The organism is Streptomyces sp. GLSS-08 (genome assembly GCF_056387915.1).
Genome location: NZ_JBWJAQ010000006.1, coordinates 1 through 57,671, shown reverse-complemented (window position 1 = coordinate 57,671; position 57,671 = coordinate 1). Strand labels below are relative to the sequence as shown.

Here is a 57,671-nt window from a genome sequence, read left to right as displayed (position 1 = left end):
CTCGCACCCGACGGCGAGCGCTACACCGCGTTCACCGGTGAACTCCTCACCGTCCTGCGCGACGGCGTCCACGACGGACCCGAACTCATCGACCTCGACACCCTCTACCGGGTCCTGGAGGAGCGGCTGCGGGCCAAGAACCGCCCGCTGCCGCAGCGCTCCCAGGAGAACGGCGTGGGACGGCTCGCCTTCGCCCGCAACAAGGCCCGCGCCGGCCACCGCGCCCCCGCGGGACCGGTCCTCGCCGCCGACGTACGCGCCGCGATGGTCGCCACCGGCCTCAACGTGGCCCGGGCCCTGCGCGCCGCAGGCAACACCAGGGACGCCCTTCCCGTGCTGCGGCTCGCCCTCCAGGAACAGACGGCGAACGGCCGGGGCGACCTGCTCGCCGTCCAGCTGGAACTCTCCCAGCTGCTCGCGGAGTCCGGCCAGGTGGGGGAGGCCATCGAGGTCCTGGAGCTGGCCTTCCGGCAGGTGCACAAGCTGTACGGGCCGGAAGCCATTCTGGTGTGCCGGCGGCTCGCCGATCTCCTTCAGGAGTGCGGCAACCACATCCAGGCCTGCGAGGTCCTCAAGCACGCCCTCCACATCGCCGAACAGGGCGGACCGCGCGTCCCGTCATGAACGCGGTGCGGCCCGGTGGTGGAGGATCCACCGCCGGGCCGCACCGAAGGAAGGCCGCACGCCGTCAGTCGGCCGACGTCAGCCGCCGAACTCCTGCAGACCCTTCAGGGCCTGGTCCAGCAGCGCCTGACGGCCGTCGAGCTCCTTCTGGAGCTTGTCGGCCCTCGCGGTGTTGCCCGCGGAGCGCGCCGCCTCGATCTGACCCGTGAGCTTGTCCACGGCGGCCTGCAGCTGGCCGGTCAGACCCTCCGCACGCGCACGTGCCTCGGGATTGGTCCGCCGCCACTCGGTCTCCTCGGACTCCTGCAGAGCCCGCTCCACCGCGTGCATCCGGCCCTCGATCTTCGGCCGGGCGTCGCGCGGCACGTGGCCGATGGCCTCCCAGCGCTCGTTGATCGAACGGAACGTGGCACGGGCGGTCTTGAGATCCTGCACCGGGACGAGCTTCTCGGCCTCCTCGGCCAGCTCCTCCTTGAGCTTCAGGTTCTCCGACTGCTCCGCGTCCCGCTCGGCGAAGACCGAACCGCGCGCCGCGAAGAAGACGTCCTGGGCGCCGCGGAAGCGGTTCCACAGATCGTCCTCGTGCTCGCGCTGGGCGCGACCCGCGGCCTTCCAGTCCGCCATCAGCTCGCGGTAGCGGGCCGCCGTCGGACCCCAGTCCGTCGAAGCGGACAGCGCCTCGGCCTCGGCGACCAGCTTCTCCTTGGTCTTGCGAGCCTCCTCGCGCTGCGCGTCCAGCGACGCGAAGTGCGCCTTGCGCCGCTTGGAGAACGCCGAGCGCGCGTGCGAGAAGCGGTGCCACAGCTCGTCGTCCGACTTGCGGTCCAGCCGCGGCAGCCCCTTCCAGGTGTCCACCAGCGCGCGCAGCCGCTCACCGGCCGACCGCCACTGCTCGCTCTGCGCCAGCTCCTCCGCCTCGGTGACCAGGGCCTCCTTGGCGTGCCGCGCCTCGTCGGACTGCTTGGCCCGCTGCTCCTTGCGCTCCTGACGGCGCGCGTCGACCGTCTCGACGAGCTTGTCCAGCCGCCCGCGCAGCGCGTCCAGGTCACCGACCGCGTGGTGGGCGTCCACCTGCTCACGGATGTGCGCGATGGCGGCCTGGGCGTCCTTCGCCGACAGGTCGGTGGTCTTCACTCGCTTCTCGAGGAGGCCGATCTCCACAACCAGGCCCTCGTACTTGCGCTCGAAGTAGGCCAGCGCCTCGTCGGGGGAGCCGGCCTGCCAGGAACCGACGACCTGCTCGCCCTCGGCCGTACGCACGTACACGGTCCCCGTCTCGTCGACGCGGCCCCACGGGTCGCTGCTCACAGCGCCTCCTCCACATGATGCCCGCGGGAGGCTTCCGCGCCCCCGGGCATCGTCCACAGTTTCGTCACGGCCAACATAGGCGACCGGCGGGGCGGCTGTCCGCATCCCGCGCGACCGAAGTTTCGCAGCTGGGGGTCAGGATTTCGTCACGGTCAGCTTGTTGATCACGACGGTCGCGTTGGGTGCGCCGTCGCCCTGGCCGGTGCTCTCCCCGGCCGCGGCGATCTTCTTCAGAACGGTCATGCCGGACTTCGAGATCGTCCCGAACGGTGTGTAATTGGGCGGTAGCTGACTGTCCTGGTAGACGAGGAAGAACTGGCTGCCGCCGGTGTGCTTCTGGCTGGTGTTGGCCATGGCGACCGTGCCCGCCGGGTAGATGCCGCCCTTCAGACTTTTGTCCTTCAGGTTCTCGTCCGGGATCGTGTAGCCCGGACCGCCGCTGCCCGTGCCCTTGGGGTCACCGCACTGGAGCACGTAGATGCCGTTCGTGACCAGCCGGTGGCACTTGGTGTGGTCGAAGTACCCCTTGCCCGCGAGGAAGTTGAACGAGTTCACCGTGTGCGGCGCCGCGGCCGTCTTCAGGTCGACGTCTATGTCGCCGCAGGTCGTCGCCAGCTTCATCGTGTAGTCCGCGGACTTGTCGATGGTGAGGGCCGGCTCCTTCTTCCAGCTCAGCGACTCCACCTTGCCCGGGCCGGCCTTCTTGCACGGATCCGGCGCCTTGCTCGGCGCCGAGGGGCTCGGCGTCACCTCCGCGCCCGCGTTGGCCTTCTTGTCGTCGTTCTTGAAGACCCCGGTCGCGTACGACACGACGCTGCCCACCACGACGACGCCGAGGACCGACGCGATCACCGCGTTGCGTGCGTGCGTCCTGCGCCGCGCGGCCGTACGCCGCTGCTGCTGCCGCAAGAACTTCTCCCGGGCGAGCTGACGCCGCCGCTGCTCCTGGCTGACCACCGGGTTTTCTCCTCGTGCGTCTCGTTCGGCAAAGGGGACGCGTGCGTTCAGAGAGCCGACCGCCTGCGTGTGCCCCGTACCGTATATGGGTTCGCTGAGGAAACGGCAGCGCCGGTAGGCTCTGATCCGCAGCCACCCGCCCCGTACGACGCCGTATGACCTCGTACGACACAAACGAAGGACGATCGTGCTCATTGCCGGGTTCCCCGCCGGGGCCTGGGGGACCAACTGTTATCTGGTCGCCCCCGCCGCGGGTGAGGAGTGCGTGATCATCGACCCGGGCCATCAGGCCGCCCAGGGAGTCGAGGACGCACTCGCCAAGCATCGGCTCAAGCCTGTCGCGGTCATCCTCACCCACGGCCACATCGACCACGTCGCCTCGGTCGTACCGGTCTGCGGAGCGCACGACGTACCGGCCTGGATCCACCCCCGGGACCGCTACATGATGAGCGACCCGGAGAAGGCGCTCGGCCGTTCCATCGGGATGCCGCTGATGGGCGAACTGACCGTGGGGGAGCCCGACGACGTGAAGGAACTCACCGACGGCGCCGAGCTCAGGCTCGCGGGCCTCGGCCTCTCCGTCGCGCACGCCCCCGGCCATACCAAGGGGTCGGTGACCTTCCGCATGCCCGAGAGCGCGGACATCCCGTCCGTGTTCTTCTCAGGGGATCTGCTGTTCGCCGGCTCCGTCGGACGCACCGACCTGCCCGGCGGCGACGCGGCCGAGCTGCTCGACTCGCTGGCGCGTGTGTGCCTGCCGCTCGACGACTCGACCGTGGTGCTGTCCGGCCACGGCCCCCAGACGACCATCGGCCAGGAGCGCGCCACCAACCCGTATCTGCGGCAGGTGGCCGCCGCCGGCCAGGGAGCACCCGAGGCTCCCCGACGAGGAATGTGACGAGACCTTCCGTGAGCACCTTCAAGGCCCCCAAGGGCACGTACGACCTGATCCCGCCGGACAGCGCCGCCTACCTCGCCGTGCGCGAGGCCATCGCCGCCCCGCTGCGCACCTCCGGCTACGGGTACATCGAGACGCCCGGCTTCGAGAACGTCGAGCTGTTCGCCCGCGGTGTCGGTGAGTCCACCGACATCGTGACCAAGGAGATGTACGCCTTCGAGACCAAGGGCGGCGACAGGCTGGCGCTGCGCCCCGAGGGCACCGCCTCGGTGCTGCGCGCCGCGCTGGAGGCCAACCTGCACAAGGCCGGCAACCTTCCCGTCAAGCTCTGGTACTCGGGCTCGTACTACCGCTACGAGCGCCCGCAGAAGGGCCGTTACCGCCACTTCTCGCAGGTCGGCGCCGAGGCGATCGGCGCCGAGGACCCGGCGCTCGACGCCGAGTTGATCATCCTGGCGGACCAGGCGTACCGCTCGCTGGGGCTGCGCCAGTTCCGCATCCTGCTGAACTCCCTGGGCGACAAGGAGTGCCGTCCCGTCTACCGCGCCGCCCTCCAGGACTTCCTGCGCGGGCTCGACCTCGACGAGGAGACGCTGCGCCGCGCCGACATCAACCCCCTGCGGGTCCTCGACGACAAGCGCGACGACGTCCAGAAGCAGCTCACCGGCGCTCCGCTGCTGCGGGACTACCTGTGCGACGCCTGCAAGGCGTACCACGAGGAGGTCCGCGAGCTGATCACGGCCGCGGGCGTCTCCTTCGAGGACGACCCGAAGCTGGTGCGCGGCCTCGACTACTACACGCGCACGACCTTCGAGTTCGTCCACGACGGACTCGGGTCGCAGTCCGCGGTCGGCGGCGGCGGCCGCTACGACGGGCTGTCCGAGATGATCGGCGGCCCCGCGCTGCCGTCCGTCGGCTGGGCGCTCGGCGTCGACCGCACGGTCCTCGCCCTGGAGGCGGAGGGCGTCTCGCTCGAAATCCCGTCGGCGACCAGCGTCTTCGCGGTACCGCTCGGCGACGAGGCCCGCCGGTTCCTCTTCGCCAAGGTCAACGAGCTGCGCAAGGTCGGTGTCGCGGCCGACTTCTCGTACGGCGGCAAGGGCCTCAAGGGCGCGATGAAGAACGCCAACCGCAGTGGCGCCCGCTATGCGATCGTCGCCGGCGAGCGCGATCTCGCCGAGGGCGTCGTCCAGTTGAAGGACATGGAGTCCGGCGAGCAGACCCCGATCGGGGTCAACGAGATCGTGGCGGAGCTGGAATCCCGCCTGGGCTGACGGCCCCGGTCCTGTCGGACGGGCCGAGGCTTCCCGCACCGGGGAGGCCTCGGCCCGTCCCGGCGTTTTCGGGGCGACGACCCCCCGGCGGTCATGCGACTTCCGGTGTCAACGGGACGAATGCCTCACGGTCGGGCGGGCCGTCAACTCCGCGGGTGCGGATTCCCCCTGCCGGACGCTGCCGAGTTCCGGGCCGGGCGGAACACCTCGCCGTGCCCGGATCCGAGGCCGGTGCCGTCGACGGCGATCACGTACCGGTCCTGCTGGGGCGGTCCCCGCACACCCGCCGAGAGTTGATCGCGTGTTCCGTCAGGCCGGCCGGCTTCCGGGCACAGCGAACGCGACGGCACGGCCGTCCGTACCTCCTTATGTCCATCGAACGGTGGACACGCGCGTGCGTGCGGCACAATGACCGTGCCCGCAGAGCCCACTCCCAGTAACGGATCGGCGTGATGAGCAAGACGACAGTCAAGGACGGCGCCTCCCTCGACCAGGAGCGCGGCGGCGCTCCGCGGACCGTGGGCGGCAGCCCGGCCTTCGCCCTGCTGCTGGTGATCACCGGCGCGGCCGGTCTGCTCGCCGCGTGGGTCATCACGATCGACAAGTTCAAGCTGCTGGAGGACCCGGGCTTCGTGCCGGGCTGCAGCCTCAACCCGGTCGTCTCCTGCGGCAACATCATGAAGAGCGACCAGGCCTCGGTCTTCGGGTTCCCCAACCCGATGCTCGGACTGGTCGCGTACGGCATCGTGATCTGCATCGGCGTCAGCCTGCTCGCCCGGGCGACCTTCCCCCGCTGGTACTGGCTGACCTTCAACGCCGGCACCCTCTTCGGTGTCGCCTTCTGCACCTGGCTGCAGTTCCAGTCCCTGTACCGGATCAACTCGCTGTGCCTGTGGTGCAGCCTGGCCTGGGTCGCCACGATCCTCATGTTCTGGTACGTGACCTCCTCGAACATCCGCCACGGCTTCCTGCCGGCGCCGCGCCCGCTGAAGAGCTTCTTCGGCGAGTTCACCTGGGTCCTGCCCGTGCTGCACATCGGCATCATCGGCATGCTGATCCTCACCCGCTGGTGGGACTTCTGGACCGGCTGACCCCGCCCGGGCCCCGGCCGACCGGGCCCGGCGGCGTTGTCAGTGGCGTGGCATAGGGTTTCGTACGTGGAGCCCGACCTGTTCACCGCCGCAGCAGAAGAACGCCAGGAGAAGGACCCGTCCAGCAGCCCCCTGGCGGTCCGGATGCGCCCGCGCACCCTCGACGAGGTCGTGGGCCAGCAGCACCTGCTGAAGCCGGGCTCGCCCCTGCGCAGACTGGTGGGCGACAGCGGCAAAGGCCCCGCGGGACCGTCCTCGGTCATCCTCTGGGGGCCGCCGGGCACCGGCAAGACGACCCTCGCGTACGTCGTCTCGAAGGCCACGGACAAGCGCTTCGTCGAGCTGTCCGCGATCACCGCGGGCGTCAAGGAAGTGCGTGCGGTCATCGAGGGCGCCCGCCGGGCCACCGGCGGCTTCGGCAAGGAGACGGTCCTCTTCCTCGACGAGATCCACCGCTTCAGCAAGGCCCAGCAGGACTCCCTCCTCCCGGCCGTCGAGAACCGCTGGGTGACCCTGATCGCCGCGACCACGGAGAACCCCTACTTCTCGGTGATCTCCCCCCTCCTGTCCCGCTCCCTGCTGCTGACCCTCGAACCGCTCACGGACGACGACCTGCGCGCTCTGCTGCGCCGGGCGCTCACCGACGAGCGCGGCCTGAAGGAGGCCGTCACCCTCCCCGAGGACACCCGGGAGCACCTGCTGCGGATCGCCGGAGGCGACGCCCGCCGGGCCCTGACCGCCCTGGAGGCCGCGGCCGGGTCCGCGCTCGACAAGGGCGAGCCGGAGATCACCCTCCAGACCCTGGAGGAGACGGTCGACCGCGCCGCGGTGAAGTACGACCGCGACGGCGACCAGCATTACGACGTCGCGAGCGCCCTGATCAAGTCCATCCGCGGCTCGGACGTGGACGCCGCCCTGCACTACCTGGCGCGGATGATCGAGGCCGGCGAGGACCCCCGCTTCATCGCCCGCCGGCTGATGATCTCCGCCAGCGAGGACATCGGCCTCGCCGACCCGAACGCCCTGCCGGTCGCGGTCGCCGCCGCCCAGGCCGTCGCGATGATCGGCTTCCCCGAGGCCGCCCTCACCCTCAGCCACGCCACGATCGCCCTCGCCCTCGCCCCGAAGTCGAACGCCGCGACCACCGCCATCGGCGCCGCCATGGAGGACGTGCGCAAGGGCCACGCGGGCCCCGTCCCGGCCCATCTGCGCGACGGGCACTACAAGGGCGCGGCCCAACTGGGGCACGCGCAGGGCTACGTGTATCCCCACGACCTGCCCGAGGGCATCGCCCCCCAGCAGTACGCACCGGAGGAGCTCAGGGACCGGGAGTACTACACCCCCACCCGGCACGGCGCCGAGGCACGCTACGCGGACGCCGTCGAATGGACCAGGAAGCACCTCGGTCGAGGACGGTCCTGACCACCCTGTAGACTCCCTGAAGCGCTGCGTCCCGTGTCCGGCTCCGGTCGGCACCACCAGAACGGGACATCCAGCCGGAACCCGTGTGCCGCGAGGCGCAGGGGATCCAGGAGCGTCGCGCACCGTCGAAGGTGTCGCGGGCAGCCCACCACCCTCCCGGACCACCGGGAACAGGTCGGTGGGCCACTCGCGTGCTGCACGTATGTGCCCAGACCGGAGAGCGGCTGCCCGGCAGGTCCTGAGCGGACCCGCAGGGTTTCCCCGGCTGCGGATTGCGACCTCCCCTAACCCTGGTGAAGCCGTATTCACATCAGAGACACGAGGTGTTTGGTTCATGCCGAACCAGTCCCGCCCCAAGGTCAAGAAGTCGCGTGCCCTCGGCATCGCGCTGACCCCGAAGGCCGTCAAGTACTTCGAGGCCCGCCCCTACCCGCCGGGCGAGCACGGCCGCGGCCGCAAGCAGAACTCGGACTACAAGGTCCGTCTGCTCGAGAAGCAGCGTCTGCGCGCGCAGTACGACGTGTCCGAGCGTCAGCTCGTCCGCGCCTACGAGCGTGCCGCGAAGACCCAGGGCAAGACCGGTGAGGCCCTGGTCATCGAGCTCGAGCGCCGTCTCGACGCGCTGGTCCTGCGTTCGGGCATCGCCCGCACGATCTACCAGGCCCGCCAGATGGTCGTCCACGGCCACATCGAGGTCAACGGCCAGAAGGTCGACAAGCCGTCCTTCCGCGTCAGGCCGGACGACGTCGTCATGGTCCGCGAGCGCAGCCGCCAGAAGCCGCTGTTCGAGGTCGCGCGTGAGGGTGGCTTCGCCCCCGACGGCGAGACCCCGCGTTACCTCCAGGTGAACCTCCGCGCCCTGGCCTTCCGCCTGGACCGCGAGCCGAACCGCAAGGAGATCCCGGTGATCTGCGACGAGCAGCTCGTCGTCGAGTACTACGCCCGCTGATCGTCTTCCGGCGGACGTAGCACCACCTGCGTGTCAGCCCGCCGTCTCGCCGCCCTTCCGGGTGGGCGAGGCGGCGGGCTTCCGCATGTCCCCGCGTGCCGGCGTCGACCGCGGCGCCGGCACCGCGCCGAGCGTCCGCTTCCCGGCCCGCCCGAGCGCACCTCTCCCTGGCGCGGCGAGAACCAGTCCAGCTCGCACCACGTGGCCAGGACCATGAACCAGTCCCGGTGGCGGCGGCGCAACCGCCCCGCGTCCCCCGTCGCCTCCAGCCACTCGGCGCCGTACGCACGGACCGTGGCGAGCATGCGGTAACGGACGCCGGCGGGCTCTCCTCGCGGGTGACCACGGACTGGGCGAGCAGTGCGCCGAGGACGTCGAGGACGTCCTCGGCCCGCAGCCCGTCACCGCTGCACACGTACTCGGCGGCCTCCAGGTCGAACCGCTCGGCGAACACCGAGAGGCGCGACCAGAGCAGCCGTTCCTCCGGTGTGCACAGCTCGTGGCTCCAGCCGATCGCCGTACGCAGCGTCCGGTGGCGCGGCGGCACGTCCCGCCCACCGCCCGTCAGCAGCCGGAACCGGTCCTCCAGGCGCGACAGCAGCTGCGCGGGGGAGAGCGTGCTCAGCCGGCCCGCGGCCAGTTCGACGGCGAGCGGAATCCCGTCGAGGCGCCGGCACAGCTCCAGGACCGCGGACCGGTTCGCGTCGTCCACCGCGAACCCGGGCACCCGGGCCGCGGCCCGCACCCCGAACAGCTGCACGGCCTCCGTCCCGGTCATCGGCGCCAGCGGGAACAACTGCTCGCCCTCGACCTCCAGCGGCCTGCGCCCCACGGCGAGCACCCGCAGCCCCGGCACGGCCCGCAACAACTCGCCCACCAGCGGGGCGCACACGTCCACCAGATGCTCGAAACCGTCCAGGACCAGCAGGAGCCGACGCCCGGCGAGATGGTCGAGCAGTACCTCGCGCGGCAGCCGGGACGTGTGGTCCGTCAGTCCCAGCGCCTCCAGCACCGCGTACTCCACGAGCTCCGGCTCACGGACCGCGGCCAGCTCCACCCGCCACGCTCCGTCGCCCGGGTCCGTCCGTGCCGCCGCGTGCGCCGCGAACCGCGACTTGCCGACGCCCCCCATCCCCGTCACGGTCACCAGCCGGGCCGACCCCAGTGCCTCGTCCAGCCGCCTCAGTTCCGCCGAGCGCCCCACGAACGCGTTGAGTTCCAGGGGGAGATTGCCGGGGGCCGGGCAGCCCGCGGGCCGGGGCGGGTGAGAGGGGCGCATGGGGCACGGAGCGTACTGACACGTGTGCGTTCCGTACAATCGGTTCGCGCGAACTCCGCGCGGGGGCGGCGGTAATCGGGTGCGGAGCGGCGGCCCCGGCGCGATAGGCTCGGGGGACGACTTTTCGAACTTCAGGCACGTATCAGGGAGCGGGTGCAATCAGAGTGTCCGGTGGAGAGGTGGCCGGGATCCTGGTGGCCGTGTTCTGGGCGATCCTGGTCTCCTTCCTCGCCGTGGCACTGGCGAGACTGGCCCAGACGCTCAGGGCGACCACCAAGCTCGTGGCGGACGTGACCGACCAGGCCGTCCCCCTGCTGGCCGACGCCTCCTCGGCGGTGCGCTCCGCACAGACCCAGATCGACCGGGTGGACGCCATCGCCTCCGACGTCCAGGAGGTCACGTCGAACGCGTCGGCGCTGTCCACGACGGTCGCCTCCACCTTCGGCGGCCCTTTGGTGAAGGTCGCGGCGTTCGGCTACGGCGTCCGCCGGGCACTCGGTGTCCGACGTGAGAACGAGCCCCCCAAGGCGTCCCGCCGCACCGTGATCGTGGGACGCACCGTCCCGTCCGCGCGACGGGGAAAGCGGAAGAAGGACTGACGCAGCGATGTTCCGCCGTACGTTCTGGTTCACCGCGGGCGCAGCCGCCGGCGTATGGGCCACCACCAAGGTCAACCGCAAGATCAGGCAGCTGACTCCCGAGAGCCTCGCGGCACAGGCCGCGAACAAGGCGATCGAGGCGGGCCACCGGCTCAAGGACTTCGCCCTCGACGTACGTGAGGGCATGCTCCAGCGCGAGGCCGAACTCGACGAGGCACTCGGACTGAACGCCGCCACGGATCCCGCACTGCCCGCCCCGCGGCGCCTGGCCGCCATCGAGAACCGCAGCAACCCCGAGTACGTCGAGAGGTCGACGCACTCGTACAACCGGAATGAGGACCACTGATGGAGTCGGCCGAGATTCGCCGCCGCTGGCTGAGCTTCTTCGAGGAGCGCGGTCACACCGTCGTCCCTTCGGCGTCGCTCATCGCGGACGACCCGACTCTGCTCCTGGTCCCCGCGGGCATGGTCCCCTTCAAGCCGTACTTCCTTGGTGAGGTCAAGCCGCCGTTCCCGCGCGCCACCAGCGTGCAGAAGTGCGTGCGCACCCCCGACATCGAAGAGGTCGGCAAGACCACCCGCCACGGCACCTTCTTCCAGATGTGCGGCAATTTCTCCTTCGGCGACTACTTCAAGGAAGGCGCCATCACGCACGCCTGGGAGCTGCTCACCTCGCCCCAGGACAAGGGCGGTTACGGGCTGGACCCGGAGCGCCTGTGGGTGACCGTCTACCTCGACGACGACGAGGCCGAGCAGATCTGGCGCGAGAAGATCGGCGTGCCCGCCGAGCGCATCCAGCGGCTCGGCAAGAAGGACAACTACTGGTCCATGGGCGTCCCCGGCCCCTGCGGCCCGTGCTCCGAGATCAACTACGACCGCGGCCCCGAGTTCGGTGTCGAGGGCGGCCCGGCCGTCAACGACGAGCGGTACGTGGAGATCTGGAACCTGGTCTTCATGCAGTACGAGCGCGGCGAGGGCACCTCGAAGGAGGACTTCGAGATCCTCGGCGAGCTGCCCCAGAAGAACATCGACACCGGCCTCGGCATGGAACGCCTCGCCATGATTCTGCAGAACGTGCAGAACATGTACGAGATCGACACCTCCATGGCCGTCATCAGGAAGGCCACCGAGCTGACCGGCGTCGAGTACGGCGCCGCCCACAACTCCGACGTCTCGCTGCGCGTGGTCACCGACCACATGCGCACGTCCGTCATGCTCATCGGTGACGGCGTCAGCCCCGGCAACGAGGGCCGTGGCTACGTGCTGCGCCGCATCATGCGCCGCGCCATCCGCAACATGCGGCTGCTCGGCGCCACCGGCCCGGTCGTCAAGGACCTCATCGACGTCGTGATCGAGATGATGGGCCGGCAGTACCCGGAACTCGTCTCCGACCGCCGGCGCATCGAGACCGTGGCCCTCGCCGAAGAAGCCGCCTTCCTCAAAGCCCTCAAGGGCGGCACGAACATCCTCGACACCGCCGTCGCCGAGACCAGGGCCGCCGGCGGCACGGTGCTCTCCGGCGACAAGGCGTTCCTGCTCCACGACACCTGGGGCTTCCCGATCGACCTCACCCTCGAGATGGCCGCCGAGCAGGGCCTCTCCGTGGACGAGGACGGGTTCCGCCGCCTGATGAAGGAACAGCGGGAGCGCGCCAAGGCCGACGCCCAGGCCAAGAAGACCGGCCACGCCGACCTCGGTGCCTACCGCGAGATCGCCGACGCCGCCGGCGAGACCGACTTCATCGGCTACACGCAGACCGAGGGCGAGTCCACCGTCGTCGGCATCCTCGTCGACGGCGCGTCCTCGCCGGCGGCCACGGAGGGCGACGAGGTCGAGATCGTCCTCGACCGCACGCCGTTCTACGCCGAGGGCGGCGGCCAGATCGGTGACACCGGCCGCATCCGGGTGGACACCGGCGCCGTCATCGAGGTCCGCGACTGCCAGAAGCCGGTGCCCGGGGTGTACGTCCACAAGGGCGTCGTCCAGGTCGGCGAGGTGACCGTCGGCGCCAAGGCCCAGGCCACCATCGACGTGCGCCGCCGCACGTCGATCGCCCGCGCCCACTCGGCCACGCACCTCACCCACCAGGCCCTGCGGGACGCTCTCGGCCCGACGGCCGCCCAGGCCGGCTCGGAGAACCAGCCCGGCCGGTTCCGTTTCGACTTCGGCTCCCCGTCGGCCGTACCCACGACCGTGATGACGGACGTCGAGCAGCAGATCAACGAGGTGCTCGCCCGCGACCTGGACGTGCACGCCGAGGTCATGGGCATCGACGAGGCGAAGAAGCAAGGCGCCATCGCCGAGTTCGGCGAGAAGTACGGCGAGCGCGTGCGCGTCGTCACCATCGGCGACTTCTCCAAGGAGCTGTGCGGCGGCACCCACGTGCACAACACCGCCCAGCTCGGCCTGGTCAAGCTGCTCGGCGAGTCGTCCATCGGCTCCGGCGTGCGGCGCATCGAGGCCCTGGTGGGTGTCGACGCCTACAACTTCCTCGCCCGCGAGCACACGGTCGTGGCCCAGCTCCAGGAGCTGGTCAAGGGCCGCCCCGAGGAGCTCCCGGAGAAGATCTCCGCCATGCTCGGCAAGCTGAAGGACGCCGAGAAGGAGATCGAGAAGTTCCGCGCGGAGAAGGTCCTCCAGGCCGCCGCCGGGCTCGCCGGGTCCGCCAAGGACGTACGCGGCATCGCGCTGGTGACCGGGCAGGTCCCGGACGGCACGACCGCCGACGACCTGCGCAGGCTGGTGCTCGACGTGCGGGGCCGCATCCAGGGCGGACGGGCCGTCGTCGTCGCCCTGTTCAGCACCGTGGGCGGCAAGCCGCTCACGGTCATCGCCACCAACGAGGCGGCCCGCGAGCGCGGCCTCAAGGCCGGTGAACTCGTCCGTACGGCCGCCAAGACCCTCGGTGGCGGTGGCGGCGGCAAGCCGGACGTCGCCCAGGGCGGCGGCCAGAACCCGGCCGCCATCGGTGACGCCGTGGACGCCGTCGAGCGTCTCGTCGCCGAGACGGCCAAGTAAGGGTTCGGAGATGCGCAGAGGACGTCGGCTCGCCATCGACGTCGGGGACGCCCGCATCGGGGTCGCCTCGTGCGACCCCGACGGGATCCTCGCCACCCCGGTGGAGACGGTGGCGGGGCGCGATGTCCCGGCCGCTCACCGCCGGTTGCGGCAACTCGTCGAGGAGTACGAACCGATCGAGGTCGTCGTCGGACTCCCTCGCTCCCTCAAGGGGGGCGAGGGCCCGGCCGCGGTCAAGGTCCGCGCCTTCGCCCAGGAGCTCGCCCGGGGCATCGCACCCGTCCCGGTGCGGCTGCTGGACGAGAGAATGACCACGGTGACGGCCAGTCAGGGACTGCGCGCCTCGGGCGTGAAGTCCAAGAAGGGCAGGTCGGTCATCGACCAGGCGGCCGCCGTCATCATTCTGCAGCAGGCCCTGGAGTCCGAACGGGCGTCAGGCGGGGCGCCCGGCGAGGGCGTCGAAGTGGTCATCTGATCGCGATACGGTAACGTTCCGCGCGATGTGGCGGTGTTCGAACAGTCGCCGCACAGAAAAGAGGCGGACAGGAGCCGTGCCAGGCGCCAGCAGCCACCGCCTCGCGGCTCTAGGGGATCGATGACTGAGTATGGCCGGGGCCCAGGCTCCGAACCGTGGCATCCGGAGGACCCGTTGTACGGGGACGGCGGATGGGGAGGACAGGCCCAGGAGGGCCAGTCCCCCTACGGCGGCCAGCCGCAGCACCATCCGCAGCAGCCGCAGCCGCAGCCGCAGCAGCCGCAGTACGGCGACTGGGACAACGGCCACCAGGCCACGTACGACCAGCAGGGTCAGCAGCAGTACGGCGAGCGGGCCCAGCAGCCCTACGCTGAGCAGAATCACCAGCACGGCCAGGCCCCGCAGCAGTACGGCGAGCAAAATCATCAGCAGTACGGCCAGGGCGGACAGCCGCAGTACGACCAGGACCGGCAGCATTTCCAGGGGCAGGGCGGGCCGTACCCGGAGCAGGGGCAACAGCGGCAGTACGCCGACCAGGGACAGCAGGAGTCCGACAACGGCGGCTGGAACACCGGGCCGAACGCCCAGGTCCCGTACCCCGCCGACCCGGTCGACCCCTACGGTGCCCACGCGGCCTCCTACGCGAGCGGTGAGCAGCCCGACTTCTACAACACCCCGGACGCGTACCCGCCGCCCGAGCCGCCCGCCCGGCGCCGTGCCGAACCGGAGCCGCACACCGACTGGGATCCCGGACCCGACCAGGGCGAGCACGCCTTCTTCGCTGACGATGACGACGACTCCGACGACGACGCGGACGGCCGCGGCGGGCGCGGGGACCGGCGGGGCCGGGGCGGCGGCAAGGACCGCAAGCGGCGCAGCGGATGCGCCTGCCTCGTGGTCGTCCTCGTCTTCGGCGGCGGCCTCGGCGGAGTCGGATATTTCGGGTACCAGTTCTACCAGAACCGTTTCGGCTCGGCGCCGGACTACGCGGGCGACGGCACGGGCGAGAAGGTCACCGTCGTCATCCCCAAGGGCGCCTTCGGCTACGCGATCGGGCAGAAGCTGAAGGACGCGGACGTCGTCAAGAGCGTCGACGCCTTCGTCACCGCCCAGTCGAACAACCCCGGCAAGATCCAGCCGGGCTCCTACCTGCTCAACAAGCAGATGTCCGCCGAGAGCGCCGTCGCGCTTATGCTCAACCCGAAGAGCCGGAACAACCTGACGGTCTTCGAGGGTGAGCGCAACGCCCAGGTCTACGCGGCCGTCGACAAGGCCCTCGAGATCAAGAAGGGCACCACCCGGGGCGTCGCCCGGAAGGAATGGCCAAACCTCGGCCTGCCCTCCTGGGCGAACACGGGCAAGAACATCAAGGACCCGCTGGAAGGATTCCTCTTCCCGTCGACCTATCCGGTGGCCAAGGGCATGAAGCCCAAGGAGGTCCTGGAGCAGATGGTCGACCTGGCCAAGGAGAAGTACGCCGAGCTCGGCATCGAGTCCAAGGCCGACGACCTGAACCTGAAGAACCCCCTGCAGGTGCTGACGGTCGCGAGCCTCGTCCAGGCCGAGGGCAAGTACAAGCGCGACTTCGAGAAGGTCGCGACGGTCGTCTACAACCGCCTGAAGCCGGACAACACCGAGACCTACGGCCTGCTCGACTTCGACTCGACCGTCAACTACCTCCGCGGCGAGTCCAAGCTCGCGACGGGGTCCGTCAACGAACTGCGCCGGCTCAGCGACCCGTACAACACGTACAAGATCAAGGGTCTGCCGCCCGGGCCGATCGGCAACCCCGGCGAGGTGGCCATCGAGGCCGCGCTCAAGCCGGCCAAGGGCAACTGGTACTACTTCGTCTCCGTCAGCGAGGACAGGACGCTGTTCGCCGAGACGAACGAAGAGCAGAACCGCAACCGTGAGAAGTACCTCGAGGAACAGAAGGGGCAATGAGCGGCACCGGCACCCACGTCAGCAAGCGCAGGGCCGCCGTACTGGGCTCTCCGATCGCCCACTCCCTGTCCCCGGTGCTGCACCGGGCCGCGTACGAGCGGCTGGGTCTCGACGGCTGGTCCTACGACCGGTTCGAGGTCGACGAGGAGGCGCTGCCCGCCTTCGTCGGGAAGCTGGGGCCGGAATGGGCGGGGCTGTCGCTGACCATGCCGCTCAAACGGGCCGTCATCCCGCTGCTCGACGAGATCAGCGAGACGGCCGCCTCCGTCGAGACGGTGAACACGGTCGTCTTCGCCGAGGACGGCCGGCGCACCGGTGACAACACCGACATCCCCGGCATGGTCGCCGCCCTGCGCGAGCGGGGCATCGAGCAGGTCGACTCCGCCGCCGTGCTCGGTGCCGGTGCCACCGCCTCCTCCGCGCTGGCCGCGCTGGCGCGGATCTGCACCGGCGAGGTCGTCGCGTACGTCCGCAGCGAAACGCGTGCCGCCGAGATGCGGCAGTGGGGCGAGCGGCTCGGCATCGACGTGCGGACGGCGGACTGGCAGGACGCGGCACAGGCCCTGCACGCGCCCCTGGTGATCGCCACCACCCCCGCGGGCGCCACGGACGCGCTCGCCGCCGCGGTGCCCGAGCGCCCCGCCACCCTGTTCGACGTGCTGTACGACCCGTTCCCCACCGAACTCACCGCCCGCTGGTCGGCGTACGGCGGCGCGGTCGTCAGCGGCCTCGACCTGCTCGTGCACCAGGCGGTGCTCCAGGTCGAGCAGATGACCGGCCGTTCGCCCGCGCCGCTGGACGCCATGCGCACGGCGGGCGAGCACGCGCTCGCGGGGCACTGAGACCCCCGGGCTCCCCGCTGCCGTCCGCCTGATGGACCTGGGGCCGGTTCCCGCCGCCGGACGTGGGAGGATCGGAGGTGGCGGGCCAGGGCCGCGCACCCGGTCCCGCCTTCGCCGTACGCGAGGACGCGCGTACGCAGCAGCAGTACCGGGCGCGAGCAGGAGGAGCACCGTTGAGCAGGTTGCGCTGGCTGACCGCGGGGGAGTCCCACGGTCCCGCACTCGTCGCGACGCTGGAGGGACTTCCCGCCGGCGTGCCGATCACCACGGACATGGTGGCGGACCACCTGGCCCGGCGACGCCTCGGCTATGGGCGCGGTGCGCGGATGAAGTTCGAGCGTGACGAGGTCACCTTCCTCGGCGGCGTCCGGCACGGCCTCACCCTCGGCTCCCCGGTCGCTGTCATGGTGGGCAACACCGAGTGGCCGAAGTGGGAGCAGGTCATGGCGGCCGACCCCATCGCCCCGGAGATCCTCGCCGACCTGGCCCGCAACGCGCCGCTGACCCGGCCCCGCCCCGGCCACGCGGACCTCGCGGGCATGCAGAAGTACGGCTTCGACGAGGCCCGGCCGATCCTGGAGCGTGCCTCGGCGCGGGAGACCGCGGCCCGGGTGGCGCTCGGCGCGGTGGCCCGCTCCTACCTGAAGGAGACGGCCGGCATCGAGATCGTCAGCCATGTGACCGAGCTGGCGGGCGCCAAGGCGCCGTACGGGGTGTACCCCAGGCCCTCGGACGTGGAGAGGCTCGACGCCGATCCGGTGCGCTGCCTGGACGCCGACGCGTCGAAGGCGATGGTCGCGGAGATCGACCAGGCCCACAAGGACGGCGACACCCTGGGCGGAGTGGTCGAGGTGCTGGCCTACGGCGTCCCGGTCGGCCTCGGCTCGCACGTGCACTGGGACCGGCGGCTCGACGCCCGGCTCGCCGCGGCGCTCATGGGCATCCAGGCCATCAAGGGCGTGGAGGTCGGCGACGGCTTCGACCTGGCGCGGGTGCCCGGCTCCCAGGCGCACGACGAGATCGTCCACACCGACCAGGGCATCAAGCGCTCCACCGGCCGCTCCGGCGGCACCGAGGGCGGTCTGACGACCGGTGAACTCCTGCGCGTGCGGGCCGCCATGAAACCGATCGCGACCGTGCCGCGCGCCCTGGCCACCATCGACGTGGCCACCGGCGAGGCCGCCAAGGCCCATCACCAGCGCTCCGACGTGTGCGCGGTCCCGGCCGCCGGCATCGTCGCCGAGGCCATGGTGGCGCTGGTCCTGGCGGACGCCGTGGCCGAGAAGTTCGGCGGCGACAGCGTCCCCGAGACCCGCCGCAACGTCGAGTCGTACCTCGAGAACCTGGCCATCCGGTGAGCCCCGCGCCCCTGGTCGTGCTGGTGGGCCCGATGGGCGTCGGCAAGTCCACGGTGGGCGCGCTGCTCGCCGAGCGGCTGGGCTGCTCCTACCGGGACACGGACGACGACATCGTGGCCGGTGAGGGCCGCACCGTCGCCGACATCTTCGTCGACGAGGGCGAGCCCGCCTTCCGCGCGATCGAGAAGCGGGCGGTGCACCGGGCGCTCGCCGAGCACGACGGTGTGCTGGCACTGGGCGGCGGCGCGATCCTCGACGACGAGACGCGCTCGCTGCTCGCCGCACACCGGGTCGTCTACCTCTCGATGGACGTCGAGGAGGCGGTCCGGCGCACCGGTTTGAACGCGGCGCGGCCGCTGCTCGCGGTCAACCCCCGCCGGCAGTGGCGCGAGCTGATGGAGGCCCGCCGCCACCTGTACACCGAAGTGGCCCGCGCGGTGGTCGCCACCGACGGCCGCACCCCCGAAGAGGTCGCCCAGGCGGTCCTCGACGCACTGGAGTTGAAGGAAGCATGAGCGAGGCTGTGACCCGGATCCACGTCGGCGGTACGGCGGGCACCGATCCCTACGAGGTCCTGGTCGGCCGTCAGCTCCTCGGCGAACTGGGCGCGTTGATCGGCGAGGGGACCAAGCGCGTCGCGGTCATCCACCCCGAGGCGCTGGCCGACACCGGCGAGGCGCTCCGTGCCGACCTGGCCGGACAGGGCTTCGAGGCCATCGCCATCCAGGTGCCGAACGCCGAGGAGGCCAAGACCGCCGAGGTCGCCGCGTACTGCTGGAAGGCGCTGGGCACCTCCAACTTCACGCGTACCGACGTCATCGTCGGTGTGGGCGGTGGCGCGACCACCGACCTCGCCGGTTTCGTCGCGGCGAGCTGGCTGCGCGGGGTGCGCTGGATCGCCGTCCCGACGACCGTGCTCGGCATGGTGGACGCGGCGGTCGGCGGCAAGACCGGCATCAACACGGCCGAGGGCAAGAACCTGGTCGGGGCCTTCCACCCGCCCGCCGGGGTGCTCTGCGACCTCGCCGCGCTGGACTCGCTGCCGGTCAACGACTTCGTGTCGGGTCTCGCGGAGATCATCAAGGCGGGTTTCATCGCCGACCCGGCGATCCTGGACCTCATCGAGGCCGACCCGCGGGCGGCCCGCACCCCGGCGGGGCCGCACACCGCCGAGCTCATCGAGCGCTCCATCAGGGTGAAGGCGGAGGTCGTCTCCGGGGATCTCAAGGAGTCGGGGCAGCGGGAGATCCTCAACTACGGACACACTCTGGCCCACGCGATCGAGAAGAACGAGCGCTACCAGTGGCGGCACGGCGCGGCCGTCGCCGTCGGCATGCACTTCGCCGCCGAACTCGGCCGGCTGGCGGGCCGGCTCGACGACGCCACCGCCGACCGGCACCGCACGATCCTGGAGGCGGTCGGCCTGCCGCTGCACTACCGCTACGACCAGTGGCCCAAGCTCCTGCAGAACATGAAGGTCGACAAGAAGTCCCGCGGTGACCTCCTGCGCTTCATCGTCCTCGACGGGCTGGCCAGGCCGACCGTCCTGGAGGGTCCCGACCCGGCGGTCCTCCTCGCCGCCTACGGCGAGGTGGGCGAGTAGTTCCGCTTGGTCCGATTTCGCGGCGCCCCCGGGCACTGCGGGACCCTCCCGGCCGTTCACACAACGGCGGCCGGGGACGGTACCGTTCGGTAGGCGGCGGGGCTCGGACCCCGCTGCCCGGCGCCAACGGCCTGCGGCGACCGCGCTTCAGGGGCGTGTCGGTGCCGTGGGGGAGGGCGCGCGGAGGCCCGCAGGGGTCGAGCGCGGCCGGTCCCCGGCAGCGACAGAGGCGTCCCGGACGCGACCGACCCGAAAGACACGAGACGGAGTGGCACCGGATGCAGCACGCAGTGGGGGCTCCGCTGCCGCCGCCCCATCAGCCGGGGCACGGACCGGCCGTCGGCTGGTCATCTGCCGGACAGCACCCGGGACCGGGTCCGGTACCCGCGTCCCCGCCCGCCCCGGGCTTCGCCGGGGCCGCCCCCCTTCCCCCCGGGGTCCCGCCCGCCCAGGCCCCGCACCACCCCCCTGCGCACCAGGCTCCCGCGCCGCCCGCGCAGGCTCCGGTGCCACCGGCGCACCAGGCCCCCGCGCCGGATGCCACCGGCCATGTGCGGCTGCCCCCGGGTGCCCCCGTGGCCGTGCCGTCCCCGCCGCCCGCCGTGGGCACCCCGGACCCGGCGGCCACCACGCTCGCGGTGCTGCTCATCGGCCCGGCCGGCGCAGGCAAGACCAGCGTCGCCAAGTACTGGGCGGAGCACCGCCGGGTCCCCACGGCGCACATCAGCCTCGACGACGTGCGCGAATGGGTGCGCTCGGGCTTCGCGGACCCCCAGGCCGGGTGGAACGACCACTCGGAGGCGCAGTACCGCCTCGCCCGCCGCACCTGCGGATTCGCCGCACGGAACTTCCTGGCCAACGGCATCTCGTGCATCCTCGACGACGCCGTGTTCCCGGACCGACCGGTCGTCGGCCTCGGCGGCTGGAAGCGGCACGTGGGCCCCGGCCTGCTGCCGGTCGTGCTGCTGCCGGGCCTGGAGATCGTCCTGGAGCGCAACGCCGAGCGCTCCGGCAACCGCCGGCTCACCGACGAGGAGGTCGCCCGGATCCACGGCCGGATGGCCGGTTGGTACGGCTCCGGGCTGCCCATCATCGACAACTCGCAGCTCGACGTGCCGGCCACCGCGCGGATCCTGGACGACGTCCTCGCCCGCTCGATCGCGAGCCCGCCGCAGTGGTGACCTGCCGAGACTGAGATCGCCGGTCCTCTGCCCGGGCGCTCAGCGGCGTCGGGGCGGCGCCGTCCCGACGCTCGGTCGGCCCCGCTGGACCGGCGATATCCGGCCACCGCTCGTAGGCTCGGAACATGTCAGAGGTGTACGCGGCGCGCCGCGAGCGGCTCCGGGAACGCAGCACGGCGGGCGGCAGCGCCGCGGCGCTCGTCACCCGCCCGGCCAACGTGCGGTATCTCGCGGGCACGGCGCCCGACGGCGCCGTCCTGCTGCTCGGCAAGTCCGAGGACCTGCTGCTCTGTTCCTCCCTGCCGGGCGGGGACGCCGCCGAGGGACGGCCCGACGAGGCGCTGCGGGTGCGGCTGACGGGGGTGCCGGGCGGTGACGCGGCCGTCGCCGCGGCCGGCCTCGCGGCCGCGCAGGGTGCGGAGTCCCTCGCCGTGGAGGAGCACCACCTGACAGTGCGGCGGCACCGCGCCATCGGCTCGGCGGCACCCCGGCTGCGGCTGGCGGACCTGGGCGGCGCGGTGGAGCAGTTGCGGGTCGTCAAGGACGAGGAGGAGATCTCCTGCCTGCGCATCGCCGCCGAGATCGCCGACCAGGCCCTGGGCGAGCTTCTCGAATCGATCCTCGTGGGCCGCACCGAACGGCATCTCGCGCTCGAGCTGGAGCGCCGGCTCGTCGACCACGGCGCCGACGGCCGGGCGTTCCCGACCTCCGTCGGCGCCGGCCCGAACTCGGGGCGCCGCGGACACCGGCCCACCGACCGCCGGGTCGAGGAGGGCGATTTCCTCTCGGTCTGTCTGGGCGCCGTGTACCGCGGCTACCGCTGCGAGATCGGCCGGACGTTCGTCGTCGGGACCTCGCCCGCGGACTGGCAGATCGAGCTGTACGACCTCGTCTTCGCCGCTCAGCGAGCCGGACGTGAGGCTCTGGTGCCGGGTGCCGCCTACCGTGACGTGGACCGGGCGGCCCGTCAGGTACTGGACTCCGCGGGGCATGCCGAGGGCCTTCCGGTGCTCACCGGACACGGTGTCGGGCTCGAAATCGACGAGGACCCGCAGTTGGCCCCCGCGGCCATGGGTAAACTGGACGCTTGCGTGCCGGTCACCGTCGAACCGGGGGTTCACCTCCCGGGCCGGGGCGGTGTCAGGATCGATGACACGCTCGTCGTGCGCCACGAGGCGGACGGCGGACCCGAGCTACTCACCATTACGACCAAGGAGCTGCTCGCGCTGTAGCGCGTGTCTTCTGGTCGTCCACGTCAGTCCAGGAGATTCCGCAACCGTGGCTTCCACGAACGACCTCAAGAACGGCCTGGTCCTCAAGCTCGAAGGCGGCCAGCTCTGGTCCGTCGTCGAGTTCCAGCACGTCAAGCCCGGCAAGGGCCCGGCTTTCGTGCGCACCAAGCTGAAGAACGTGCTCTCCGGCAAGGTCGTCGACAAGACGTTCAACGCCGGCGTCAAGGTCGAGACGGCCACGATCGACAAGCGTGACATGCAGTTCTCGTACATGGACGGCGAGTACTTCGTCTTCATGGACATGGACACGTACGACCAGCTCATGGTCGACCGCAAGTCCGTCGGCGACGCCGCCAACTTCCTGATCGAGGGCTTCACCGCCACCGTCGCGCAGCACGAGGGCTCGGTGCTCTTCGTCGAGCTGCCGGCCGCCGTCGAGCTGACCATCCAGGAGACCGAGCCCGGTGTCCAGGGTGACCGCTCCACCGGTGGCACCAAGCCCGCCACCCTGGAGACCGGCCACCAGATCCAGGTGCCGCTCTTCATCACCACCGGTGAGAAGATCAAGGTCGACACCCGTACCAGCGACTACCTCGGCCGGGTGAACAGCTAACCGTGGCTGCCCGCAACACGGCCCGCAAGCGCGCCTTCCAGATCCTCTTCGAGGGCGACCAGCGCGACGTGGACGTCCTCACGGTCCTCGCGGACTGGATCCGGCACTCCCGGTCCGACACCCGGCAGCCGCCGGTCAGCGAGTACACGATGCAGCTGGTCGAGGGGTACGCCGAGAAGGCCGCCCGGATCGACGATCTCCTCGCGCAGTACTCCGTCGGCTGGACGCTCGACAGGATGCCGGTCGTCGACCGCAACGTCCTGCGCCTCGGCGCCTACGAGCTGATCTGGGTCGACGAGACCCCGGACGCCGTGGTGCTCGACGAGGCGGTCCAGCTGGCGAAGGAGTTCTCCACGGACGAGTCGCCCGCCTTCGTCAACGGCCTGCTGGGCCGTCTGAAGGAACTGAAGCCGTCGCTCCGCCGGGACGAGGCCTAGCTCCGGCTTCCCGCCGGGTACGGTTTGGTCGTCCGGCGCGCCGTGACGACGTACGAAACGCCGGAGGGCCCGCAGCGCACCCGCTGCGGGCCCTCCGGCGTTCCTGCGTGCCCTCCCGTGCCTTTGGGGCGGCCTGTCCGCCCTCCGGTGCCCCTGGGGCCCGCGAGGCGCGCAGAAAGCCGCCGGGGTGGCCGGAACGTTGTGTTCCGGCCACCCCGGCGGCACGTTTCTTCACAAGTGCGGGAAGGGATCAGCCCTCGTCGTGGGAGACCGCGCGGCGGGCATCCGCGTCCAGGACGCCCCAGCTGATCAGCTGCTCGGTGAGGACCGAGGGCGACTGGTCGTAGATGACGGCGAGTGTGCGCAGGTCGTCCTGGCGGATCGACAGCACCTTGCCGTTGTAGTCGCCGCGCTGGGACTGGATCGTGGCCGCGTACCTCTGGAGGGGGCCCGCCTTCTCGGCCGGGACGTGCGCCAGGCGCTCCAGATCCAGGACGAGCTTCGGCGGCGGCTCGGCGGCCCCGCCCGGCGTGGTGCCCGGCAGCAGCTCCTGCACGGGGACCCCGTAGAAGTCCGCCAGCTCGGCGAGGCGCTGTACGGTGACGGCGCGGTCGCCGCGCTCGTACGAACCGACCACGACCGCCTTCCAGCGGCCCTGGGACTTCTCCTCGACGCCGTGGAGGGAAAGGCCCTGCTGGGTGCGGATGGCGCGGAGCTTGGCCCCGAGCTGTTTGGCGTATTCGCTGGACATATAGCTCCCCGGACGCTGTATCAACGTGCGGCTCCGCCGCGCGGCTGGTGACTCACTGTGAGGTTACGCAGCGTTACTCTCCCCCGTCAAGCCGAATGGTCCGCCCCCGCCCCCGCCCGCAGCCGCCGTCCGGGTGATTCCGAGGGGGTGATCAGGCGCGTTGCCTTGCTGGTAACGTGGGTGGCGCAAATCCGACGTCCTTTAATGATCCGTCCCGTGAGGCGGAGAAGGAGGTCCGTTTCCTATGGACTCAGAGCAGGACAACCAGCAGTACGAGTCCGATGCGCGGCCCGTTCTCGAAGGCCCCGACATCGCGCGGGTGCTGACCCGCATCGCCCACGAGATCGTCGAGCGCGCCAAGGGCGCCGACGACGTGGTGCTCCTCGGCATTCCGACCCGGGGCGTCTTCCTGGCCCGCAGACTGGGCGACAAGCTCGCGGAGATCACCGGCCGCACCATCCCGGTCGGCTCCCTCGACATCACCATGTACCGCGACGACCTGCGCATGCACCCGCCGCGTGCGCTCGCCCGCACCGAGATCCCCGGTGACGGCATCGACGGCCGGCTGGTCGTCCTCGTCGACGACGTGCTCTTCTCGGGCCGCACGATCCGCGCCGCCCTCGACGGCCTGAACGACATCGGGCGACCGCGCGCCGTGCAGCTCGCCGTCCTCGTCGACCGCGGCCACCGCGAACTGCCCATCCGTGCCGACTACGTCGGCAAGAACCTCCCCACGTCGTTGCGGGAGACGGTCAAGGTCCAGCTTGCCGAGGAGGACGGTCGCGACACCGTGCTGCTCGGCGCGAAGCGGACCTCCCCGGCCGGCGAGCAGTAGTCCCACTCGGACGCACGTCCCCGAGTGCGCCGCTGCGCGCCCGTATGCCCGAATACGCCTGAACTGCCCTACGGAGCCTGACAGATGCAGCGTCATCTCATCTCGGCCGCCGACCTCACCCGCGACGACGCCGTGCTCATCCTCGACACCGCCGAGGAAATGGCCCGGGTCGCCGACCGGCCGATCAAGAAGCTGCCGACCCTGCGCGGCCGCACCGTCGTCAACCTCTTCTTCGAGGACTCGACCCGTACCCGGATCTCCTTCGAAGCGGCCGAGAAGCGGCTCTCGGCGGACGTCATCAACTTCACCGCCAAGGGATCCAGCGTCTCCAAGGGCGAGTCCCTCAAGGACACCGCCCAGACCCTGGAGGCGATGGGCGTCGACGCCGTCGTCATCAGGCACGGCGCCTCCGGCGCCCCCTACCGCCTCGCCACCTCCGGCTGGATCGACGCCGCCGTCATCAACGCGGGCGACGGCACCCACCAGCACCCCACGCAGGCCCTGCTCGACGCGTTCACCATGCGGCGCCGGCTCGTCGGCCGCGACGCCGGGCTCGGCAGGGACCTGGCGGGCAGGCGCATCACGCTGGTCGGCGACATCCTGCACAGCCGGGTCGCCCGCTCCAACGTCGACCTGCTGCACACCCTCGGCGCCGAGGTCACCCTCGTCGCACCGCCCACGCTGCTCCCCATCGGCGTCGAGGCGTGGCCCTGCGCGGTCTCCTACGACCTCGACAGCACGCTGTCCAAGTCCGACGCGGTAATGATGCTGCGCGTCCAGCGCGAGCGGATGAACGCCGCGTTCTTCCCGACCGAGCGCGAGTACTCGCGTCGCTACGGCCTCGACGGCGACCGCATGGCGAAGATGCCGGAGCACGCCATCGTCATGCACCCCGGCCCGATGGTCCGCGGCATGGAGATCACCGCAGCGGTCGCCGACTCCGACCGCTGCACGGCCATCGAGCAGGTGACGAACGGCGTGTCCATCCGCATGGCGGTGCTGTACCTGCTGCTGGGCGGCAACGAGCCCGCCGTCACCCACACCCGCCCGCCCGTCTCCCACCCCCACCCTTCCAGCGAGCGCGCCGCGCACACCCTTTCCGCGGACGAGGAGAAGTAGGACCCATGAACAAGATCCTTATTCGCGGTGCGAAGGTGCTCGGCGGCGAGCCGCAGGACGTCCTCATCGACGGCGAGACCATCGCCGAGGTCGGCACCGGCCTGAGCGCCGAGGGCGCCGAGGTCGTCGAGGCCGACGGCCGCGTGCTGCTGCCGGGCCTCGTCGACCTGCACACCCATCTGCGCGAGCCGGGCCGGGAGGACTCCGAGACCGTCCTGACCGGCACCCGGGCCGCGGCGAGCGGCGGCTACACCTCCGTGTTCGCCATGGCCAACACCTTCCCGGTCGCCGACACCGCGGGCGTCGTCGAGCAGGTCTACCGGCTCGGCCAGGAGGGCGGCTACTGCGACGTGCAGCCCATCGGCGCCGTCACCGTCGGCCTGGAGGGCAAGAAGCTCGCCGAGCTGGGCGCGATGCACGAGTCCGCGGCCGGCGTCACCGTCTTCTCCGACGACGGCAAGTGCGTCGACGACGCGGTGATCATGCGCCGGGCCCTGGAATACGTGAAGGCATTCGGCGGGGTCGTCGCGCAGCACGCCCAGGAGCCGCGGCTGACCGAGGGCGCCCAGATGAACGAGGGCGTCGTCTCCGCCGAGCTCGGGCTCGGCGGCTGGCCCGCGGTCGCCGAGGAGTCGATCATCGCCAGGGACGTCCTGCTCGCCGAGCACGTCGGCTCCCGCGTCCACATCTGCCACCTGTCGACCGCCGGCTCCGTCGAGATCGTGCGCTGGGCCAAGTCCCGCGGCATCGACGTCACCGCCGAGGTCACCCCGCACCACCTCCTCCTCACCGACGAACTGGCACGCACGTACAACCCGGTCTTCAAGGTGAACCCGCCGCTGCGCACCGAACGTGACGTGCTGGCGCTGCGCGAGGCGCTCGCCGACGGCACCATCGACATCGTCGCCACCGACCACGCCCCGCACCCGCACGAGGACAAGGACTGCGAGTGGGCCGCCGCCGCCATGGGCATGGTGGGCCTGGAGACCGCGCTCTCCGTCGTCCAGCAGACGATGGTGGAGACCGGTCTGCTCGACTGGGCCGGCGTCGCCGACCGCATGTCCGTCAAGCCCGCCGCGATCGGCCGGGCCACCGGACACGGGCGTCCCGTCTCGGCAGGTGAGCCCGCCAACCTCACCCTCGTCGACACGGAATACCGTGGGGCCGTGGACCCCGCGGGCTTCGCCTCGCGCAGCCGCAACACTCCGTACGAGGGCCGCGAGCTGCCGGGCCGTGTCACGCACACGTGGCTGCGGGGCCGGGCCACGCTCGTCGACGGGAAGCTCGCGTGACATCTCTGCAACTGACGTACCTCGCCGCCGGACAGAAGTCGGCGGAGGTGACCGACTGGGCCGCCCGCATCGGCTGGCTCATCGGCCTCGCCCTCTTCGTCGCGCTCCTCTACTGGCTGATGCGCGAGGGCTGGAAGTGGCGCGGCACCCTCCAGGGCGACCTGCCGGAGCTGCCCGCCCGCCCGTCGCCCGCCACCACCCCGGACGGGGACGGCGGGCCGCCGCCGCCTGGAATGCCGGAAGGACCGGGTCCGGCGAGACTGAGCATGAGCGGCCGCTACCACGGCTCCACCACCGCCGGGCAGTGGCTCGATCGCATCGTGGCGCACGGCCTGGGCACCCGCAGCCGGGCCGAGCTCACGCTGACGGACACGGGACTGGACGTCGTGCGGCCCGGAGCCACCGACTTCTTCGTCCCGGTGGGAGCACTGCGCGAGGCCCGGCTGGACAAGGGCATCGCGGGCAAGGTCCTCACCGAGGGCGGTCTGCTCGTCGTCACCTGGGCCCACGGCGACAGACTGATCGACTCCGGATTCCGGTCGGACCGAGCGGCCGAGCACCACGAGTGGGTCGAGACCCTGAACCGAATGATCAACAAGAGCAGCGACACGGAAGGCGCACGATGACGACCTCCACAAGGGAAGCCGGAAGGGTTTCCGCCGTACTCGTCCTGGAGGACGGCCGGATCTTCCGCGGCCGTGCCTACGGGGCCGTGGGGGAGACCTTCGGCGAAGCGGTGTTCTCCACCGGCATGACCGGCTACCAGGAGACCCTCACCGACCCGTCGTACCACCGCCAGGTCGTCGTCATGACGGCCCCGCACGTCGGCAACACCGGCATCAACGACGAGGACCCCGAGTCCAAGCGGATCTGGGTCGCCGGATACGTGGTGCGCGACCCCGCGCGCGTGCCCTCCAGCTGGCGCTCCCGGCGGACCCTCGACGACGAGCTGCGCGCCCAGGGCGTCGTCGGCATCAGCGGGATCGACACCCGCGCGCTCACCCGGCACCTGCGTGAGCGCGGCGCCATGCGCGTCGGCATCTTCTCCGGTGACACGCTGCCCGACGAGGGCACGATGATCACCGAGGTCCGCCGGGCCCCCGAGATGAAGGGCGCCAGCCTCTTCGAGGAGGTCGCCACCGAGGAGACCTACGTCGTCCCCGCCGTCGGCGAGAAGAAGTTCACCGTCGCCGCCGTGGACCTCGGCATCAAGGGCATGACCCCCCACCGCATGGCCGAGCGCGGCATCGAGGTGCACGTGCTGCCGGCCACCGCGACCGCCGAGGAGCTGTACGCCGTCAACCCCGACGGGGTGTTCTTCTCCAACGGCCCCGGCGACCCCGAGAAGGCCGACCAGCCCGTCGCGCTGATGCGCGAGGTCCTCAGCCGGAGGACGCCGCTCTTCGGCATCTGCTTCGGCAACCAGATCCTCGGCCGGGCCCTCGGCTTTGGCACCTACAAGCTGAAGTACGGCCACCGCGGCATCAACCAGCCCGTGCAGGACCGTACGACGGGCAAGGTCGAGGTCACCGCGCACAACCACGGCTTCGCCGTCGACGCCCCGCTCGACCGGGTCTCGGAGACCCCCTTCGGCCGCGCCGAGGTCTCCCACGTCTGCCTGAACGACCAGGTCGTCGAAGGACTCCAGCTCCTCGACCAGCCGGCCTTCAGCGTCCAGTACCACCCCGAAGCGGCAGCGGGCCCCCACGACGCCGCCTACCTGTTCGACCGCTTCGTATCCCTGATGGAGGGCCAGCGTGCCTAAGCGCACCGATATCCAGTCCGTCCTGGTCATCGGCTCCGGCCCGATCGTCATCGGCCAGGCCGCCGAGTTCGACTACTCCGGCACCCAGGCCTGCCGCGTGCTCAAGGCCGAGGGCCTGCGCGTCATCCTGGTGAACTCCAACCCGGCGACGATCATGACCGACCCGGAGATCGCCGACGCGACCTACGTCGAGCCGATCACCCCCGAGTTCGTCGAGAAGATCATCGCCAAGGAGCGCCCCGACGCGCTGCTGCCGACGCTCGGCGGCCAGACCGCCCTCAACACCGCGATCTCCATGCACGAGCAGGGTGTGCTGGAGAAGTACGGGGTCGAGCTGATCGGCGCCAACGTCGAGGCGATCAACAAGGGCGAGGACCGCGACCTCTTCAAGGACGTCGTCGAGGCCGTCCGCGAGAAGATCGGGCACGGCGAGTCCGCCCGCTCCGTCATCTGCCACTCCATGGACGACGTGCTGAAGGGCGTCGAGACGCTCGGCGGCTACCCCGTCGTCGTGCGGCCCTCCTTCACCATGGGCGGCGCCGGCTCCGGCTTCGCCCACGACGAGGAGGAGCTGCGCCGCATCGCCGGCCAGGGCCTCACGCTCTCCCCGACCACCGAGGTGCTCCTGGAGGAGTCCATCCTCGGCTGGAAGGAGTACGAGCTGGAGCTGATGCGCGACAAGAACGACAACGTCGTGGTCGTCTGCTCCATCGAGAACTTCGACCCGATGGGCGTCCACACCGGCGACTCGATCACCGTCGCGCCCTCGATGACGCTGACCGACCGCGAGTACCAGCGGCTGCGCGACATCGGCATCGCGATCATCCGCGAGGTCGGCGTCGACACCGGCGGCTGCAACATCCAGTTCGCGGTCGACCCCGAGGACGGCCGCATCATCGTCATCGAGATGAACCCGCGCGTGTCGCGCTCCTCGGCCCTCGCCTCCAAGGCCACCGGCTTCCCGATCGCCAAGATCGCCGCCAAGCTGGCCGTCGGCTACACCCTCGACGAGATCCCGAACGACATCACGGAGAAGACGCCGGCGTCCTTCGAGCCGACGCTGGACTACGTCGTCGTCAAGGCGCCCCGGTTCGCCTTCGAGAAGTTCCCTTCGGCGGACTCGACCCTCACGACCACCATGAAGTCCGTCGGTGAGGCCATGGCCATCGGCCGCAACTTCACCGAAGCCCTGCAGAAGGCGCTGCGCTCCTTGGAGAAGAAGGGCTCGCAGTTCACGTTCGTGGGCGAGCCCGGCGACAAGAAGCAGCTCCTCGAAGAGGCCGCCCGGCCGACCGACGGGCGCATCAACACCGTCATGCAGGCCATCCGCGCCGGAGCCACCCAGGAGGAGGTCTTCGACGCCACGAAGATCGACCCGTGGTTCGTGGACCAGATGTTCCTGATCAAGGAGATCGCGGACGAGCTGGCCACCGCCGACCGGCTCGACCAGGACCTGCTGGCCGAGGCCAAGCGCCACGGCTTCTCCGACGTCCAGATCGCCGAGATCCGCGGCCTGCGCGAGGACGTCGTCCGCGAGGTCCGGCACGCCCTCGGCGTCCGCCCGGTCTACAAGACGGTCGACACCTGCGCCGCCGAGTTCGCCGCGAAGACGCCGTACTTCTACTCCTCCTACGACGAGGAGACCGAGGTCGCGCCCCGCGAGAAGCCCGCGGTCGTCATCCTCGGCTCCGGGCCCAACCGCATCGGCCAGGGCATCGAGTTCGACTACTCCTGCGTCCACGCCTCCTTCGCCCTCAGCGAGGCCGGCTACGAGACCGTGATGGTCAACTGCAACCCCGAGACCGTCTCCACCGACTACGACACCTCCGACCGCCTGTACTTCGAGCCGCTGACGCTCGAGGACGTGCTGGAGATCGTCCACGCGGAGTCCCTCGCGGGCCCGATCGCCGGTGTGGTGGTGCAGCTCGGCGGCCAGACCCCGCTCGGCCTCGCGCAGGCGCTCAAGGACAACGGCGTACCGGTCGTCGGCACCTCGCCCGAGGCGATCCACGCCGCCGAGGACCGCGGCGCCTTCGGCCGCGTCCTCGCGGAGGCCGGCCTCCCGGCCCCCAAGCACGGCACCGCCACCACCTTCGCGGGCGCCAAGGCCATCGCCGACGAGATCGGCTACCCGGTCCTCGTCCGGCCGTCGTACGTCCTCGGCGGACGCGGCATGGAGATCGTGTACGACGAGACGCGCCTCGAGTCGTACATCGCCGAGTCCACCGAGATCAGCCCCTCCCGGCCGGTCCTCGTCGACCGCTTCCTCGACGACGCCATCGAGATCGACGTCGACGCCCTGTACGACGGCGAGGAGCTCTACCTCGGCGGCGTCATGGAGCACATCGAGGAGGCAGGCATCCACTCCGGCGACTCGGCGTGCGCCCTGCCCCCGATCACCCTCGGCGGCTTCGACATCAAGCGGCTGCGCGCCTCCACCGAGGCGATCGCCAAGGGCGTCGGCGTCCGCGGACTCATCAACATCCAGTTCGCCATGGCCGGGGACATCCTCTACGTCCTCGAAGCCAACCCGCGCGCCTCCCGCACGGTCCCCTTCACCTCCAAGGCGACCGCCGTGCCGCTGGCCAAGGCCGCCGCCCGCATCTCGCTCGGCGCGACCGTGGCCGAACTGCGCGCGGAGGGGCTGCTGCCCGCGAACGGCGACGGCGGCACCCTGCCGCTCGACGCGCCGATCTCCGTCAAGGAGGCCGTCATGCCCTGGTCGCGCTTCCGCGACATCCACGGCCGGGGCGTGGACACCGTCCTCGGCCCGGAGATGCGCTCCACGGGCGAGGTCATGGGCATCGACTCGGTGTTCGGCACCGCGTACGCCAAGTCCCAGGCCGGCGCGTACGGGCCGCTGCCCACCAGGGGCCGCGCCTTCATCTCGGTGGCCAACCGCGACAAGCGCTCGATGATCTTCCCGGCGCGTGAACTCGTCGCCCACGGCTTCGAACTGCTCGCCACGTCCGGCACGGCCGAGGTGCTCAAGCGCAACGGCCTCAACGCCACCGTCGTGCGCAAGCAGAGCGAGGGCGAGGGCCCGAACGGCGAGAAGACCATCGTCCAGCTCATCCACGACGGCCAGGTCGACCTCATCGTCAACACCCCGTACGGCACCGGCGGCCGCCTCGACGGCTACGAGATCCGTACGGCGGCCGTGGCGCGGTCCGTCCCGTGCCTGACGACGGTCCAGGCCCTCGCCGCCGCCGTCCAGGGCATCGACGCGCTCAACCGCGGCGACGTGGGCGTGCGCTCACTCCAGGAACACGCCGAGCATCTGATCGCGGCCCGCGACTAGCAGCCCGAGGGGGACACCGGAAACGGTGTCCCCCTCTTCATGAGGACACTGACACATGTACAAACTCTTCTTCCGTCTGGCTTTCCAGCGGATGGACCCGGAGCAGGCGCACCACTTGGCCTTCCGCTGGATCCGTCTCGCCGTCCGCGTGCCCGTGCTGCGGACCTTCGTCGCCGCCGCGCTCGCCCCGCGGTACGAGGAACTGCGCACCGAGGCGTTCGGCCTGCGCATGCACGGCCCCTTCGGGCTCGCCGCCGGCTTCGACAAGAACGCGGTGGCCGTCGACGGCATGTCGATGCTCGGCTTCGACCATGTCGAGATCGGCACGGTCACCGGTGAACCGCAGCCCGGCAATCCGCGCAAGCGCCTGTTCCGGCTCGTGCCGGACCGGGCGCTCATCAACCGCATGGGGTTCAACAACGACGGCTCGGCGGCCGTCGCCGAGCGGCTGGCCCGCCGTACGCCCGTCTTCCGGACCGTCGTGGGCGTCAACATCGGCAAGACGAAGGCCGTCCCGGAGGCCGAGGCCGTCGGCGACTACGTGAAGTCGGCCGAGCGGCTCGCCCGGCACGCCGACTACCTGGTCGTCAACGTCTCCTCGCCAAACACGCCCGGCCTGCGCAACCTCCAGGCCACCGAGGCGCTGCGCCCGCTGCTGAGCGCCGTCCGCGAGGCCGCCGACCGGACGGTCACCGACCGCCGCGTGCCGCTCCTGGTCAAGATCGCGCCGGACCTGGCGGACGAGGACGTCGACGCCGTCGCCGACCTCGCCGTGGAACTCGGCCTGGACGGCATCATCGCCACGAACACCACCATCGCGCGCGAGGGACTCGGCCTGCGGTCCGTCCCCTCCCTCGTCCAGGAGACCGGCGGACTGTCCGGCGCCCCGCTGAAGGAACGCTCCCTGGAGGTGCTGCGCCGCCTCTACGCGCGCGTGGGCGACCGGATCACCCTGGTGGGCGTCGGCGGCATCGAGAGCGCCGAGGACGCCTGGCAGCGCATCCTGGCCGGCGCCACCCTGGTCCAGGGGTACAGCGCCTTCATCTACGAGGGCCCCTTCTGGGGGCGCGCCGTCCACAAGGGTCTCGCCGCGCGGCTGCGGACGAGCCCGTACGCCACCCTCGCCGACGCCGTCGGCGCCGACGTGAGGAAGTCCGCATGACCCTGGAGCCCTTCGGCGCACGTCTGCGCCGGGCCATGGACGACCGTGGCCCCCTGTGCGTCGGTATCGACCCGCACGGCTCGCTGCTCGCCGACTGGGGTCTGAACGACGACGTCGCGGGCCTGGAGCGCTTCAGCCGCACCGTCGTGGAGGCGCTGGCCGACCGGGTCGCCGTCCTGAAGCCGCAGAGTGCCTTCTTCGAGCGCTTCGGGTCGCGCGGCGTGGCCGTCCTGGAGAAGTCGGTCGAGGAGGCGCGGGCCGCCGGGGCCCTGGTCGTGATGGACGCCAAGCGCGGCGACATCGGCTCGACCATGGCCGCCTACGCGGAGACCTTCCTGCGCAAGGACGCCCCGCTCTTCTCCGACGCCCTCACCGTGTCCCCGTACCTCGGCTACGGCTCGCTGGAGCCGGCCGTGGAGCTGGCGCGCGAGAACGGTGCCGGGCTGTTCGTCCTGGCCCTCACCTCCAACCCGGAGGGCGGGGAGGTGCAGCACGCGGTCCGTACCGACGGCCGTGACGTCGGGGCGACCGTGCTGGCCCACCTCGCCGCCGAGAACGCGGGAGAGACGCCCCTGGGGTCCTTCGGGGCGGTCGTGGGTGCCACGCTCGGCGATCTGTCCTCGTACGACCTGGACATCAACGGCCCGCTCCTCGCGCCCGGCATCGGCGCCCAGGGGGCAACGCCGGCCGATCTCCCTGGCGTCTTCGGCGCGGCCGTGCGTCAGGTCGTGCCGAACGTGAGCCGGGGTGTGCTGCGGCACGGTCCCGACGTGAGCGCCCTGCGGGGGTCCGCGGAGCGCTTCGCCGAGGAGATCAGGGCGGCCGTGGCGGCCGTCTGAGCGGCTCGGCGGGGGTCCCGGGTCTGAATACATCCTCAAATCCGGGGCGTAATGTCGGGAATGCCGGGCTCGACGGAGGCTGACCAGGACTTTTCCGCTGTTCTCGCTGACTCCGGCGGACTTGCCCGCTAGTCTCCGTCGAGTGGGAGCTCCTCCCGCATCCACAAAGGCAGGCGGGGGAGACCGGGCGAGCGTGTTGCCCATAACTCCCCGGGTGTGGGGCAGTAGGTTCCGCACCGGTCCGTATCCGACAGTTGACATCCGAGGTGACGTAGGCGTGGCTCTTCCGCCCCTTACCCCTGAACAGCGCGCAGCCGCGCTCGAAAAGGCCGCCGCGGCTCGCCGGGAGCGGGCCGAGGTCAAGAATCGACTCAAGCACTCCGGCGCCTCGCTTCACGAGGTCATCAAGCAGGGTCAGGAGAACGATGTCATCGGCAAGATGAAGGTCTCCGCTCTCCTGGAGTCCCTGCCGGGCGTGGGCAAGGTCCGCGCCAAGCAGATCATGGAGCGGCTCGGCATCTCCGAGAGCCGCCGTGTGCGGGGTCTCGGCTCCAACCAGATCGCCTCCCTGGAGCGCGAGTTCGGCAGCACCGCCGGCTGACGTTCTCAGGCACTCCTGAGAACCTGGATAATCGCTGCATGAGTGAACGTTCGCGGCTGACCGTGCTCTCCGGCCCCTCCGGGGTCGGCAAGAGCACGGTCGTCGCCCATATGCGCAAGGCACACCCCGGAGTCTGGCTCTCGGTGTCGGCGACGACCCGCAAGCCCCGCCCCGGTGAGAAGCACGGGGTCCACTACTTCTTCGTCACCGACGACGAGATGGACAAGCTGATCGCCAACGGCGAGCTGCTCGAGTGGGCCGAGTTCGCCGGCAACCGCTACGGCACTCCGCGGGCCGCCGTGCTGGAGAGGCTGGAGTCGGGCGAGGCGGTCCTCCTGGAGATCGACCTCCAGGGAGCCCGACAGGTCCGCGAGTCCATGCCGGACGCCCAGCTGGTGTTCCTGGCCCCGCCCTCCTGGGAGGAGCTGGTGCGCAGGCTCACCGGACGCGGCACCGAACCGCCCGAGGTGATCGAGCGCCGCCTGGCCGCGGCGAAGGTCGAACTGGCGGCCGAATCCGAGTTCGATGTCACCCTGGTCAACACCTCCGTCGAGGACGTGGCGCGCGAGCTGCTAGCCTTGATGAACGTTGTGTGATCTTCACTGATCTCATCCCACCTTTCGGAAGGCAGAGCGTGTCCTCTTCCATCACCGCTCCCGAGGGCATCATCAACCCTCCGATCGACGAGCTCCTCGAGGCCACCGACTCGAAGTACAGCCTGGTGATCTACGCCGCCAAGCGCGCCCGTCAGATCAACGCTTACTACTCGCAGCTCGGCGAGGGCCTCCTCGAGTACGTCGGTCCCCTCGTGGACACCCACGTCCACGAGAAGCCGCTCTCGATCGCCCTGCGCGAGATCAACGCGGGTCTCCTCACGTCCGAGGCCGTCGAGGGCCCCGCGACCTGATTGTCCGTTCGCTCATCCCAGGCCCGGCAGCGCGACTGCCGGGCCTGAGCTGTGTCGGGGTCGCCTCAGCCGTCCCCGCCCGGTGATGCAGCATGGAGTCGTACTCCTCCGAGTGCGTCGAACGTTTTTCCGAGTGCGGGGAGACCCTGGTGGGCAAGCCGAAGGTCGTTCTGGGCGTCAGCGGCGGCATCGCCGCGTACAAGGCCTGCGAGCTGCTGCGCAGGCTGACGGAGTCGGGCCACGACGTTCGGGTCGTGCCGACCGCGTCCGCCCTGCACTTCGTCGGCGCCGCCACCTGGTCCGCGCTCTCCGGCCACCCCGTCTCGACCGAGGTCTGGTCCGACGTCCACGAGGTCCCGCACGTCCGCATCGGACAGGACGCCGACCTGGTGGTCGTGGCACCCGCGACGGCCGACCTGCTCGCCAGGGCCGCCCACGGTCTCGCCGACGACCTCCTGACGAACACCCTGCTGACCGCCCGCTGTCCGGTCGTCCTCGCCCCCGCCATGCACACCGAGATGTGGGAGCACCCGGCCACCCGCGAGAACGTCGCCACGCTGCGCCGCCGCGGGGCCGTCGTGATCGAGCCGGCCGTCGGCCGCCTCACCGGCGTCGACACCGGCAAGGGCCGGCTGCCCGACCCGGCCGAGATCTTCGAGATCTGCCGAAGGGTGCTCGCCCGCGGCGTGCCTCGGCCCGATCTGGCAGGCCGGCACGTCGTCGTCAGCGCGGGCGGCACGCGCGAGCCGCTCGACCCCGTCCGCTTCCTCGGCAACCGCTCCTCCGGCAAGCAGGGGTACGCCCTCGCCCGCACCGCGGCGGCGCGCGGCGCCAGGGTCACGCTCGTCTCCGCGAACACCGGGCTGCCGGACCCCGCGGGAGTGGACGTCGTCCAGGTGGGCACCGCTGTGCAGCTGCGCGAGGCCGTGCTGAAGGCGGCCGCCGACGCCGACGTCGTGGTGATGGCCGCGGCGGTGGCCGACTTCCGCCCGGCGGTCTACGCGGCCGGGAAGATCAAGAAGAAGGACGGACAGGAGCCCGAACCGGTCGTCCTGGTCCGCAATCCGGACGTCCTCGCCGAGATCTCCGCCGACCGCGCCCGTGCCGGCCAGGTGGTCGTAGGCTTCGCGGCCGAAACGGACGACGTCCTCGCCAACGGCCGGAGGAAACTGGAGCGCAAGGGCTGCGACCTCCTCGTGGTGAACGAGGTGGGGGAGCGCAAGACCTTCGGCTCCGAGGAGAACGAGGCCGTGGTGCTCGGCGCGGACGGCAGTGAGACCCCGGTGCCCCACGGGCCCAAGGAGGCCCTGGCCGATACCGTGTGGGACCTGGCGGCCGAACGGCTCGGCCCGCTGTCTCGATAGCTCCCTCCGGTACCGCACACCACCCCGAATTCGGCGTGGCGACTCTGGCGGAGAGCGATCCACATTGGGCAGAATGCCCGTGCCGCAGGTCACAGCGCTCCCGAGAGGCGAGACGGGTGGGCCCGCGGGCGAGCGCGACCGATAAACTGTTCTCGGACGACGCCGGGCGCAGCCCCCGTCCCGTCCACCAATGATCAGCCAGCAGCCGCTGCAACCACAGGGAGCGTTGTGTCCCGTCGCCTGTTCACCTCGGAGTCCGTCACCGAGGGTCACCCCGACAAGATCGCTGACCAGATCAGCGACACCATTCTCGATGCGCTTCTGCGCGAGGACCCGACGTCCCGGGTCGCCGTGGAGACACTGATCACGACCGGCCTGGTGCACGTGGCCGGCGAGGTCACGACCAAGGCGTACGCGCCGATCGCCCAGCTGGTCCGCGACAAGATCCTCGAGATCGGTTACGACTCCTCCAAGAAGGGCTTCGACGGCGCGTCCTGCGGCGTGTCCGTGTCCATCGGCTCGCAGTCCCCCGACATCGCGCAGGGCGTCGACACGGCGTACGAGAACCGGGTCGAGGGCGACGACGACGAGCTGGACCGGCAGGGCGCGGGCGACCAGGGCCTGATGTTCGGTTACGCGACCGACGAGACGCCGAACCTCATGCCGCTCCCCATCCACCTCGCGCACCGCCTCTCCCGGCGGCTGTCCGAGGTGCGGAAGAACGGGACGATCCCCTACCTCCGCCCCGACGGCAAGACCCAGGTCACCATCGAGTACGACGGCGACAAGGCGGTCCGCCTGGACACCGTCGTCGTGTCCTCCCAGCACGCCTCGGACATCGACCTGGACTCGCTCCTGGCCCCCGACATCCGCGAGTTCGTCGTGGAGCCGGAGCTCAAGGCACTCCTGGACGACGGCATCAAGCTGGACACCGAGGGCTACCGCCTCCTGGTGAACCCGACCGGCCGTTTCGAGATCGGCGGCCCGATGGGCGACGCCGGCCTCACCGGCCGAAAGATCATCATCGACACGTACGGCGGCATGGCCCGCCACGGCGGCGGCGCCTTCTCCGGCAAGGACCCGTCCAAGGTCGACCGTTCCGCCGCGTACGCGATGCGCTGGGTCGCGAAGAACGTGGTCGCCGCGGGTCTGGCCACCCGCTGCGAGGTCCAGGTCGCCTACGCCATCGGCAAGGCCGAGCCCGTCGGCCTCTTCGTCGAGACCTTCGGCACCGCCAAGGTCGACGCCGAGCGCATCGAGACCGCCATCACCGAGGTCTTCGACCTCCGCCCGGCGGCCATCATCCGCGACCTCGACCTGCTGCGCCCGATCTACTCCCAGACCGCCGCGTACGGCCACTTCGGCCGCGAGCTGCCCGACTTCACGTGGGAGCGCACGGACCGGGTGGACGCGCTGCGGAAGGCGGCGGGGCTGTAGCCCGCACCCGCACGGTCGAGAGGCCCGGCTTCCTTCGGGAGGCCGGGCCTTCGTGTGTCACGGACGCGGGCCGGGCACGGCGCCGGACGGGTCGGGGGGTGCCCGGGACGTGGCGGCGGTGTCGGTGGGGTCTGGTAGGAATGCAGGCGTGAGCAGCGAGAACGGGCGGGCGGACGGGGTGGCGGACGGAGCGCCGCCCGAGCAGCTTGCGCTGGTCCGGGACGCCGTCCGCAAGGCCGAGGTCCCGAAGGCGAAGCCGCGGACCTGGCGGGGGGCCGCCCTGGCGAAGGAGCTTCCCGTCGCACGGGTCGTCGTCGACAAGGGCGTGCTGCACCTGGACCGGTACTTCGACTATGCCGTGCCGAAGGAGCTGGACGAGATCGCCCGGCCCGGGGTGCGGGTGCGGGTCCGGTTCGGCGCCGGGGGACGCCAGGTGCGCGGCGGGCGGCGCGAGGGCGGCAGTCTGATCGACGGGTTCCTCGTCGAGCGGGTCGCCGAGTCGGACTACTCGGGCCCGCTCGCCGCGCTGGCCCAGGTGGTGTCACCGGAGCCGGTGCTCGGGCCCGAACTGCTCGGCCTCGCCCGGGCCGTCGCCGACCGCTACGCGGGCAGTCTCGCGGACGTGCTTCAACTGGCGGTGCCGCCCCGGCACGCCCGCGCGGAGGCGGCCGTGCTGCCCGAGCCGCCGCCCCCGCCGGCCGCCCCGGACCCGGGGACCTGGACGCGGTACGGGCGGGGCGCGGAGTTCCTAGGTGCCCTCGCCGCGGGCGGGGCACCGCGCGCCGTGTGGACCGCGCTGCCCGGGCCGCAGTGGGCCGACGAGATCGCGCGCGCGGTGCGGGCCACGCTCGCCTCCGGACGCGGGGCCCTGGTCGTCGTACCGTCCGGGCGGCCCGCCGCGCGGGTGGACGCGGCGCTGACCGCCCTGCTGGGGGAGGGGCAGCACGCGGTGCTGACCGCCGACGCGGGCCAGGAGCGGCGGTACCGGGAGTGGCTCGCCGTCCGACGGGGGGCGGTGCGCGCCGTGGTGGGGACCCGGGCCGCCATGTTCGCGCCCGTACGGGATCTGGGGCTCGTGGTCGTCTGGGACGACGGTGATGCGGCGCACAGCGACGACAACGCGCCCTTCCCGCACGTGCGGGAGGTGCTGGAGCTGCGGGCCGCCCGCGACAGGTGCGGCTTCCTGCTGGGGAGTTGGAGCTGCACGGTGGAGGCAGCGCAGCTCGTCGAGAGCGGCTGGGCGCTGCCGCTGGTCGCCGAGCGGGACCAGGTACGGGCGAGCGCGCCCCTCGTGCGCACGGTGGGGGACGGGGACCTCGCCCGTGACGAGGCCGCGCGGGCCGCTCGGCTGCCCACCCTCGCCTGGCAGGTCGCCCGCGAGGGGCTGCGGCACGGCCCCGTCCTCGTGCAGGTGCCGCGCCGCGGGTACGTGCCGCGGATGGCGTGCGCGCAGTGCCGGGCGCCCGCGCGGTGCCGGCACTGCGCCGGGCCGCTGGAGGCTCAGGAGGCCGCGGCCCCGAGGTGCGGGTGGTGCGGCCGGGAGGAGGCCGCGTGGCACTGTCCCGAGTGCGGGGGGTTCCGGCTGCGGGCTCAGGTGGTGGGGGCGCGGCGGACGGCCGAGGAGCTGGGGCGGGCGTTTCCGGCCGTGCCGGTCCGGACGTCGGGGCGGGAGCAGGTCCTCGACACGGTGTCCGGGGCGCCCGCGCTCGTGGTGAGCACGCCCGGCGCGGAGCCGGTCGCCGAGGGCGGGTACGCGGCCGCGCTGCTGCTCGACGGGTGGGCCATGCTCGGCCGGCCCGACCTGCGGGCCGGTGAGGACGCCCTCCGGCGGTGGACAGGAGCGGCGGCACTCGTCCGGCCCCAGGGGGACGGCGGGACGGTGGTCGTCGTCGCCGAGCCGACGCTGCGGCCCGTGCAGGCACTCGTCCGGTGGGACCCCGTGGGGCACGCGGTACGTGAACTCTCCGAGCGGGCCGAACTCGGCTTTCCGCCCGTGTCCCGGATGGCCGCGGTCTCCGGGACGGCCGAGGGCCTGGCCGGCTTTCTCGCCGGCGTGCGACTCCCGGGTGACGCGGAGGTGTTGGGGCCCGTTCCGGTGCCCTTCACCCAGGCGGGGCGTCCGCGGCGGGTCGGGGGGCCGCCTCCCGGCGAGCACTGGGAGCGGGTGCTGATCCGGGTCCCCCCGGGCAGTGGTGCGGCGCTGGCCACCGCGCTGAAGACCGCGCAGGCGGCACGGATGGCTCGTGGTGGCAGCGAGCCCGTACGGATTCGGATCGACCCGCTGGACATCGGCTGAACGCCGACGTCGCCGTGCGTCGCCGACGTCGCCGTGCGTCGCCGTCCGGGAGTGCCTACGCCGTGCGGCGCCGACGCGGTCTGTGGGCCGCCGGTGCCGTGGTGTGTGCCTGTGCCGACCGGATGCGCGGCGTCGACGCCAAGGCCGTCTGCGGGACGCGACGCCGACCGCCGGGGCCGGTCGCCGTGCCGGCCGCGGGCGTCTGCGCCAACCGTCGTGGCGAGGGGCGCCGGCCGCCGCGCCGCTGCCGACCGACAGCGGCCGGGCGTCGCGGGGAGTGAGGGCCGACGGGCAACCGTCACACGGACCGGAGGACAGGTACCGCCAGGCCGGTGGTCGGGACGGCGCGCGGGTGGCGGACCGGGTCGGCCACTGAGAGTCCGCGGGGGCCGGCAGTCCCGCAGCGGGCGGGAGGGGCCGGTGCTCCCGGGGCCCGGCGCTCCGTCCGGGCACGGTGTCCGGAGACGGGGATGCCTCCCGGGGATGGGGCCGGGAGGCGGCGGGGTCAGCCGTTGCGCGGGCCCGGGAAGGCCGTCGGCCTGACCTCTTCGCGGAGGGTGGAGCTGCCCGCCGTCGGCTGGGTCGGCATCGAGCGGGCCGCTGGCACGGTCGGCACCGTGGGCACGGAAGGGATGCCGGTGGTGACGGCGACGGTGCGGGCGGTCGACGGCTCGGTGGCGCGCTCGGCCTCCGCCGCTGCCTGGGCCGCGGCGCGCCGGGCGCCGTACCGCCGGTGCACCGCCTGCTTGGTGACGCCGAGCGCGGAGCCCACCGCGTCCCACGAGAAGCCCAGCGAGCGGTCGAAGTCCACGGCGGCCGTCACCAGCGTCTCGACGCTGTCCCGCAGCTCCTGGGCGAGCCGGACGGTCGGTGCGGGGGCGCGTCCGTAGACGACGAAGCCCGTGGACGGGCCGGAGCGGCGCGGACGGTAGACGTTGCCCAGCTGGGCGGTGAGCGTGCGCAGTGCGTCCACCTGCCGGCGGACCCGCTCGATGTCCCGCACCAGCAAGTGCAGGCTGGCCCGAGCCTGGGCGTCGTGGGTTGCGTGGTCGGCCATGAACAAGCCTCTCGAACCGGCGGAGCAGAAAAGGAAGAGGGCCACGACCGCGGCCCCTGGGGTCAACTCTCTCTTGACAACGCGTTACGGGGTGAGTGGTCACGCTGGAGGGGCGTAGGGGCATATGCACGGGGCGCGCACCGTGACGCACGCCCCCTGGGGCGGAGGTACCGCCTCCGGTGCCCGCCGCCCCGCGGGCCGTGCGACCGGCGACGGGGGTTCGCCGCACCCGGTGGCGGCGGGGCTCATAGACTGGTGCGCCGCCCCGCACCGCACCGCTTTGCCGGCGACGTGCGGGCCGTTCCGAACTTCCGCCCGAGAGGCCAGCCGCCACCCATGAAGCTCGTCTTCGCAGGTACCCCCGAGGTCGCCGTTCCCGCCCTGGACGCTCTGCTCGCCTCCGGGCGGCACGAGGTCGCCGCCGTCGTGACGCGGCCCGACGCGCCGGCCGGGCGGGGCCGCAGGCTCGTCGCGAGCCCCGTCGCCGAGCGCGCGGCGGACGCCGGCATCGAGGTGCTCAAGCCCGCGAAGCCACGGGACGAGGAGTTCCTGGCACGCCTCAGGGAGATCGCGCCCGACTGCTGCCCCGTGGTGGCGTACGGCGCGCTGCTGCCCCGGGTCGCGCTGGACATCCCGGCACACGGCTGGGTCAACCTGCACTTCTCGCTGCTGCCGGCCTGGCGGGGTGCAGCACCCGTGCAGCACGCCATCATGGCCGGTGACGAGATCACCGGCGCGTCCACCTTCCTGATCGAGGAGGGGCTGGACTCCGGACCCGTCTACGGCACCGTCACCGAGGAGATCCGCCCCACCGACACCAGCGGGGACCTGCTCACGCGGCTCGCCTTCGCCGGGTCCGGACTGCTCGCCGCGACCATGGACGGGCTCGAGGACGGCGCCCTCGAGGCCGTACCGCAGCCCGCCGACGGCGTCACCGTGGCCCCGAAGATCACCGTCGAGAACGCGCACGTCGACTGGTCCGCACCGGCCCTGCGCGTCGACCGGGTCGTCCGGGGCTGCACTCCCGCACCCGGCGCGTGGACTCTGTTCCGCGGCGAGCGCCTCAAGCTGATCCAGGTGGCGCCGGCCCCCGAGCGCACGGACCTGGCCCCCGGTGAGCTCGCCGTGGGCAAGAACAACGTGCACGTCGGCACCGGCTCGTACGCCGTCGAACTGCTCTGGGTCCAGGCGCAGGGCAAGAAGCCGATGCGCGCCGCCGACTGGGCCCGCGGGGTCCGCATTCCCTCCGGGGAGCGGCTCGGGTCCTGACGCGAGGCTCCCTGCCGGGGGAGGCGGCCGGAGTCCGGGTGCATCGTGCGGCGTACGCTGAGAGGCGCACCTTTTCCCGGATCCGGAGCACCTTTCCCGTGAGTGAGCAGTCCCGTCGGCCGAGCAGGCCGGGCAAGCCCTACCGTCGTCCTCAGAAGGACCCCGTGCGCATCCTCGCCTTCGAGGCGCTGCGCGCGGTGGACGAGCGGGACGCGTACGCGAACCTCGTCCTGCCGCCGCTGCTGCGCAAGGCCCGGGAGAAGGGCGGCTTCGACGGGCGGGACGCGGCGCTGGCGACCGAGCTGGTGTACGGGACGCTGCGCCGGCAGGGCACGTACGACGCCGTCATCGCGGCCTGCGTCGACCGGCCGCTGCGCGAGGTCGACCCCCCGGTCCTCGACGTGCTCAGCCTCGGCGCCCACCAGCTGCTCGGCACCCGGATCCCGACGCACGCCGCCGTCTCCGCCTCCGTGGAGCTGGCCCGGGTCGTGCTCGGCGACGGGCGGGCGAAGTTCGTCAACGCCGTGCTGCGCAAGATCGCCCAGGACGATCTCGACGCCTGGCTGGAGCGGGTCGCGCCGCCCTACGACGACGACGCGGAGGACCACCTCGCGGTGGTGCACTCGCATCCCCGCTGGATCGTCTCCGCCCTGTGGGACGCCCTCGGGGGCGGCCGCGCAGGCATCGAGGATCTGCTGGAGGCCGACAACGAGCGGCCCGAGGTGACCCTCGTCGCCCGCCCCGGCCGTTCCAGCGCCGGTGAAATCCTCGACGCGCTCGGCGAGGAGAACGCGCTGCCGGGCCGCTGGTCGCCGTACGCCGTGCGGCTCACCGAGGGCGGCGAGCCCGGGGCCATCGACGCCGTGCGCGAGGGGCGGGCCGGCGTCCAGGACGAGGGCAGCCAGCTGGTGGCACTCGCCCTGGCGAACGCGCCGCTCGACGGGCCCGACGAGAAGTGGCTCGACGGCTGCGCCGGCCCCGGCGGCAAGGCGGCCATGCTCGCCGGGCTCGCCGCCCAGCGCGGGGCCGTGCTGCTCGCCGCCGAGAAGCAGCCGCACCGGGCCGGGCTCGTCGCCAGGGCACTCGCCGGCAACCCCGGGCCGTATCAGGTCGTCACGGCCGACGGCACCCGCCCGCCGTGGCGCCCCGGCACCTTCGACCGCGTACTGATGGACGTGCCCTGTACGGGGCTCGGTGCCCTGCGCCGCCGTCCCGAGGCCCGCTGGCGGCGCCGCCCCGCGGACCTGGAGGGCTTCGCGCCGCTCCAGCGCGGGCTGCTGCGCACGGCGCTCGACTCCGTACGGATCGGCGGCGTCGTCGGCTACGCGACCTGCTCGCCGCACCTCGCCGAGACCCGCGCGGTCGTCGACGACGTGCTCAAGCACTACGACGGCTCCGCCGAGCTGCTCGACGCCCGCCCGCTCCTGCCGGACGTACCGGCGCTCGGCGACGGCCCCGACGTACAGCTGTGGCCGCATCTGCACGGGACGGACGCCATGTATCTGGCCCTGATCCGCCGGACGGCTTGACCGGCGGCTCCTATCCCGTGCGGTCAGCGTCCGGTCGTGACGCCGGTTCCCCGGGAGCCGGCGTCGTCGGAGGGTGCCCCGGGTCCTCCCCGGCCAGGCGGTGCGGCCACCACACCCTCGGTCCGACGTCCAGGAACAGGGACGTCACCAGGACCGAGCGGACGATGAAGGTGTCCAGCAGGACCCCCAGGGCGACCGCGAAACCGATCTCGGCGAAGGCGACCATCGGCAGGGTGCCGAGCGCGGCGAACGTGCCCGCGAGGACCAAACCCGCCGAGGTGATGACCGCGCCCGTCGCGGCGAGTCCGGTCACGACGCCCGCGCGGGTGCCCCGGCGGGCCGCCTCCTCGCGGATGCGGGTGCTCAGGAAGATGTTGTAGTCGATGCCGAGAGCCACCAGGAAGACGAAGACGAACAGCGGGAAGTCCGTCGACTCGCCCGCGTAGTCGAAGAGGTGGCGGAAGGCGAGCGCGCTGGCCCCCAGCGCCGCCGCGAAGGACAGTACGACCGTCCCGATCAGCAGCAGGGGCGCCACCACCGCGCGCAGCAGGAGCATCAGGATCAGCAGGACGACCAGCAGGACCGCCGGGATGATCACCAGGTTGTCGCGGGTCGTGGCCGCGTCCATGTCGAGCAGGGCCGCGGTGCCGCCTCCCACCTGGGCGTCGGCGTCCGGCACGGCGTGCACGGCGTCCCGTACCCGCTCGACCGTGTGCTTCGCCGCCTCGCTGTCGGCCGGGGCGGACATGGTCGCCTCGAAGAGGACCTTGCCGTCGTGCGACGCCGTGGTCCCGGCGGGCACGGTGATGCTGCCGGGCACCACCCCCTCGGTGCGCGCGACCGCAGCGCGCACCTCGGCGTTCCTGGTCTCGTCCGCCACGATCACCAGGGGATCGCCGCTGCCTGCCGGGAAGTACCGCGCGGACACCTCCTGACCGGCGATCGAGTCCGGCTTTCCGGTGAAGGCGTCCGCGTTGCCGATGCCCTCGGCGCGAAGCTGCAGCAGACCGAGGGAGAGCACGGCGAGCGCGAGGGCCGTGCCGGCCCAGATGGCGCGCGGCTCGCGGGAGATGCGGCGGCCCATGCGGGCCCAGACGCCGTGCGACGTCGGGTCGGAAGAGCCGAAGTGCGGGACGGACGGCCAGAAGACCCAGCGGCCGAAGACGAGCAGCAGGGCGGGGAAGAGCGTGATCATGGCGAGGAGGGCGACGGCGACGCCGATCGCGGCCACCGGGCCCAGACCGCGCGTCGAGTTCATCTCGGCGGCCAGCAGCACCAGCATGCCGAGGACGACCGTGGCACCCGAGGCGAGCACGGCGGGGCCCGCTCGGTTCAGGGCCAGGGCCATCGCCTCGTGGCGGTCCTCGTGGCGGCGCAGCTCCTCCCGGTAGCGGGCGACCAGCAGCAGCGCGTAGTCCGTGCCCGCGCCGAAGACGAGGACCGTGAGGATCCCGGCGCTCTGCCCGTTCACGGTGAGACCGGCGTGCTCGGCCAGCAGGTAGATCAGCGCCTGGGAGGTGAACAGCGCGACGACCACGGCGATCAGCGGGACGAAGATCAGCGTGAGGCTGCGGTAGGTGAGCAGCAGCATCACGATCACGACCGCCATCGCGGAGAACAGCAGGGTGGAGTCGATGCCCTCGAAGGCCGCGGAGAAGTCGGCGGAGGTGCCTCCGGGCCCGGTGATGTGCACGGCCAGTCCGTCGCCGCCCTCGCCGGTCTCGGCCCGGATCGAGTCGACGGCCGGCGCGATGCGCTCCCATCCCTTCTCGTCCATGGTGATCGGCACGAAGATCTCGGCGGCCGCGGGCGCCGCCCGGTCGTTGTAGAGGGGGCCGCGGGTCTCGGCGCCGCGCACGCCGTGGGAGGTGAGCGCCTTGATCTCGCGGACGTCCTCGGTGATCCGCTGCTTGTCCTGCGCGGTGAGGCCGCCGTCGCGTGCGTACACGACGACTGCGGGGATCTGCTCGGGCCTGAAGCCCTCCGAGGCGTCCAGGACCTGGGTGGACTCGGCGGTGCCGGGCAGCCAGGACGCCGCGTCGTTGTCCTGGGCGCCGGTCAGTTTCGTCGCGAGCGGCGCCGCCACCACGAGCAGCACCAGCCACAGTCCGACGATCAGCCACTTGCTGCGCCGTCCGCACACGAACCCGACGACTCCCTGGCGCATCCGATGTTCCTTCCCCGCCGTCATCGCCACCCCCGCAGTCGTGTCCCGAGCCGGTGGGCCGCCGGGTACGGCATGTCCGGCCATGGCGCGACACCGGTGCGACGGCCCCGGACCTCCGCGGACCGGTCCAGGTCTGGACCGGGGGGAGCAACCGGCGCCGGGCATGGCAGTCTTGGGGCATGGCCGTGCAGATCAACCCCAGCATCCTGTCCGCCGACTTCGCCCGCCTTGCCCAGGAGGCAGCGGCGGTGGAGGGAGCCGACTGGCTCCACGTCGACGTGATGGACAATCATTTCGTACCGAACCTCACGCTTGGTGTGCCGGTCGTAGAGTCCCTGGCCCGGGCGACGGACACGCCGCTGGACTGCCATCTGATGATCGAGGACGTCGATCGGTGGGCGCCGCAGTACGTGGAAGCGGGAGCCGGTTCGGTCACCTTCCACGTGGAGGCGGCCGCCGCGCCGGTGCGGCTCGCCCGCGAGATCCGGGCGAAGGGCGCCCGGGCCTCCATGGCGCTCAAGCCCGCGACGCCGATCGAACCGTACGAGGATCTGCTCCCCGAGCTCGACATGCTGCTGATCATGACCGTCGAACCGGGATTCGGCGGCCAGTCGTTCCTCGACATCATGCTGCCGAAGATCCGCCGCACCCGCGAGTTGATCAGCAAGCACGGCCTGGAGCTGTGGCTTCAGGTGGACGGCGGCGTCTCGGCCACCACCATCGAGCGGTGCGCCGAGGCCGGCGCCGATGTCTTCGTCGCCGGATCGGCGGTCTACGGGGCGTCCGACCCGGCCGAGGCGGTACGTGCACTGCGCACGCAGGCGGCGGGGGCGACCGCCCGTGCCTCCTGGGCGTGCGACCACTGAACCAAGGGAACGTGAACGCCGTCCCATCGGGGCGGATCAAGTGCGCCGGATCTGCAAGGATGAACGGCGAATCCAGAGTGTGAACAGCAGTGAGGAGATCGCCGTGTCGGGTATGTCGGCGGGCCGGTCAGCCATGCGGATGGGGCCCGCTGAGCTGGTCCAGGCGGCGGCCATGGCCCGCCGCTTCTACCTCGAGGGCAAATCCAAGATCCAGATCGCCGAGGAGTTCGGCGTCAGCCGCTTCAAGGTGGCCCGGGTCCTGGAGACCGCTCTCGAACGGGATCTCGTGAGGATCGAGATCCGTGTCCCGGCCGAGCTGGACGCGGAGCGCTCCGACGCACTGCGCGCCCGCTACGGCCTCAGGCACGCCGTCGTGGTCGAGTCCCCCGCCGACGCGGAGGAGTCGCCCGACCCCGAGAACCTCGGGGAGGTCGCCGCGGACCTGCTCGCCGAGCTGGTCAACGAGGGCGACATCCTCGGCCTGGCATGGGGCCGCTCCACCATCCACATGGCGGCCGAGCTCTCCCGGCTGCCTCCCTGCACGGTGGTGCAGCTGACGGGGGTGTACGACGCCGGGACCGCCGAGCGCGGGTCGGTGGAGGCGGTGCGGCGCGCCGCCCAGGTGTCGGGCGGGGACGCCCACCCCATCTACGCGCCGATGCTGCTGCCCGACGCGGCCACGGCGGCCGCGCTGCGCAACCAGACCGGGCTCGCCCGCGCCTTCGAGTACTTCGACAAGGTCACGGTCGCCTGCGTCTCCATCGGCTCCTGGGAGCCCGGCATCTCGACGGTGCACGACATGCTCAGCGACGAGGAACGCGGGCACTACGCGTCCCTCGGTGTCGCCGCGGAGATGTCCGCGCACCTCTTCGACGCGGAGGGGCGCCGGGTCGGCCGGGACCTCGGCGAGCGGTGCATCACCGTCAAGGCGGACCAGTTGCGCCGTATCCCCGAGGTCGTCGCGATCGCGGGCGGCCAGCGCAAAGCCGCCGCGATCGACGCGGTGCTGCGCTCCGGTCTCGTCACCAGCCTGGTGACGGACACGTCGGCCGCGGACTACCTGATGACAGCGGGTCCGACGCCGCGTCCCGCCCTCAACCGGGCGGACCCGGACGGGCCCTGAGCGGGCGGCGGTGACGGTGCGGCCGTAGGGCGGTGAGGCGGCCTCCTCGGCAGCTCAGGTGTTGACGGGGAGGCAGCTCCAGTGTTCACGGGGAGGCCGACCGCCGGAGTGGCCTCCCGTGACCGCCGGAGCAAGCGTCCCGCCACCGCCGGAGCGAGCGTCCCCGTCAACACCCGAGCCACATCAGAAGGGGCGATCCGGTCACCGCGGGGAGCGGTGACCCGGCCGCCGACCTGAGCGGTCACCCCGGTCACTGCCTGACCGACGACCCCGTGAACCGCTTGGGGACGCCGGGGCGGGCCCGGACGGCTCTGACCGCCTCGGCGGTGGGGCCGCCGGCCCGGAGGTGGCCCCGGGAGAGCGGGGCGGGGGACGAGTTCGACCGCTTCGGCCGCAGCCGGGCCGGCCGTCCGCCGTCCTCGCGCTTGGAGGATCCGACCAACCCCCCGCCGATGGGCCTGGATGATCTGTCCGGGCCGTTCACGCCCCTCGACATGGGACAATGAAGTACGTGCTCTTCCCCCTGGCTGACCTGTCCGGGGGCCACCTCTGATCGACTGGGATGTGCAGCACGTGCGTTTCCTCAACGACATCCAGCCCCCGTACGACCTGACGTACGACGACGTCTTCATGGTGCCGAGCCGCTCCGCGGTCGGATCCCGCCAGGCCGTGGACCTCACCTCGCCGGACGGCTCGGGCACCACCATCCCGCTCGTCGTCGCCAACATGACGGCGATCGCCGGGCGCCGGATGGCCGAGACCGTCGCCCGTCGCGGTGGCCTCGTCGTCATCCCGCAGGACATTCCGATCGAGGTCGTCACCGAGGTCGTGTCCTGGGTCAAGGGACGCCACCTGGTGCTGGACACCCCGATCATCCTGGCCCCCCACCAGACCGTCGCCGACGCGCTGGCCCTGCTGCCCAAGCGGGCGCACAACGCGGGCGTCGTCGTCGACGAGGACGCCCGCCCGGTCGGTGTGGTCACCGACGCCGACCTCTCCGGCGTCGACCGCTTCACGCAGCTGTCCGAGGTCATGTCGAAGGACCTGCTGCTGCTCGACGCGGACATCGAACCGCGCGAGGCCTTCAACCGCCTCGACACCGCCAACCGCCGGTACGCCCCGGCCGTCGACCGGGACGGCAGGCTCGCCGGCATCCTGACCCGCAAGGGCGCCCTGCGCGCCACCCTCTACACGCCCGCCACCGACGCGCGGGGCCGGCTGCGGATCGCCGCCGCCGTCGGCATCAACGGCGATGTCGCCGGCAAGGCCAAGCAGCTGCTCGACGCGGGGGTCGACACCCTCGTCATCGACACCGCGCACGGCCACCAGGAGTCGATGATCGCCGCGATCAGGACCGTGCGCGCGCTGGACCCGCAGGTCCCGATCGCCGCGGGCAACATCGTCGCCGCCGACGGCGTCAGGGACCTCGTCGAGGCGGGCGCGGACATCATCAAGGTCGGTGTGGGCCCCGGCGCCATGTGCACCACCCGGATGATGACCGGTGTCGGCCGCCCGCAGTTCTCGGCGGTCAAGGAGTGCGCCGCCGAGGCGAGGAAGTACGGCAAGCACGTGTGGGCCGACGGCGGTGTCCGCCACCCGCGCGACGTCGCGATGGCGCTGGCCGCCGGTGCTTCCAACGTCATGATCGGTTCCTGGTTCGCGGGCACGTACGAGTCCCCGGGCGACCTCCAGCAGGACGCCGACGGGCGCCTGTACAAGGAGTCGTTCGGCATGGCGTCGGCCCGCGCCGTCAAGAACCGCACCAGCGAGGAGTCCGCGTACGACCGCGCCCGCAAGGCGCTGTTCGAGGAGGGCATCTCCACCTCGCGCATGTTCCTCGACCCGTCCCGGCCGGGCGTGGAGGACCTGATCGACTCGATCATCGCGGGTGTCCGGTCCTCCTGCACCTACGCGGGCGCCAACTCCCTCGCGGAGTTCGCCGAGAGGGCCGTCGTCGGCATCCAGAGCGCCGCCGGCTACGCGGAGGGCAAGGCGTTGCACGCCAGCTGGAGCTGACGCGCGCCACCGACCCGGACGGCCCCCGAGGTACGACCACGGGGGCCGTCGGCGTACCCGCGCGCACCGGCCCCGGCCCCTCGGGGCGGCCCCCGCAAGGGCCCCTTGCAACGGTCGAAAGACCCCGCGCAACGAACGTGCGCCCGGATGCGATGAACGCAACGATCTTGCGGAGACGCGCAAGGTTGCTGCATTACGCCCGTGAAGCCCGAACTCGTAGGGTCAAGCGCTGTACGTGGTGTGGCGGGGACCCCGCTCGGTGGGTCCCTGCTGTCAGGGGTGCTGCCGGTCCCCGCCCTTTCCGACCGGCAGCGATGAAGGAGCCAGCGCGTGCTCGACCAAGGCGCACCCCCGCAGTCCCGCACCTCCTCCGCCCCACCGTCCCCGGGCCTCGGCGCGCGCCTCATGCGGCGCAAGCCCGTGGAACGCCTGGTCGCCGAGGGCGGCCAGGGCGAGGGTGGCAGCCTGCGCCGCTCCCTCGGCCTCTGGCAGCTGACCATGATCAGCATCGGTGCCACCCTCGGCACCGGCATCTTCGTCGTCCTCGGCGAGGCCGTCCCGAAGGCCGGTCCCGCGGTCACGCTGTCCTTCGTGATCGCCGGTCTCACCGCCCTCTTCTCGGCCCTCTCCTACGCCGAGCTGGCGGGCACGATCCCGGTCTCCGGGTCCTCGTACTCGTATGCGTACGCAACGATGGGCGAGCTGATCGCCTGGATCTGCGGCTGGTGTCTCGTCCTGGAGTACGGCGTCTCGGTCGCGGCCGTCGCGGTCGGCTGGGGCGAATACCTGAACGAGCTGCTCGACGGCACGATCGGCGTCACCATCCCGGACGCGCTGTCCGCGCCGCCCGGCGACGGCGGCATCTTCAACCTGCCCGCGCTCATCGTCGTCCTGCTGGCGATGGCCTTCCTGCTGGGCGGCGCCAAGGAGTCGGCCCGCGCCAACACGATCATGGTGGTCGTGAAGATCGCGGCGCTGCTGATGTTCTGCGCGATCGGCGTCCAGGGTTTCCGGTCCGGCAACTACGAGCACTTCATGCCGCTCGGCATGGCGGGCGTCAGCGCCGCAGGTGCCACGCTCTTCTTCTCCTACATCGGCTTCGACGCCGCCTCCACGGCCGGCGAGGAGGCGAAGAACGCGCAGCGCGACCTGCCGCGCGCGATCATGCTCTCGCTCGTCATCGTGACGGCGCTGTACGTCGTCGTCGCGGCCGTCGCCGTCGGCGCCATGCCCTGGCAGGGGTTCGGCGACTCGGAGGCCGCGCTCTCCGGGATCATGAAGGACGTCACCGGGCAGACGGTCTGGGGCACCCTGCTCGCGGCCGGCGCGGTCATCGCCATCGCCAGCGTCGTGCTCACCGTGCTCTACGGCCAGACGCGCATCCTCTTCGCCATGTCGCGCGACGGACTGGTGCCGAAGGTGTTCTCCCGCGTCCACCCGAAGAGCGGCGCGCCCCGCGCCAACACCGTGATCGTCTCGCTGTTCTGCGGTGTCCTCGCCGCCGCGATCCCGCTCGGCCAGCTCGCCGACGCGACCAGCATCGGCACGCTCTTCGCCTTCGCGCTGGTCAATGTCGCGGTCGTCGTCCTGCGCCGTACGCGACCGGAGATGCACCGCACGTTCCGGGTGCCGCTGTCGCCCGTGCTGCCCGCGCTCGGCCTCGCCTTCTGCCTCTGGATGATGGGCAGCCTCTCGGCCGTCACCTGGGTGGTCTTCGGCGTCTGGATGGCCCTCGGGCTCGTGTTCTACTTCAGTTACGGCCACCGCCGTTCCAAGCTGGCCGCCGCCGGTGTCCCGGCCGCAGACTCCGCAGCCATCGCAGAAAAGTGAACCACCCGCCTTGCTGAACGATCTCGACGAACGCATCGTGCACGCCCTCGCCGAGGACGCCCGCCGCTCCTACGCCGACATCGGGCAACTCGTCGGCCTGTCCGCGCCCGCCGTCAAGCGGCGCGTGGACCGGCTGCGGGCCACCGGCGCCATCACCGGATTCACCGTCCGGGTGGACCCGGCGGCGCTCGGCTGGGAGACCGAGGGGTTCGTCGAGATCTACTGCCGGCGCAACACCTCGCCGGAGACCATCCAGCGCGGCCTGGAGCGCTACCAGGAGGTCGTGGCCGCCTCCACCGTCACCGGTGAGGCGGACGCGGTCGTCCAGGTCTTCGCCTCGGACATGCGGCACTTCGAGCGGGTCCTGGAGCGCATCGCGGGGGAGTCGTTCGTCGAGCGGACCAAGTCCGTGCTCGTCCTCTCACCGCTGCTCAGGCGTTTCTCGGCCGGTTCACCCACGTAGGACCGGCGGGGCCGCCGGGCCGGTCCCACGACCGGGTTCAGAGCTTCGGCCGCCAGGGCACGACCCGGTAGTCGCCCGTGCCGCGCCGCACCTTCTCGAAGGGCGCCGACCCGACGCACGCCGGCAGGTCCTCGGTCTCCACGGGACTGCCGACCGCCGCCCAGCTGTAGCCCAGCCGGTCGTGGGAGCCGAGGTCGTGGACCGTGATGCCCACCCGCCTGCCCTCGGCGCCGGGCAGGTCGGAGTCGGTGATCACCCCGGAGACCACGGCGACCCTGCCCCCGGTGAGCAGGCAGTCGACCTCCGCCTTCGCCCGGGCGCCGGCGCCGTTCACGTAGTGGCTGAACTCGAAGGTGCCGGTGGCCTTCGTCGGGTCGGCGCCGTCCTTCGCCGCGAGATGGGCGTCGAAGGTGAACGTGATGTCGTCGCCGGCCGACCGGTACAGCTTGGCGGTGCCGGTCAGCGCGGCGGCCTCGCGCTTCTCCCGCTCACCGCCGGCGCCCGCGACGGCGTGCCGGGTTCCGGACCGTCCGGTGCCGGACGCGGCGGCGGATTCCGCCGCTCCGGCGGTGAGCAGCAGGACGGTGCCGAGCACGGCGAGCCGGGTGCGACGGTCAGAGCGGTTCATGACGGTCCTTTCCGCAGGTCAGGTGGACATCCGTCACTCTGCCGCCGGCACCGGGAAGGCACATCGTGCCAGGGACGTCACCGTGCCTCCGCCGTCCGGCGGGGACGTGCCCACGGCCTGCACCCCGAGGGGGAGGGGAGGTACGCCTCAGGGTGCGCAACGAATCACCGCACGCCCCCGCTCGCACGCAACGAATCGTCCACCGGCGCGCAACGGCTGCTCCTTGTCCCGCCGAGCGCGGCGACCGTACCGTCTATCTGGGCGACCACGCTGGTCACCCGCCCCCCGAACCCCCTCCGCCCCGGTGAGGAACACGCATGCGCACAGCCCTGCTCCAGAGCTCCGGCCGCCCCGGCTCCGTCGCCGAGAACCTCAAGGTTCTCGACGACGCCGCGGGCCGCGCCGCCGCCGCGGGCGCCGGACTGGTCGTCGCACCGGAGATGTTCCTGACCGGGTACGCGATCGGCGACGACATCGCCCGCCTGGCCGAGCCCGCCGACGGCCCCGCGGCCGACGCGATCGCCGAGCTCGCCGCCCGGCACGGTGTCGCCGTCGCCTACGGCTACCCCGAGCGCGACGGCGAGCGGGTCTACAACTCCGTCCGGCTGATCTCCGCCGACGGCCCCCTCGCGAACTACCGCAAGACCCACCTCTTCGGCTGCTTCGAGCGCGAGCACTTCACCCCCGGCGACCAGCCGGTCGTCCAGGCCGACCTCGGCGGACTGCGCGTCGGCCTGATGATCTGCTACGACGTCGAGTTCCCGGAGAACGTCCGGGCGCACGCCCTCGCCGGCACCGACCTCCTCCTGGTGCCGACCGCCCAGATGCACCCCTTCCAGTTCGTCGCCGAGTCCGTCGTCCCGGTGCGCGCCTTCGAGAACCAGATGTACGTCGCGTACGTCAACCGCACCGGCCGGGAAGGGGAGTTCGAGTTCGTCGGGCTCTCCACGCTCGCCGGACCCGACGGTATCGCCCGCGGACGCGCGGGCCGCGGCGAGGAACTGGTCCTCGCCGACGCCGACCCCGTCCTGCTGGCGGCCTCGCGCGAGGCGAACCCGTACCTGAAGGACCGCCACCCCGGCCTCTACGGGTCGCTGGTCTGAACCCGGCCGCCCTCTCCCCGCACCCGGCTTTCCCCGCAAGGAGTCCGTACCCCATGACGTCCACGGTGCCCACCGCCGTCCCGCACGCCGACGCGCAGCAGCCGCCGATCACCATGTTCGGCCCGGACTTCCCGTACGCGTACGACGATTTCCTCGCGCACCCCGCGGGCCTCGGCCAGATACCCGCGACCGAGCACGGCACCGAGGTCGCGGTCATCGGCGGCGGGCTGTCCGGCATCGTGGCCGCCTACGAGCTGATGAAGATGGGCCTCAAGCCCGTCGTCTACGAGGCCGACCAGATCGGCGGCCGGCTGCGCACCGTCGGCTTCGAGGGCTGCGACCCCTCCCTCACGGCCGAGATGGGCGCGATGCGCTTCCCGCCGTCCTCCACCGCCCTCCAGCACTACATCGACCTGGTGGGCCTGGAGACCCGGCCGTTCCCGAACCCGCTGGCCGAGAGCACGCCGTCGACCGTCGTCGACCTCAAGGGCGAGTCGCACTACGCCGAGACCGTCGAGGACCTCCCCGAGGTCTACCGGCAGGTCGCGGCCGCCTGGAACGCCTGCCTCCAGGACGGCGCCGACTTCTCCGACATGAACCAGGCCATGCGCGAGCGCGACGTGCCGCGCATCCGCGAGATCTGGTCGAAGCTCGTCGAGAAGCTCGACAACCAGACCTTCTACGGCTTCCTCTGCGACTCCGAGGCCTTCAAGTCCTTCCGGCACCGCGAGATCTTCGGCCAGGTCGGCTTCGGCACCGGCGGCTGGGACACCGACTTCCCGAACTCCATCCTGGAGATCCTGCGCGTCGTCTACACCGAGGCCGACGACCACCACCGCGGCATCGTGGGCGGCTCCCAGCAGCTGCCGCTGCGCCTGTGGGAGCGCGAGCCGGAGAAGATCGTGCACTGGCCGTACGGCACGTCGCTGTCGACGCTGCACGACGGGACCCCGCGCCCGGCCGTGACCCGGCTCGGCCGCACCGCCGGCAACCGGATCACCGTCACGGACGCGAACGGCGACATCCGTACGTACCGGGCGGCCATCTTCACCGCCCAGTCCTGGATGCTGCTCTCCAAGATCGCCTGCGACGACTCGCTCTTCCCGATCGACCACTGGACGGCGATCGAGCGCACGCACTACATGGAGTCGAGCAAGCTCTTCGTCCCCGTGGACCGTCCGTTCTGGCTGGACAAGGACGACGAGACCGGGCGGGACGTCATGTCGATGACGCTCACCGACCGTATGACGCGCGGCACCTACCTCCTCGACGACGGCCCGGACAGGCCGGCGGTCATCTGCCTGTCGTACACCTGGTGCGACGACAGCCTGAAGTGGCTGCCGCTGTCCGCGAACGAGCGCATGGAGGTCATGCTCAAGTCGCTCGGCGAGATCTACCCGAAGGTCGACATCCGGAAGCACATCATCGGCAACCCGGTGACCGTCTCCTGGGAGAACGAGCCCTACTTCATGGGCGCGTTCAAGGCCAACCTGCCGGGCCACTACCGCTACCAGCGGCGCCTGTTCACCCACTTCATGCAGGACCGGCTCGACGAGGACAAGCGCGGCATCTTCCTCGCGGGCGACGACATCTCCTGGACGGCCGGCTGGGCCGAGGGTGCCGTGCAGACGGCGCTGAACGCGGTGTGGGGCGTCATGCGCCAGCTCGGCGGCGCCACCGACCCGACCAACCCCGGGCCCGGCGACGTCTACGACGAGATCGCCCCGGTCGAACTGCCCGAGGACTGACGGATGCGGGGGAGCGGGGAGCTTGCCGGCTTCCCGCTCCGGTCGCTCACACCCCGGCCCACGGTCCGCCCGTCCGGTACGGCAGCGGCGTGAGCAGCATCCGGCCGGTGAGGCCGACCGCGGCGTCGAGACGCCGGCCGAACTCCTCGGCGAGTTCCGGGAGTCCGCGCAGCGCCCACAGCGCCCGGGCCGCCGACCAGGTGGCGTCGCGGGCCCGATCGAGGCTCCAGGAGCCGAGCAGATGGGTGAGCGGATCGGCGACCTGGAGCAGATCGGGGCCGGGCATCAGATCCTCGCGGATGCGTTCCTCCAGCGAGACGAGGAGGTCGCCCACCCGCTCGAACTCGTCCTCCAGATCGGCCGGTTCGCAGCCGAGCGCGCGACAGGCGTCCACGACCGCGAGCGCCAGGTCGTGCCCGATGTGCGCGTTGATGCCCGCGAGGGCGAACTGCAGCGGCCGTACGCCGGGATGGCGCCGGAACTGGAACAGCGGCCGCCAGCAGGCGGGCCGGTGCTCCTCCTCGGCGACTGCCAGATAGCGCTGCGCGAACCGCACGTCCAGGGTGACGGCGGCCGCCGGGTCAACGAAGTGACCGACCGCCAGACGCCGGGCGACCTCCTCGGTGACGGCGAGGTAGACGCGGTTGAAGACGGCGACACCGTCCCGCTCGGGCAGGTCCGCGTCGAGGGCGCGCATACGAAGGACGACCGCGTCGACGGTCCCGGTGAGCTGTTCCGACTGCGCCATGGGGGCAGGGTGCCAGTCCCGGGCCCGGCGGAGTGCCGCCGGGCCGGGCGCTTCCCCGGAACGGGGGAACGACGCGCACCGGGGACCTTCCCGGCCGCGTGCGCGCCTAGTACTGCAACGGTACTTGTGCTGATTGCTGGGCAGTTTCAGGGGCTGTGTCCGCGTCGTTTGTAGTGGCTGATGCGGGCTTGGTGCTGGCGTCGTCGTCGCCAGTGTGACCAGTGCAGAACGTCATCGACCGGGGTAGGACGGCGGTTCGTGAGGCGGGTGATCAGGCGTCGGATCTCGGCAAAGCTGAGGTGGATGAGCTGGGAGGATCCGTTTCTGCTTTCTCCGTGTCCAGCTCTCGGG

At 71.7% G+C, this 57,671-nt stretch carries 49 protein-coding genes and 1 pseudogene (1 of these 50 running past the window's edge); 42 read left to right on the top strand and 8 right to left on the bottom strand.

Going from position 1 to position 57,671, the window contains the following annotated elements:
- Nucleotides 1–624: the 3' portion of a caspase family protein gene (locus AC0ZLC_RS12360; RefSeq protein WP_476751973.1), read on the top strand. The gene continues 525 nt to the left of window position 1, outside the view; only the last 624 of its 1,149 coding nucleotides appear in the window; its start codon lies beyond the left edge, outside the window; it ends in the stop codon at nucleotides 622–624.
- 78 nt (nucleotides 625–702) lie between these two features.
- Here the strand turns inward: AC0ZLC_RS12360 and AC0ZLC_RS12355 are convergent, their stop codons facing one another.
- Entirely contained in the window at nucleotides 703–1,932 is a 1,230-nt protein-coding gene (locus tag AC0ZLC_RS12355) for a DUF349 domain-containing protein (protein WP_476751972.1), read from the bottom strand.
- Nucleotides 1,933–2,067: 135 nt separating this feature from the next.
- On the bottom strand, nucleotides 2,068–2,889 hold the full coding sequence (locus AC0ZLC_RS12350) for a peptidylprolyl isomerase (protein ID WP_476751971.1): 822 nt from the start codon (nucleotides 2,887–2,889) through the stop codon (nucleotides 2,068–2,070).
- Nucleotides 2,890–3,076: 187 nt separating this feature from the next.
- On the opposite strand from AC0ZLC_RS12350, the gene AC0ZLC_RS12345 reads away from it, so the two are divergent.
- From AC0ZLC_RS12345 to rpsD, 5 genes are all read left to right on the top strand, one after another.
- The gene (locus tag AC0ZLC_RS12345; RefSeq protein WP_476751970.1) at nucleotides 3,077–3,787 is read left to right on the top strand and encodes an MBL fold metallo-hydrolase; all 711 of its coding nucleotides are present in this window, start codon (nucleotides 3,077–3,079) and stop codon (nucleotides 3,785–3,787) included.
- Between the two features lie 11 nt (nucleotides 3,788–3,798).
- On the top strand, nucleotides 3,799–5,061 hold the full coding sequence (hisS, locus tag AC0ZLC_RS12340; RefSeq protein WP_476751969.1) for a histidine--tRNA ligase: 1,263 nt from the start codon (nucleotides 3,799–3,801) through the stop codon (nucleotides 5,059–5,061).
- Nucleotides 5,062–5,513: 452 nt separating this feature from the next.
- A complete protein-coding gene (locus AC0ZLC_RS12335; protein WP_476751968.1) occupies nucleotides 5,514–6,152 on the top strand; it encodes a vitamin K epoxide reductase family protein in 639 nt (212 codons plus the stop codon).
- 66 nt (nucleotides 6,153–6,218) lie between these two features.
- Nucleotides 6,219–7,574: a replication-associated recombination protein A gene (locus AC0ZLC_RS12330; RefSeq protein WP_476751967.1), complete on the top strand. Its 1,356-nt coding sequence runs from the start codon at nucleotides 6,219–6,221 to the stop codon at nucleotides 7,572–7,574.
- Nucleotides 7,575–7,908: 334 nt separating this feature from the next.
- Nucleotides 7,909–8,523, top strand: a complete 615-nt coding sequence (gene rpsD / locus AC0ZLC_RS12325) for a 30S ribosomal protein S4 (protein WP_358855555.1) — start codon at nucleotides 7,909–7,911, stop codon at nucleotides 8,521–8,523.
- 158 nt (nucleotides 8,524–8,681) lie between these two features.
- On the opposite strand, the pseudogene AC0ZLC_RS12320 reads toward rpsD, so the two are convergent.
- Nucleotides 8,682–9,802: pseudogene (locus tag AC0ZLC_RS12320) on the bottom strand (ATP-binding protein); the annotation flags it as partial.
- A gap of 164 nt (nucleotides 9,803–9,966) precedes the next feature.
- Between AC0ZLC_RS12320 and AC0ZLC_RS12315 the strand changes: the two are divergent.
- The 13 genes from AC0ZLC_RS12315 to nusB all read left to right on the top strand — a co-directional run bounded on the left by AC0ZLC_RS12315 (nucleotide 9,967) and on the right by nusB (nucleotide 23,104).
- On the top strand, nucleotides 9,967–10,401 hold the full coding sequence (locus AC0ZLC_RS12315) for a DUF948 domain-containing protein (protein ID WP_358855553.1): 435 nt from the start codon (nucleotides 9,967–9,969) through the stop codon (nucleotides 10,399–10,401).
- A 7-nt stretch (nucleotides 10,402–10,408) separates the two neighbouring features.
- Nucleotides 10,409–10,747: a DUF6167 family protein gene (locus AC0ZLC_RS12310; RefSeq protein WP_476751966.1), complete on the top strand. Its 339-nt coding sequence runs from the start codon at nucleotides 10,409–10,411 to the stop codon at nucleotides 10,745–10,747.
- The gene (gene alaS / locus AC0ZLC_RS12305) at nucleotides 10,747–13,419 is read left to right on the top strand and encodes an alanine--tRNA ligase (protein WP_476751965.1); all 2,673 of its coding nucleotides are present in this window, start codon (nucleotides 10,747–10,749) and stop codon (nucleotides 13,417–13,419) included. The genes AC0ZLC_RS12310 and alaS overlap by 1 nt, the downstream gene beginning before the upstream one ends.
- Nucleotides 13,420–13,429: 10 nt before the next feature.
- Nucleotides 13,430–13,894 (top strand): Holliday junction resolvase RuvX, encoded by a 465-nt coding sequence (ruvX, locus tag AC0ZLC_RS12300; RefSeq protein WP_476751964.1) that lies wholly within the window; start codon nucleotides 13,430–13,432, stop codon nucleotides 13,892–13,894.
- Nucleotides 13,895–14,014: 120 nt separating this feature from the next.
- Nucleotides 14,015–15,838, top strand: a complete 1,824-nt coding sequence (gene mltG / locus AC0ZLC_RS12295) for an endolytic transglycosylase MltG (RefSeq protein WP_476751963.1) — start codon at nucleotides 14,015–14,017, stop codon at nucleotides 15,836–15,838.
- Nucleotides 15,835–16,680, top strand: a complete 846-nt coding sequence (locus tag AC0ZLC_RS12290; RefSeq protein ID WP_476751962.1) for a shikimate dehydrogenase — start codon at nucleotides 15,835–15,837, stop codon at nucleotides 16,678–16,680. The genes mltG and AC0ZLC_RS12290 overlap by 4 nt, the downstream gene beginning before the upstream one ends.
- A 173-nt stretch (nucleotides 16,681–16,853) precedes the next feature.
- Nucleotides 16,854–18,038 (top strand): chorismate synthase, encoded by a 1,185-nt coding sequence (gene aroC / locus AC0ZLC_RS12285; protein ID WP_476751961.1) that lies wholly within the window; start codon nucleotides 16,854–16,856, stop codon nucleotides 18,036–18,038.
- Nucleotides 18,039–18,070: 32 nt separating this feature from the next.
- Nucleotides 18,071–18,553, top strand: a complete 483-nt coding sequence (locus AC0ZLC_RS12280) for a shikimate kinase (RefSeq protein WP_476752250.1) — start codon at nucleotides 18,071–18,073, stop codon at nucleotides 18,551–18,553.
- On the top strand, nucleotides 18,550–19,641 hold the full coding sequence (aroB, locus tag AC0ZLC_RS12275; protein WP_476751960.1) for a 3-dehydroquinate synthase: 1,092 nt from the start codon (nucleotides 18,550–18,552) through the stop codon (nucleotides 19,639–19,641). Before AC0ZLC_RS12280 ends, aroB begins: the two co-directional genes overlap by 4 nt.
- Before the next feature lie 278 nt (nucleotides 19,642–19,919).
- Entirely contained in the window at nucleotides 19,920–20,822 is a 903-nt protein-coding gene (locus AC0ZLC_RS12270) for a Pro-rich N-terminal domain-containing protein (RefSeq protein WP_476751959.1), read from the top strand.
- Nucleotides 20,823–20,947: 125 nt separating this feature from the next.
- On the top strand, nucleotides 20,948–22,054 hold the full coding sequence (locus tag AC0ZLC_RS12265; protein ID WP_476751958.1) for a M24 family metallopeptidase: 1,107 nt from the start codon (nucleotides 20,948–20,950) through the stop codon (nucleotides 22,052–22,054).
- 46 nt (nucleotides 22,055–22,100) lie between these two features.
- Nucleotides 22,101–22,667 (top strand): elongation factor P, encoded by a 567-nt coding sequence (gene efp / locus AC0ZLC_RS12260; RefSeq protein ID WP_476751957.1) that lies wholly within the window; start codon nucleotides 22,101–22,103, stop codon nucleotides 22,665–22,667.
- Nucleotides 22,668–22,669: 2 nt separating this feature from the next.
- Nucleotides 22,670–23,104, top strand: a complete 435-nt coding sequence (gene nusB / locus AC0ZLC_RS12255) for a transcription antitermination factor NusB (protein ID WP_476751956.1) — start codon at nucleotides 22,670–22,672, stop codon at nucleotides 23,102–23,104.
- Between the two features lie 250 nt (nucleotides 23,105–23,354).
- Here the strand turns inward: nusB and bldD are convergent, their stop codons facing one another.
- Entirely contained in the window at nucleotides 23,355–23,855 is a 501-nt protein-coding gene (gene bldD / locus AC0ZLC_RS12250; RefSeq protein WP_067366005.1) for a transcriptional regulator BldD, read from the bottom strand.
- 244 nt (nucleotides 23,856–24,099) lie between these two features.
- Between bldD and pyrR the strand changes: the two genes are divergently transcribed.
- The 14 genes from pyrR (at nucleotide 24,100) to AC0ZLC_RS12180 (ending at nucleotide 40,773) form a co-directional block, all read left to right on the top strand.
- Nucleotides 24,100–24,690 carry a bifunctional pyr operon transcriptional regulator/uracil phosphoribosyltransferase PyrR gene (pyrR, locus tag AC0ZLC_RS12245; protein WP_476751955.1) on the top strand — a complete coding sequence of 197 codons (591 nt, stop codon included), beginning with the start codon at nucleotides 24,100–24,102 and terminating at the stop codon, nucleotides 24,688–24,690.
- A gap of 84 nt (nucleotides 24,691–24,774) precedes the next feature.
- The gene (locus AC0ZLC_RS12240; protein ID WP_476751954.1) at nucleotides 24,775–25,809 is read left to right on the top strand and encodes an aspartate carbamoyltransferase catalytic subunit; all 1,035 of its coding nucleotides are present in this window, start codon (nucleotides 24,775–24,777) and stop codon (nucleotides 25,807–25,809) included.
- A 5-nt stretch (nucleotides 25,810–25,814) separates the two neighbouring features.
- On the top strand, nucleotides 25,815–27,101 hold the full coding sequence (locus AC0ZLC_RS12235) for a dihydroorotase (protein WP_476751953.1): 1,287 nt from the start codon (nucleotides 25,815–25,817) through the stop codon (nucleotides 27,099–27,101).
- Nucleotides 27,098–27,727, top strand: a complete 630-nt coding sequence (locus tag AC0ZLC_RS12230; RefSeq protein WP_476751952.1) for a PH-like domain-containing protein — start codon at nucleotides 27,098–27,100, stop codon at nucleotides 27,725–27,727. The genes AC0ZLC_RS12235 and AC0ZLC_RS12230 overlap by 4 nt, the downstream gene beginning before the upstream one ends.
- Nucleotides 27,724–28,866, top strand: a complete 1,143-nt coding sequence (carA, locus tag AC0ZLC_RS12225; protein ID WP_476751951.1) for a glutamine-hydrolyzing carbamoyl-phosphate synthase small subunit — start codon at nucleotides 27,724–27,726, stop codon at nucleotides 28,864–28,866. Before AC0ZLC_RS12230 ends, carA begins: the two co-directional genes overlap by 4 nt.
- Nucleotides 28,859–32,167 (top strand): carbamoyl-phosphate synthase large subunit, encoded by a 3,309-nt coding sequence (gene carB / locus AC0ZLC_RS12220; RefSeq protein WP_476751950.1) that lies wholly within the window; start codon nucleotides 28,859–28,861, stop codon nucleotides 32,165–32,167. The genes carA and carB overlap by 8 nt, the downstream gene beginning before the upstream one ends.
- A gap of 55 nt (nucleotides 32,168–32,222) precedes the next feature.
- The gene (locus AC0ZLC_RS12215; protein WP_476751949.1) at nucleotides 32,223–33,329 is read left to right on the top strand and encodes a quinone-dependent dihydroorotate dehydrogenase; all 1,107 of its coding nucleotides are present in this window, start codon (nucleotides 32,223–32,225) and stop codon (nucleotides 33,327–33,329) included.
- The gene (gene pyrF, locus AC0ZLC_RS12210; RefSeq protein ID WP_476751948.1) at nucleotides 33,326–34,168 is read left to right on the top strand and encodes an orotidine-5'-phosphate decarboxylase; all 843 of its coding nucleotides are present in this window, start codon (nucleotides 33,326–33,328) and stop codon (nucleotides 34,166–34,168) included. Before AC0ZLC_RS12215 ends, pyrF begins: the two co-directional genes overlap by 4 nt.
- A gap of 277 nt (nucleotides 34,169–34,445) precedes the next feature.
- On the top strand, nucleotides 34,446–34,769 hold the full coding sequence (locus tag AC0ZLC_RS12205; protein ID WP_010988268.1) for an integration host factor: 324 nt from the start codon (nucleotides 34,446–34,448) through the stop codon (nucleotides 34,767–34,769).
- A 38-nt stretch (nucleotides 34,770–34,807) separates the two neighbouring features.
- Nucleotides 34,808–35,365: a guanylate kinase gene (gene gmk / locus AC0ZLC_RS12200; RefSeq protein ID WP_476751947.1), complete on the top strand. Its 558-nt coding sequence runs from the start codon at nucleotides 34,808–34,810 to the stop codon at nucleotides 35,363–35,365.
- A gap of 38 nt (nucleotides 35,366–35,403) precedes the next feature.
- Nucleotides 35,404–35,676, top strand: a complete 273-nt coding sequence (gene rpoZ, locus AC0ZLC_RS12195; protein ID WP_019059732.1) for a DNA-directed RNA polymerase subunit omega — start codon at nucleotides 35,404–35,406, stop codon at nucleotides 35,674–35,676.
- A gap of 149 nt (nucleotides 35,677–35,825) precedes the next feature.
- Complete coding sequence (coaBC, locus tag AC0ZLC_RS12190; protein WP_476752249.1) at nucleotides 35,826–37,040, top strand: bifunctional phosphopantothenoylcysteine decarboxylase/phosphopantothenate--cysteine ligase CoaBC; 1,215 nt, start codon at nucleotides 35,826–35,828, stop codon at nucleotides 37,038–37,040.
- A 228-nt stretch (nucleotides 37,041–37,268) separates the two neighbouring features.
- Nucleotides 37,269–38,477 carry a methionine adenosyltransferase gene (metK, locus tag AC0ZLC_RS12185; RefSeq protein ID WP_355793032.1) on the top strand — a complete coding sequence of 403 codons (1,209 nt, stop codon included), beginning with the start codon at nucleotides 37,269–37,271 and terminating at the stop codon, nucleotides 38,475–38,477.
- A 148-nt stretch (nucleotides 38,478–38,625) separates the two neighbouring features.
- Nucleotides 38,626–40,773 carry a primosomal protein N' gene (locus AC0ZLC_RS12180; RefSeq protein ID WP_476751946.1) on the top strand — a complete coding sequence of 716 codons (2,148 nt, stop codon included), beginning with the start codon at nucleotides 38,626–38,628 and terminating at the stop codon, nucleotides 40,771–40,773.
- A 505-nt stretch (nucleotides 40,774–41,278) separates the two neighbouring features.
- On the opposite strand, the gene AC0ZLC_RS12175 is transcribed toward AC0ZLC_RS12180, so the two are convergent.
- A complete protein-coding gene (locus AC0ZLC_RS12175) occupies nucleotides 41,279–41,830 on the bottom strand; it encodes a hypothetical protein (RefSeq protein WP_476751945.1) in 552 nt (183 codons plus the stop codon).
- A gap of 336 nt (nucleotides 41,831–42,166) precedes the next feature.
- Between AC0ZLC_RS12175 and fmt the strand changes: the two genes are divergently transcribed.
- Entirely contained in the window at nucleotides 42,167–43,099 is a 933-nt protein-coding gene (gene fmt, locus AC0ZLC_RS12170; protein ID WP_476751944.1) for a methionyl-tRNA formyltransferase, read from the top strand.
- A 98-nt stretch (nucleotides 43,100–43,197) separates the two neighbouring features.
- Nucleotides 43,198–44,628, top strand: a complete 1,431-nt coding sequence (locus tag AC0ZLC_RS12165) for an RsmB/NOP family class I SAM-dependent RNA methyltransferase (RefSeq protein ID WP_476751943.1) — start codon at nucleotides 43,198–43,200, stop codon at nucleotides 44,626–44,628.
- Between the two features lie 10 nt (nucleotides 44,629–44,638).
- Here AC0ZLC_RS12165 and AC0ZLC_RS12160 read toward each other — a convergent pair whose 3' ends face one another.
- On the bottom strand, nucleotides 44,639–46,795 hold the full coding sequence (locus AC0ZLC_RS12160; RefSeq protein WP_476751942.1) for an MMPL family transporter: 2,157 nt from the start codon (nucleotides 46,793–46,795) through the stop codon (nucleotides 44,639–44,641).
- Between the two features lie 179 nt (nucleotides 46,796–46,974).
- On the opposite strand from AC0ZLC_RS12160, the gene rpe reads away from it, so the two are divergent.
- The 5 genes from rpe (at nucleotide 46,975) to AC0ZLC_RS12135 (ending at nucleotide 53,093) form a co-directional block, all read left to right on the top strand.
- Nucleotides 46,975–47,661, top strand: coding sequence for a ribulose-phosphate 3-epimerase (gene rpe / locus AC0ZLC_RS12155; protein ID WP_476751941.1), 687 nt, complete (start codon nucleotides 46,975–46,977; stop codon nucleotides 47,659–47,661).
- A gap of 79 nt (nucleotides 47,662–47,740) precedes the next feature.
- Nucleotides 47,741–48,784, top strand: a complete 1,044-nt coding sequence (locus tag AC0ZLC_RS12150; RefSeq protein ID WP_358852680.1) for a sugar-binding transcriptional regulator — start codon at nucleotides 47,741–47,743, stop codon at nucleotides 48,782–48,784.
- A gap of 573 nt (nucleotides 48,785–49,357) precedes the next feature.
- Entirely contained in the window at nucleotides 49,358–50,800 is a 1,443-nt protein-coding gene (locus AC0ZLC_RS12145) for a GuaB1 family IMP dehydrogenase-related protein (protein WP_476752248.1), read from the top strand.
- A gap of 330 nt (nucleotides 50,801–51,130) precedes the next feature.
- A complete protein-coding gene (locus tag AC0ZLC_RS12140; RefSeq protein ID WP_476751940.1) occupies nucleotides 51,131–52,630 on the top strand; it encodes an amino acid permease in 1,500 nt (499 codons plus the stop codon).
- A 10-nt stretch (nucleotides 52,631–52,640) separates the two neighbouring features.
- A complete protein-coding gene (locus AC0ZLC_RS12135; protein ID WP_358852678.1) occupies nucleotides 52,641–53,093 on the top strand; it encodes an Lrp/AsnC family transcriptional regulator in 453 nt (150 codons plus the stop codon).
- Between the two features lie 37 nt (nucleotides 53,094–53,130).
- Here the strand turns inward: AC0ZLC_RS12135 and AC0ZLC_RS12130 are convergent, their stop codons facing one another.
- On the bottom strand, nucleotides 53,131–53,721 hold the full coding sequence (locus tag AC0ZLC_RS12130; protein WP_476751939.1) for a Repetin: 591 nt from the start codon (nucleotides 53,719–53,721) through the stop codon (nucleotides 53,131–53,133).
- 317 nt (nucleotides 53,722–54,038) lie between these two features.
- Here AC0ZLC_RS12130 and AC0ZLC_RS12125 point away from each other — a divergent pair, with 317 nt between their 5' ends.
- Together AC0ZLC_RS12125 and AC0ZLC_RS12120 are read left to right on the top strand one after the other, a co-directional pair.
- A complete protein-coding gene (locus AC0ZLC_RS12125; RefSeq protein WP_476751938.1) occupies nucleotides 54,039–54,824 on the top strand; it encodes a carbon-nitrogen hydrolase family protein in 786 nt (261 codons plus the stop codon).
- A gap of 53 nt (nucleotides 54,825–54,877) precedes the next feature.
- Nucleotides 54,878–56,572, top strand: a complete 1,695-nt coding sequence (locus tag AC0ZLC_RS12120; RefSeq protein WP_476751937.1) for a flavin monoamine oxidase family protein — start codon at nucleotides 54,878–54,880, stop codon at nucleotides 56,570–56,572.
- 46 nt (nucleotides 56,573–56,618) lie between these two features.
- Here the strand turns inward: AC0ZLC_RS12120 and AC0ZLC_RS12115 are convergent, their stop codons facing one another.
- Nucleotides 56,619–57,320: a DUF5995 family protein gene (locus AC0ZLC_RS12115; protein ID WP_476751936.1), complete on the bottom strand. Its 702-nt coding sequence runs from the start codon at nucleotides 57,318–57,320 to the stop codon at nucleotides 56,619–56,621.
- Nucleotides 57,321–57,671: the final 351 nt, after the last annotated feature.

What these genes read in the sequence shown, in the direction of transcription:
- rpe (WP_476751941.1), top strand. Translation starts at nt 46,975, where the DNA reads ATGGCCGTGCAGATCAACCCCAGCATCCTGTCCGCCGACTTCGCCCGC.
- AC0ZLC_RS12265 (WP_476751958.1), top strand. Translation starts at nt 20,948, where the DNA reads ATGTCAGAGGTGTACGCGGCGCGCCGCGAGCGGCTCCGGGAACGCAGC.
- AC0ZLC_RS12120 (WP_476751937.1), top strand. Translation starts at nt 54,878, where the DNA reads ATGACGTCCACGGTGCCCACCGCCGTCCCGCACGCCGACGCGCAGCAG.
- pyrF (WP_476751948.1), top strand. Translation starts at nt 33,326, where the DNA reads ATGACCCTGGAGCCCTTCGGCGCACGTCTGCGCCGGGCCATGGACGAC.
- AC0ZLC_RS12115 (WP_476751936.1), bottom strand. Translation starts at nt 57,320, where the DNA reads ATGGCGCAGTCGGAACAGCTCACCGGGACCGTCGACGCGGTCGTCCTT.
- AC0ZLC_RS12215 (WP_476751949.1), top strand. Translation starts at nt 32,223, where the DNA reads ATGTACAAACTCTTCTTCCGTCTGGCTTTCCAGCGGATGGACCCGGAG.
- AC0ZLC_RS12125 (WP_476751938.1), top strand. Translation starts at nt 54,039, where the DNA reads ATGCGCACAGCCCTGCTCCAGAGCTCCGGCCGCCCCGGCTCCGTCGCC.
- AC0ZLC_RS12280 (WP_476752250.1), top strand. Translation starts at nt 18,071, where the DNA reads ATGGGCGTCGGCAAGTCCACGGTGGGCGCGCTGCTCGCCGAGCGGCTG.
- AC0ZLC_RS12270 (WP_476751959.1), top strand. Translation starts at nt 19,920, where the DNA reads ATGCAGCACGCAGTGGGGGCTCCGCTGCCGCCGCCCCATCAGCCGGGG.
- AC0ZLC_RS12235 (WP_476751953.1), top strand. Translation starts at nt 25,815, where the DNA reads ATGAACAAGATCCTTATTCGCGGTGCGAAGGTGCTCGGCGGCGAGCCG.
- rpsD (WP_358855555.1), top strand. Translation starts at nt 7,909, where the DNA reads ATGCCGAACCAGTCCCGCCCCAAGGTCAAGAAGTCGCGTGCCCTCGGC.
- AC0ZLC_RS12290 (WP_476751962.1), top strand. Translation starts at nt 15,835, where the DNA reads ATGAGCGGCACCGGCACCCACGTCAGCAAGCGCAGGGCCGCCGTACTG.
- AC0ZLC_RS12160 (WP_476751942.1), bottom strand. Translation starts at nt 46,795, where the DNA reads ATGCGCCAGGGAGTCGTCGGGTTCGTGTGCGGACGGCGCAGCAAGTGG.
- AC0ZLC_RS12240 (WP_476751954.1), top strand. Translation starts at nt 24,775, where the DNA reads ATGCAGCGTCATCTCATCTCGGCCGCCGACCTCACCCGCGACGACGCC.
- carA (WP_476751951.1), top strand. Translation starts at nt 27,724, where the DNA reads ATGACGACCTCCACAAGGGAAGCCGGAAGGGTTTCCGCCGTACTCGTC.
- pyrR (WP_476751955.1), top strand. Translation starts at nt 24,100, where the DNA reads ATGGACTCAGAGCAGGACAACCAGCAGTACGAGTCCGATGCGCGGCCC.
- AC0ZLC_RS12310 (WP_476751966.1), top strand. Translation starts at nt 10,409, where the DNA reads ATGTTCCGCCGTACGTTCTGGTTCACCGCGGGCGCAGCCGCCGGCGTA.
- AC0ZLC_RS12175 (WP_476751945.1), bottom strand. Translation starts at nt 41,830, where the DNA reads ATGGCCGACCACGCAACCCACGACGCCCAGGCTCGGGCCAGCCTGCAC.
- mltG (WP_476751963.1), top strand. Translation starts at nt 14,015, where the DNA reads ATGACTGAGTATGGCCGGGGCCCAGGCTCCGAACCGTGGCATCCGGAG.
- fmt (WP_476751944.1), top strand. Translation starts at nt 42,167, where the DNA reads ATGAAGCTCGTCTTCGCAGGTACCCCCGAGGTCGCCGTTCCCGCCCTG.
- gmk (WP_476751947.1), top strand. Translation starts at nt 34,808, where the DNA reads ATGAGTGAACGTTCGCGGCTGACCGTGCTCTCCGGCCCCTCCGGGGTC.
- bldD (WP_067366005.1), bottom strand. Translation starts at nt 23,855, where the DNA reads ATGTCCAGCGAATACGCCAAACAGCTCGGGGCCAAGCTCCGCGCCATC.
- ruvX (WP_476751964.1), top strand. Translation starts at nt 13,430, where the DNA reads ATGCGCAGAGGACGTCGGCTCGCCATCGACGTCGGGGACGCCCGCATC.
- AC0ZLC_RS12130 (WP_476751939.1), bottom strand. Translation starts at nt 53,721, where the DNA reads ATGAACCGCTCTGACCGTCGCACCCGGCTCGCCGTGCTCGGCACCGTC.
- aroB (WP_476751960.1), top strand. Translation starts at nt 18,550, where the DNA reads ATGAGCGAGGCTGTGACCCGGATCCACGTCGGCGGTACGGCGGGCACC.
- alaS (WP_476751965.1), top strand. Translation starts at nt 10,747, where the DNA reads ATGGAGTCGGCCGAGATTCGCCGCCGCTGGCTGAGCTTCTTCGAGGAG.
- AC0ZLC_RS12335 (WP_476751968.1), top strand. Translation starts at nt 5,514, where the DNA reads ATGAGCAAGACGACAGTCAAGGACGGCGCCTCCCTCGACCAGGAGCGC.